49 protein-coding genes (2 of these 49 cut by a window edge) are annotated in these 57,671 nt (G+C 61.2%); 17 read left to right on the top strand and 32 right to left on the bottom strand.

Translation table 11 applies throughout. The features are described 5' to 3' along the window. On the top strand, nt 1-998 hold the 3' portion of the coding sequence (argA, locus tag AACY25_RS13445; RefSeq protein WP_339525168.1) for an amino-acid N-acetyltransferase. Its footprint begins 301 nt before the window's first position; only the last 998 of its 1,299 coding nucleotides appear in the window; its start codon lies off the left edge, out of view; it ends in the stop codon at nt 996-998. 121 nt (nt 999-1,119) lie between these two features. Here the strand turns inward: argA and AACY25_RS13440 are convergent, their stop codons facing one another. From AACY25_RS13440 to trpB, 3 genes are all read right to left on the bottom strand, one after another. After that, entirely contained in the window at nt 1,120-1,752 is a 633-nt protein-coding gene (locus AACY25_RS13440; protein ID WP_339525167.1) for a TetR/AcrR family transcriptional regulator, read from the bottom strand. Between the two features lie 257 nt (nt 1,753-2,009). After that, a complete protein-coding gene (trpA, locus tag AACY25_RS13435; protein ID WP_339525166.1) occupies nt 2,010-2,819 on the bottom strand; it encodes a tryptophan synthase subunit alpha in 810 nt (269 codons plus the stop codon). Further along, on the bottom strand, nt 2,819-4,033 hold the full coding sequence (gene trpB, locus AACY25_RS13430; RefSeq protein ID WP_339525165.1) for a tryptophan synthase subunit beta: 1,215 nt from the start codon (nt 4,031-4,033) through the stop codon (nt 2,819-2,821). The genes trpA and trpB overlap by 1 nt, the downstream gene beginning before the upstream one ends. A gap of 149 nt (nt 4,034-4,182) precedes the next feature. On the opposite strand from trpB, the gene AACY25_RS13425 reads away from it, so the two are divergent. From AACY25_RS13425 to AACY25_RS13410, 4 genes are all read left to right on the top strand, one after another. Beyond that, nucleotides 4,183-5,070, top strand: coding sequence for a LysR family transcriptional regulator (locus tag AACY25_RS13425; RefSeq protein WP_339525164.1), 888 nt, complete (start codon nt 4,183-4,185; stop codon nt 5,068-5,070). Between the two features lie 102 nt (nt 5,071-5,172). Continuing rightward, the gene (locus tag AACY25_RS13420; RefSeq protein ID WP_339409580.1) at nt 5,173-5,388 is read left to right on the top strand and encodes a dodecin; all 216 of its coding nucleotides are present in this window, start codon (nt 5,173-5,175) and stop codon (nt 5,386-5,388) included. Between the two features lie 155 nt (nt 5,389-5,543). Then, complete coding sequence (locus AACY25_RS13415) at nt 5,544-6,539, top strand: LLM class flavin-dependent oxidoreductase (RefSeq protein ID WP_339525162.1); 996 nt, start codon at nt 5,544-5,546, stop codon at nt 6,537-6,539. A gap of 67 nt (nt 6,540-6,606) precedes the next feature. Beyond that, on the top strand, nt 6,607-7,032 hold the full coding sequence (locus AACY25_RS13410) for an OsmC family protein (RefSeq protein ID WP_339525161.1): 426 nt from the start codon (nt 6,607-6,609) through the stop codon (nt 7,030-7,032). Nucleotides 7,033-7,044: 12 nt separating this feature from the next. Here AACY25_RS13410 and AACY25_RS13405 read toward each other — a convergent pair whose 3' ends face one another. After that, nucleotides 7,045-7,464 carry a PA0061/PA0062 family lipoprotein gene (locus tag AACY25_RS13405; protein ID WP_339525160.1) on the bottom strand — a complete coding sequence of 140 codons (420 nt, stop codon included), beginning with the start codon at nt 7,462-7,464 and terminating at the stop codon, nt 7,045-7,047. A gap of 108 nt (nt 7,465-7,572) precedes the next feature. On the opposite strand from AACY25_RS13405, the gene AACY25_RS13400 reads away from it, so the two are divergent. Together AACY25_RS13400 and AACY25_RS13395 are read left to right on the top strand one after the other, a co-directional pair. Beyond that, nucleotides 7,573-8,625 (top strand): aminopeptidase, encoded by a 1,053-nt coding sequence (locus AACY25_RS13400; protein WP_339525158.1) that lies wholly within the window; start codon nt 7,573-7,575, stop codon nt 8,623-8,625. 64 nt (nt 8,626-8,689) lie between these two features. Further along, on the top strand, nt 8,690-8,920 hold the full coding sequence (locus AACY25_RS13395; protein WP_339525157.1) for a DUF1161 domain-containing protein: 231 nt from the start codon (nt 8,690-8,692) through the stop codon (nt 8,918-8,920). Between the two features lie 41 nt (nt 8,921-8,961). Here AACY25_RS13395 and AACY25_RS13390 read toward each other — a convergent pair whose 3' ends face one another. After that, the gene (locus AACY25_RS13390; RefSeq protein WP_339525702.1) at nt 8,962-9,609 is read right to left on the bottom strand and encodes an HAD family hydrolase; all 648 of its coding nucleotides are present in this window, start codon (nt 9,607-9,609) and stop codon (nt 8,962-8,964) included. Nucleotides 9,610-9,623: 14 nt separating this feature from the next. Then, nucleotides 9,624-10,166 carry a gamma carbonic anhydrase family protein gene (locus AACY25_RS13385; protein WP_339525156.1) on the bottom strand — a complete coding sequence of 181 codons (543 nt, stop codon included), beginning with the start codon at nt 10,164-10,166 and terminating at the stop codon, nt 9,624-9,626. 172 nt (nt 10,167-10,338) lie between these two features. Here AACY25_RS13385 and prlC point away from each other — a divergent pair, with 172 nt between their 5' ends. Both prlC and AACY25_RS13375 read left to right on the top strand, forming a co-directional pair. Beyond that, a complete protein-coding gene (gene prlC / locus AACY25_RS13380) occupies nt 10,339-12,387 on the top strand; it encodes an oligopeptidase A (RefSeq protein ID WP_339525155.1) in 2,049 nt (682 codons plus the stop codon). Next, the gene (locus tag AACY25_RS13375) at nt 12,384-12,671 is read left to right on the top strand and encodes a YheV family putative zinc ribbon protein (protein WP_339525154.1); all 288 of its coding nucleotides are present in this window, start codon (nt 12,384-12,386) and stop codon (nt 12,669-12,671) included. The genes prlC and AACY25_RS13375 overlap by 4 nt, the downstream gene beginning before the upstream one ends. Nucleotides 12,672-12,739: 68 nt before the next feature. On the opposite strand, the gene AACY25_RS13370 is transcribed toward AACY25_RS13375, so the two are convergent. The 7 genes from AACY25_RS13370 to recC all read right to left on the bottom strand — a co-directional run bounded on the left by AACY25_RS13370 (nt 12,740) and on the right by recC (nt 25,746). Next, nucleotides 12,740-13,510, bottom strand: coding sequence for a substrate-binding periplasmic protein (locus tag AACY25_RS13370; RefSeq protein WP_339525152.1), 771 nt, complete (start codon nt 13,508-13,510; stop codon nt 12,740-12,742). Between the two features lie 210 nt (nt 13,511-13,720). Then, on the bottom strand, nt 13,721-14,335 hold the full coding sequence (gene prfH / locus AACY25_RS13365; protein WP_339525150.1) for a peptide chain release factor H: 615 nt from the start codon (nt 14,333-14,335) through the stop codon (nt 13,721-13,723). After that, the gene (locus AACY25_RS13360; RefSeq protein WP_339525148.1) at nt 14,335-15,471 is read right to left on the bottom strand and encodes an RNA ligase RtcB family protein; all 1,137 of its coding nucleotides are present in this window, start codon (nt 15,469-15,471) and stop codon (nt 14,335-14,337) included. Before AACY25_RS13360 ends, prfH begins: the two co-directional genes overlap by 1 nt. Before the next feature lie 212 nt (nt 15,472-15,683). Further along, on the bottom strand, nt 15,684-16,868 hold the full coding sequence (locus AACY25_RS13355) for a hypothetical protein (protein WP_339525146.1): 1,185 nt from the start codon (nt 16,866-16,868) through the stop codon (nt 15,684-15,686). A gap of 13 nt (nt 16,869-16,881) precedes the next feature. Beyond that, the gene (gene recD, locus AACY25_RS13350; RefSeq protein ID WP_339525144.1) at nt 16,882-18,702 is read right to left on the bottom strand and encodes an exodeoxyribonuclease V subunit alpha; all 1,821 of its coding nucleotides are present in this window, start codon (nt 18,700-18,702) and stop codon (nt 16,882-16,884) included. A 181-nt stretch (nt 18,703-18,883) separates the two neighbouring features. Continuing rightward, nucleotides 18,884-22,489, bottom strand: a complete 3,606-nt coding sequence (gene recB, locus AACY25_RS13345) for an exodeoxyribonuclease V subunit beta (protein WP_339525142.1) — start codon at nt 22,487-22,489, stop codon at nt 18,884-18,886. After that, nucleotides 22,486-25,746 (bottom strand): exodeoxyribonuclease V subunit gamma, encoded by a 3,261-nt coding sequence (gene recC, locus AACY25_RS13340; RefSeq protein ID WP_339525140.1) that lies wholly within the window; start codon nt 25,744-25,746, stop codon nt 22,486-22,488. The genes recB and recC overlap by 4 nt, the downstream gene beginning before the upstream one ends. Before the next feature lie 393 nt (nt 25,747-26,139). Between recC and AACY25_RS13335 the strand changes: the two genes are divergently transcribed. Further along, complete coding sequence (locus AACY25_RS13335; protein WP_339525138.1) at nt 26,140-27,786, top strand: Na/Pi cotransporter family protein; 1,647 nt, start codon at nt 26,140-26,142, stop codon at nt 27,784-27,786. Between the two features lie 88 nt (nt 27,787-27,874). Here the strand turns inward: AACY25_RS13335 and AACY25_RS13330 are convergent, their stop codons facing one another. Then, the gene (locus AACY25_RS13330; protein ID WP_339525137.1) at nt 27,875-28,162 is read right to left on the bottom strand and encodes a lysozyme inhibitor LprI family protein; all 288 of its coding nucleotides are present in this window, start codon (nt 28,160-28,162) and stop codon (nt 27,875-27,877) included. A 118-nt stretch (nt 28,163-28,280) separates the two neighbouring features. Further along, nucleotides 28,281-29,033 carry a M48 family metallopeptidase gene (locus AACY25_RS13325; RefSeq protein WP_339525135.1) on the bottom strand — a complete coding sequence of 251 codons (753 nt, stop codon included), beginning with the start codon at nt 29,031-29,033 and terminating at the stop codon, nt 28,281-28,283. Between the two features lie 342 nt (nt 29,034-29,375). Between AACY25_RS13325 and AACY25_RS13320 the strand changes: the two genes are divergently transcribed. The 3 genes from AACY25_RS13320 to AACY25_RS13310 are packed head-to-tail and all read left to right on the top strand — an operon-like array spanning nt 29,376 to nt 32,207. Then, nucleotides 29,376-30,365 carry a hypothetical protein gene (locus AACY25_RS13320; protein ID WP_339525133.1) on the top strand — a complete coding sequence of 330 codons (990 nt, stop codon included), beginning with the start codon at nt 29,376-29,378 and terminating at the stop codon, nt 30,363-30,365. A gap of 1 nt (nt 30,366) precedes the next feature. Then, complete coding sequence (locus tag AACY25_RS13315; RefSeq protein ID WP_339525131.1) at nt 30,367-31,617, top strand: peptidylprolyl isomerase; 1,251 nt, start codon at nt 30,367-30,369, stop codon at nt 31,615-31,617. Then, nucleotides 31,614-32,207, top strand: a complete 594-nt coding sequence (locus tag AACY25_RS13310) for a hypothetical protein (RefSeq protein ID WP_339525129.1) — start codon at nt 31,614-31,616, stop codon at nt 32,205-32,207. Before AACY25_RS13315 ends, AACY25_RS13310 begins: the two co-directional genes overlap by 4 nt. Before the next feature lie 90 nt (nt 32,208-32,297). Here the strand turns inward: AACY25_RS13310 and AACY25_RS13305 are convergent, their stop codons facing one another. The 7 genes from AACY25_RS13305 to AACY25_RS13275 all read right to left on the bottom strand — a co-directional run bounded on the left by AACY25_RS13305 (nt 32,298) and on the right by AACY25_RS13275 (nt 44,773). Then, the gene (locus AACY25_RS13305) at nt 32,298-33,344 is read right to left on the bottom strand and encodes a hypothetical protein (protein ID WP_339525127.1); all 1,047 of its coding nucleotides are present in this window, start codon (nt 33,342-33,344) and stop codon (nt 32,298-32,300) included. A gap of 14 nt (nt 33,345-33,358) precedes the next feature. Further along, nucleotides 33,359-37,210 (bottom strand): toxin VasX, encoded by a 3,852-nt coding sequence (locus AACY25_RS13300; protein WP_339525125.1) that lies wholly within the window; start codon nt 37,208-37,210, stop codon nt 33,359-33,361. Then, a complete protein-coding gene (locus AACY25_RS13295; RefSeq protein WP_339525123.1) occupies nt 37,207-38,031 on the bottom strand; it encodes a DUF4123 domain-containing protein in 825 nt (274 codons plus the stop codon). Before AACY25_RS13295 ends, AACY25_RS13300 begins: the two co-directional genes overlap by 4 nt. After that, nucleotides 38,028-40,121, bottom strand: coding sequence for a type VI secretion system Vgr family protein (gene tssI / locus AACY25_RS13290; protein WP_339525121.1), 2,094 nt, complete (start codon nt 40,119-40,121; stop codon nt 38,028-38,030). The genes AACY25_RS13295 and tssI overlap by 4 nt, the downstream gene beginning before the upstream one ends. 190 nt (nt 40,122-40,311) lie before the next feature. Beyond that, on the bottom strand, nt 40,312-40,830 hold the full coding sequence (locus AACY25_RS13285) for an Hcp family type VI secretion system effector (RefSeq protein ID WP_090443843.1): 519 nt from the start codon (nt 40,828-40,830) through the stop codon (nt 40,312-40,314). 303 nt (nt 40,831-41,133) lie between these two features. Beyond that, the gene (locus AACY25_RS13280; protein WP_339525119.1) at nt 41,134-43,692 is read right to left on the bottom strand and encodes a TRAP transporter permease; all 2,559 of its coding nucleotides are present in this window, start codon (nt 43,690-43,692) and stop codon (nt 41,134-41,136) included. 109 nt (nt 43,693-43,801) lie between these two features. Further along, nucleotides 43,802-44,773 (bottom strand): TAXI family TRAP transporter solute-binding subunit, encoded by a 972-nt coding sequence (locus tag AACY25_RS13275; RefSeq protein ID WP_339525118.1) that lies wholly within the window; start codon nt 44,771-44,773, stop codon nt 43,802-43,804. 227 nt (nt 44,774-45,000) lie between these two features. Here AACY25_RS13275 and AACY25_RS13270 point away from each other — a divergent pair, with 227 nt between their 5' ends. Next, the gene (locus AACY25_RS13270) at nt 45,001-46,026 is read left to right on the top strand and encodes an AraC family transcriptional regulator (protein WP_339525116.1); all 1,026 of its coding nucleotides are present in this window, start codon (nt 45,001-45,003) and stop codon (nt 46,024-46,026) included. Nucleotides 46,027-46,056: 30 nt separating this feature from the next. After that, nucleotides 46,057-46,539, top strand: coding sequence for a hypothetical protein (locus tag AACY25_RS13265; RefSeq protein ID WP_339525114.1), 483 nt, complete (start codon nt 46,057-46,059; stop codon nt 46,537-46,539). Between the two features lie 25 nt (nt 46,540-46,564). Here the strand turns inward: AACY25_RS13265 and AACY25_RS13260 are convergent, their stop codons facing one another. Continuing rightward, nucleotides 46,565-47,527, bottom strand: a complete 963-nt coding sequence (locus AACY25_RS13260; protein ID WP_339525112.1) for an SDR family oxidoreductase — start codon at nt 47,525-47,527, stop codon at nt 46,565-46,567. 206 nt (nt 47,528-47,733) lie between these two features. Between AACY25_RS13260 and AACY25_RS13255 the strand changes: the two genes are divergently transcribed. Together AACY25_RS13255 and AACY25_RS13250 are read left to right on the top strand one after the other, a co-directional pair. Beyond that, entirely contained in the window at nt 47,734-48,081 is a 348-nt protein-coding gene (locus AACY25_RS13255) for a VOC family protein (RefSeq protein ID WP_339525110.1), read from the top strand. 11 nt (nt 48,082-48,092) lie between these two features. After that, complete coding sequence (locus AACY25_RS13250; RefSeq protein WP_339525108.1) at nt 48,093-49,106, top strand: DUF5924 family protein; 1,014 nt, start codon at nt 48,093-48,095, stop codon at nt 49,104-49,106. Nucleotides 49,107-49,253: 147 nt separating this feature from the next. Here the strand turns inward: AACY25_RS13250 and AACY25_RS13245 are convergent, their stop codons facing one another. The 9 genes from AACY25_RS13245 to AACY25_RS13205 form a co-directional block, all read right to left on the bottom strand. Beyond that, nucleotides 49,254-50,483, bottom strand: coding sequence for a nucleoside recognition domain-containing protein (locus tag AACY25_RS13245; protein WP_339409515.1), 1,230 nt, complete (start codon nt 50,481-50,483; stop codon nt 49,254-49,256). 356 nt (nt 50,484-50,839) lie between these two features. Beyond that, complete coding sequence (gene xrtQ / locus AACY25_RS13240; RefSeq protein ID WP_339525106.1) at nt 50,840-52,210, bottom strand: exosortase Q; 1,371 nt, start codon at nt 52,208-52,210, stop codon at nt 50,840-50,842. Between the two features lie 14 nt (nt 52,211-52,224). Continuing rightward, on the bottom strand, nt 52,225-54,252 hold the full coding sequence (locus tag AACY25_RS13235) for a VIT and vWA domain-containing protein (protein WP_339525104.1): 2,028 nt from the start codon (nt 54,250-54,252) through the stop codon (nt 52,225-52,227). A gap of 395 nt (nt 54,253-54,647) precedes the next feature. Next, nucleotides 54,648-55,109, bottom strand: coding sequence for an inhibitor of vertebrate lysozyme family protein (locus AACY25_RS13230; RefSeq protein ID WP_339409511.1), 462 nt, complete (start codon nt 55,107-55,109; stop codon nt 54,648-54,650). Between the two features lie 8 nt (nt 55,110-55,117). After that, on the bottom strand, nt 55,118-55,282 hold the full coding sequence (locus AACY25_RS13225; protein WP_044499384.1) for a DUF1328 domain-containing protein: 165 nt from the start codon (nt 55,280-55,282) through the stop codon (nt 55,118-55,120). 551 nt (nt 55,283-55,833) lie between these two features. Then, entirely contained in the window at nt 55,834-56,232 is a 399-nt protein-coding gene (locus tag AACY25_RS13220; protein ID WP_339525102.1) for a hypothetical protein, read from the bottom strand. Between the two features lie 11 nt (nt 56,233-56,243). Further along, nucleotides 56,244-56,408, bottom strand: coding sequence for a DUF1328 domain-containing protein (locus AACY25_RS13215; RefSeq protein WP_090539539.1), 165 nt, complete (start codon nt 56,406-56,408; stop codon nt 56,244-56,246). A 73-nt stretch (nt 56,409-56,481) separates the two neighbouring features. After that, on the bottom strand, nt 56,482-56,916 hold the full coding sequence (locus AACY25_RS13210; RefSeq protein WP_339409503.1) for a ferritin-like domain-containing protein: 435 nt from the start codon (nt 56,914-56,916) through the stop codon (nt 56,482-56,484). An 82-nt stretch (nt 56,917-56,998) separates the two neighbouring features. Beyond that, nucleotides 56,999-57,671 carry the 3' portion of a BON domain-containing protein gene (locus AACY25_RS13205; RefSeq protein ID WP_339409502.1) on the bottom strand. Its footprint extends 176 nt past the window's final position, so the window shows 673 of its 849 coding nt (coding positions 177-849); its start codon lies beyond the right edge, outside the window; the stop codon is at nt 56,999-57,001.

The raw sequence follows: 57,671 nt of genomic DNA, 5'->3' as shown, positions 1-57,671 counted from the left end.
TCGCCATCGAAGCGCGCCTGTCGATGGACATGGCGCGCTCGCCCATGCAGGGCTCGCGCCTGCGCATTACCAGCGGCAACTTCGTCACGGCACGGCCGATTGGCGTGGTCGATGGCGTCGACTACCACCACACCGGCGAAGTGCGGCGCATCGACCGCAAGGGCATCAATCGCCAGCTGGATGAGCGCAGCATCGTGCTGCTGTCGCCACTGGGTTATTCGCCCACCGGGGAAATTTTCAACCTGGCCTGCGAAGACGTCGCCACCCGCGCCGCCATCGACCTCGACGCCGACAAGCTGCTGCTGTTCGGCGCCGAATGCGGTCTGCTCGATGAAGCCGGCAAGCTAGTGCGTGAACTGCGCCCACAGCAGGTGCCGGCGCATCTGCAGCGCCTGGGCAGCAGCTATCAGGGCGAACTGCTCGACGCCGCCGCCGAAGCCTGCAAGGCCGGGGTCCGCCGCAGCCATATCGTCAGCTATGCCGAAGACGGTGCGCTGCTCAGCGAGCTATTTACCCGCACGGGCAACGGCACGCTGGTGGCCCAGGAGCAGTTCGAATCACTACGCGAAGCAACCATCGAGGATGTCGGCGGGCTGATGGAGCTGATCACCCCGCTGGAAGACCAGGGCATTCTGGTGCGCCGCTCACGCGAAGTGCTGGAGCGCGAGATCGAGCAATTCAGCATCGTCGAGCGCGAAGGGCTGATCATCGCCTGCGCCGCGCTATACCAGATTGCCGACTCGGATTTCGGCGAGCTGGCGTGCCTCGCGGTCAATCCGTCTTACCGGCATGGCGGCCGCGGTGACGAGCTGCTCGAACGCATTGAGGAACGCGCCCGCGCCCAGGGCCTGAAAACCCTGTTCGTGCTTACCACGCGCACCGCTCACTGGTTCCGCGAACGCGGCTTCGAGCCCAGCAGCGTCGACCGCCTGCCAGCCGCGCGCGCCTCGCTGTACAACTACCAGCGCAACTCGCAGGTGTTTGAAAAGGCGCTCTAAACAGCAGCCGCGATAGCTTTGGTAGGGTGAGTTACGGCGCAGCCAAAATCGGGGCTTGGTTAGCTCCTACCAAGCGCCTAAACCACCCTACGAGTCTGCGACAGAAATTAAAAAGGGCCGCTTATAGCGCCCTTTTTGGCAGATGGGTTGGTAAGTACAAACCCAGATAGGCATCAAAAACCCGCATACCTTCCTCAGCCATGCGCGGGGTGATTTCGCCGTGCAGCTGCACCGAGCGGGCATAGACGCGGTCGCCCAGCTCCATGGCCAGGGCGAACACATCAACATCATCCGGCAATTGCGGCAACGGGAAGTGCCGGTCGAACAGCTGCTGCATCAGCTGACCCAGCTCGATGTCGTGCTGACGATCCGCCTGGGTCACTTCCGCCAGGCCGTGCTGCGCAAGAATCAACTGACGCGCGGCGGCATCGTCGGCGTAGATCGCCAGCATGCGCTGCTCGACCAGCCGTGACAGATCACGCCAGTCACGCAGTTGGTCATGCTCGATAGGTTCTTGCAGGCAGGCACGAAACGCCCCGTGAATATCTGCCGTCAGCCCTTCCAGCAAAGCCGGTACGCTGGCGAAGAAGTGATACACCGAGGACGGCGGAATTTGCGCGCGCTCAGCCACGCTGTAGATCGACAGGCTGGCCACGCCCTGTTCAGCCAGCAACTCACGGGCGGCGGCAAGAATGCCGGCAATGCGGCTCTGGCTACTGGCGCGGGGTTTACGGGCGATAGGCGGGCGGGACATGGCGAGACTCAAGAGCAAGGGGTGCGCTATTGGACGCCAGGCAGCGGCCCGCTCGCAAGTTTTCCCAGAAGCGGGCCGGATCTCGCGAGCTAGAGCGAGACAAGGCAAAAATGGCCGAGGAAGCGGAATTTACGAGTTGTAAATGAGCATTTCTCGTTTCACTCGCCCTCCGGGTCGCGCTAAAGCGCGCTATCCGCAAGCGGCTTGCCGAGGCCATTTTTAACGCAGTATCGCCGACACGCAGCAGATCCGAGGGGTCAGAACCGCGCGCCGCGCACGCCTTCAGCTAGTGCCGCACACAGGCTCAGCACGCCATCCACCGCCTGCTCGTTGCTGGTGGCGTTGGCGATCTGGTCGATCAGCGCCGAGCCTACCACCACACCGTCAGCCAGACGCGCGATAGTTGCAGCATGCTCCGGGGTACGGATGCCGAAACCGATGCACAGCGGCAGGTCGGTATGGCGGCGCAGGCGGGCCACAGCCTGCTCGACGTGGTCCAGGGTGGCCGAGCCGGCACCGGTCACACCGGCTACCGAGACGTAGTAGACGAAGCCGGAGCTTCCGTTCAGCACCTTGGGCAGGCGCTTGTCGTCGGTGGTTGGGGTGGTCAGGCGGATAAAGTCCAGACCCGCGACCTGAGCCGGATCGCAGAGGTCGACGTTATGCTCTGGCGGCAGGTCGACCACGATCAGACCATCGACGCCGGAGGCCACGGCTTCGGCAATAAAACGCTCGACGCCGTACTTGTGGATCGGATTGAAGTAACCCATCAGCACCAGCGGCGTGGCCTGCTCGCCCTCACGGAACTCGCGGACCATCTGCAGGGTTTTCGCCAGGTCCTGACCGCCTTCCAGGGCACGGATATTAGCCAGCTGAATCGCCGGGCCATCGGCCATCGGGTCGGTAAAGGGCATGCCAAGCTCGATTACATCGGCGCCAGCCGCCGGCAGGCCCTTGAGGATGGCCAGGGAGGCGTCGTAGTTCGGGTCACCGGCAGTGACGAAGGTCACCAGGGCGGCGCGGTTCTGCTCTTTCAGCTCGGCAAAGCGGGTTTGCAGGCGGCTCATCAGTGTTTCTCCTGCGAAGTGTTTTCCATGTGGTGCATAACGGTCTGCATATCCTTGTCGCCGCGGCCGGACAGGTTGATCACCATCAGGTGCTCCTTGGGAAGCTTCGGCGCGCGCTTAAAGGCTTCGGCCAGAGCGTGGGCGCTTTCCAGGGCGGGGATAATGCCCTCCTGACGGCAGCAGGTGTGGAACGCTGCCAGGGCTTCTTCGTCGGTTACCGAGGTGTATTCGACCCGGCCGACGTCATGCAACCAGGCGTGCTCAGGGCCGATACCGGGGTAATCCAGGCCGGCGGAAATCGAGTGGGCGTCGATGATCTGACCGTCGTCGTCCTGCAGCAGGAAGGTGCGGTTGCCGTGCAATACGCCGGGTACGCCGCCGTTGAGGCTGGCGGCGTGCTTGCCGGTTTCGATGCCGTAGCCGGCCGCTTCGACGCCGACGATCTGTACGTCTTTATCGTCGAGGAACGGGTGGAACAGGCCGATGGCGTTCGAGCCGCCGCCGATGCAGGCCACCAGGCTATCGGGCAAACGGCCTTCCTGGGCGAGGATCTGCTCGCGGGTTTCTTTGCCGATCACCGCCTGGAAGTCGCGGACCATCGCCGGGTAGGGGTGTGGGCCGGCCACGGTGCCGATCATGTAGAAGGTGTTGTGCACGTTGGTCACCCAGTCGCGCAGCGCTTCGTTCATCGCGTCTTTCAGGGTGCCGGTGCCGGCGACCACCGGGATCACAGTGGCACCCAGCAGCTTCATGCGGAACACGTTGGCCTGCTGGCGATCAATGTCGGTGGTGCCCATAAAGATCACGCATTCCATGCCAAAACGCGCGGCCACGGTGGCGGTGGCCACACCGTGCATGCCGGCGCCAGTCTCGGCGATGATGCGTTTTTTGCCCATGCGCCGGGCCAGCAGGGCCTGGCCGATGCAGTTGTTGATCTTGTGCGCGCCGGTGTGATTGAGCTCTTCGCGCTTGAAGTAGATCTTCGCGCCGCCGCACATCTCGGTCAGGCGCTCGGCGAAGTACAGCGGACTCGGGCGGCCGACGAAATCACGCTGGAAGTAGGCCAGCTCCTTCTGAAACTCGGGATCGAGCTTGGCCTTCTCGTATTCCTCGGCCAGGTCGTGGATCAGCGGCATCAGGGTTTCGGCAACATATTGGCCACCGAACGAGCCGAACAGGCCGTTGGCGTCAGGACCAGTGCGGAAGGAAGTCATGGCGTTCTCCTGCAGATGAATGGTGTAGGAGCGCCCCATGGGCGCAATTCGCGGGCATGGCCCGTTCCTACAGTCTGTGTTCAGGATACGGCTGTGGCTAATGACAGAAAAGCGATAAGATCGCCGCAACCCGTCAGGAAAACTCACAAATGAGTCAAGATCTTCCGCCGCTTAACGCTCTGCGCGCCTTCGAAGCGGCCGCGCGGCTGAATAGCATAAGCCAGGCCGCGAATGAACTGCATGTGACCCATGGCGCGGTCAGCCGGCAGGTTCGTGCCCTGGAGGAACACCTGGGTGTGGCGCTATTCAGCAAGGAAGGTCGCGGCCTTAAACTCACAGATGCGGGCATTCGCCTACGTGATGTCAGCGCCGAACTGTTCAGCCGCCTGCGCAGCACCTGCGCCGAGCTGCAGCAGGGCCAGGCCGATGCGCCGTTTGTCCTGGCCTGCCCGGGTAGCCTGCTGGCGCGCTGGTTTATCCCGCGCCTGGATCGCCTCAACCGCGAACTGCCGGAACTGCGCCTGCAACTGTCCGCCAGCGAAGGCGATCTGGACCCGCGTCGTACTGGCGTGGATGCCACTTTGTGGTTCGCCGAGCCACCCTGGCCGGCGGATATGCAGGTATTCGAGCTGGCCGCCGAACGCATCGGCCCAGTGCTTAGTCCGCGCTATGCGCACTTCGCCGAACTGCATCAAGCTCCGCCCGCCGCCTTGCTCAACGAGCCCTTGCTGCACACCAGCTCCCGTCCGCAGGCCTGGCCAAGCTGGGCAGCCAGCAATGCACTGGATGCCGCCGCGTTGAAACTTGGCCAGGGCTTCGAACATCTCTATTACCTGCTGGAAGCCGCTGCCGCCGGCCTGGGCGTCGCCATCGCGCCGCAACAACTGGTGGCCGACGACCTGGCCGCCGGTCGCCTGGTTGCACCCTGGGGGTTTGTCGAAACCTCGGCGCGCTTGGCGCTCTGGGTGCCCATGCGCAGCCGTGATGGTCGTGCCGAAGGCCTAGCGCAGTGGCTGCGCAAGGAGCAGCAGCGTTAGCGACCGGCCCGTGCTCGGCAAATGCGACTAATCTGAACTTTAGCGTTCGCGGGTGGGACTCAACTACAAGACCTACCTGTTCAGCCACCTGGGAGAGCCGCAATGACCGATCATCACACCTACAAGAAAATCGAAATCGTCGGTTCCTCGAAGACCAGTATCGAGGAGGCGATCAACAACGCCCTGGCCGAAGCGGCGAAATCCATACGCAACCTGGAATGGTTCGAAGTGACGGAAACCCGCGGGCATATCGTCGATGGCAAAGTCGGCCACTACCAAGTCACCCTGAAAATCGGCTTCCGCCTGAGCAATAGCTAAGCGGCGCCCGGCAATCGCGGCCGCGGCCCGATTGCCGGGCATCTGCATTGATGCGCCGCATCGTCCCCTTGGAATCCGCAGAACAAACCCCACTATCTAACTCAGGTATTGGCGCTTTGTGGCGCCCAGCAAACGGATAACCAAAGGCAGGCCCGATGAGCGCACTCGCACAGAGCAAATTTTCCACCCTCGATCTCGCCCCGGTGCGTGACGACGGCAACGCCGCCCAGGCCCTGCATAACTCCCTGGCCCTGGCGCAGCATGTCGAGCGCCTGGGCTTCGAGCGTTTCTGGGTGGCCGAACACCACAATATGGACGGCATCGCCAGCTCGGCTACGTCCGTGCTGCTTGGCTATCTGGCCGCGGGCACCTCGCGCATTCGCCTGGGTTCAGGCGGAGTGATGCTACCCAACCACGCGCCGCTGGTGATTGCCGAGCAGTTCGGCACCCTGGCCACGCTCTACCCCGGCCGCATCGAACTGGGCCTAGGCCGCGCGCCTGGGGCGGATCACTTCACCGCCCAGGCGCTGCGCCGCGACCGGATTGGCAACGCCGATGATTTCCCCGCGGATGTCGAAGAGTTACAGCGCTACCTCGGCCCGCGCACACCGGATCAACGGGTGATCGCCATGCCCGGCACTGATACCAACGTGCCGATCTGGCTGCTCGGCTCCAGCCTGTTCAGCGCTCAGCTGGCCGGCGAGAAGGGCCTGCCCTACGCCTTCGCCTCGCACTTTGCGCCGCGCTATATGCATGAGGCGATTCGCGTCTACCGCAACCACTTCAAGCCCTCGGCAGTGCTCGACAAGCCCTATGTGATGCTCGGCGTGCCACTGATTGCGGCCGACACGGACGAGCAAGCCGAATACCTGGCTACCTCAGCCTATCAGCGTATTCTCGCCCTGATTCGCGGCCAGAGCCTGGTGCAGAAACCGCCGGTGACAAGCATGCAGGGCCTGTGGCTGCCGCATGAAAAAGAGGCGGTGAGCAGCTTCCTCGGCATGGCGATGATCGGTGGCCCGGAGAAAGTCCGTGCGCGCCTGGAGGTGTTGCTGGAACAGACCGGCGCCGATGAGCTGATCTTCACCTGCGATCTGTATGACTTTGCCGACCGTCTGCATGCGTTCGAGCTGGTCGCGCAATTGCGCTAGAAGTTTTTCGAACTTGTGCCGCCCGGGCCTGCTCTCAACCCTATAACCCACGCATTGGAGTATTCGGATGAAGAAGACAGCCTCAGCTCATTGGCAAGGCGGCATCAAGGACGGCAAAGGCACGATCTCGACGCAGAGCGGTGCCCTGAAAAGTGCGCCCTATGGCTTCAATACCCGCTTCGAAGGGCAACCAGGCACCAACCCGGAAGAGCTGATCGGCGCTGCTCATGCCGGCTGTTTCTCCATGGCCCTGTCCAAGGAACTTGGCGAAGCCGGGATGACCGCCGAAAGCATCGACACGCAAGCAGAAGTGACCCTCGACAAGCAGGATGGCGGCTTTACTATCACCGCCGTGCACTTGACGCTCAAGGCACGCATTCCCGGCGCCGACCGGGCGGCCTTCGAGAAGGCCGTGGCAACCGCCAAGAGCGGCTGCCCGGTGTCCAAGGTGTTGAACGCCGAAATCACCCTGGAAGCGGTGCTCGACAGCTGATCGCGGTACGCCTTAGAACGTACCGCAGCGCGGTATCTTGCCCCGCGCCAGCACATTACGCTGTTCATCGTAGAGCCAGGCCTGGGCTTTCATCTGCATGGGTCTGGCTTCCAATCGGTAGCGCTGGCCGGCGACGAAGTTGTCATGCCGCACGCGAATTTCGCAGGTCACCTGCTGTGGCTCACTGGCACCATCCAGGCCACCACCGCTGCTCACTTCGAACTGAAAGCGCGCTTGCAACTCATGGGCGCCGGCCGCTACTTGGAAATAACGGCCATCGCTGAGGCGCTGGCCATCCAATCGATCCGCCATCAGCAGCGTGCCGGCATGGCTGTGCAGCTCAACCCAGGCCTGGCCCGGGTCAGCGGGTGGCACGGGTGAAGCGCAGGCACTGAGCACCAGCACGCCGCCAAGCAAAGCCAAATAACGCATGAACACCTCCACAAATCGCAACAACCTTCAGCTTACGCCGATGCGCTGCTGGAGGCTGCAACGCCGATGCGCTAGCGTGGCAGCCTGTTTACTCACCGGTACGGATCAATGTTCGACGCCCCGTTCTGGCGCTCGGTTCCGCTGGCTGCAACGCTGCTGCTCGGCGGCTGCAGCACCCTGGATTACTACAGCCATCTAGCCGGCGGCCATCTGCATCTGTTGCAGGCCCGCGAGCCGATTGCCGAGCTGTTGCAGAACCCGGCGACCGACCCCGAACTCAAGCAGCGCCTAGCCCTCGCGCAGCAAGCGCGGGATTTCGCCAGCGCCCAGCTGGGTCTGCCAAACAACAGCAGCTACCGCCTGTATGCCGATATTCAGAGGCCCTTCGTGGTGTGGAATGTGTTTGCCACCCCGGAGTTTTCCCTGGCGCCTGAACTGCACTGTTTCCCTATCGCCGGTTGTGTGGCCTACCGCGGCTTCTACAGCCAGGGTCGGGCGCGCGGCGCTGCTGCACTGCTCAAGCAGCAGGGCCTGGATACCTACGTGGGCGGCGTCGAGGCTTATTCAACACTGGGCTGGTTCGATGACCCAATTCTCAACACCATGCTGCGCTGGAGCGATGAACGCCTGGTGGCAGTGATCTTCCATGAGCTGGCGCATCAGCAGCTGTATGTGGCGGACGACACAGCGTTCAACGAGTCCTTCGCCAGCTTTGTCGAGCGCGAAGGCCTGCGCCAATGGCGGGCTGAACAGGGCCTGCAACCCGACGATCCGCAAGGCGAACAGCAACGCGAGCAATTTATCGGCCTGGTGCTGGCCAGCCGCGCGCGGCTGCAACAGCTGTATGACAGCGAACTGCCAGCGCCGCAGATGCGCAGCGGCAAGCAGGCCGAGTTCGAACGCCTACGCGCCGAATACGATGCGCTTAGCAAGCGCGAGTGGGGCGGTAGCGGGCGTTACGACGGTTGGATCAACGCGCCGATCAACAACGCCAAGCTGTTGCCATTTGGTCTCTATGATCAATGGGTGCCGGCCTTTGCCGCGCTGTTCGAGCAGGTTGAGCGTGACTGGCCGCGCTTCTATCAACGCGTCGCCGCACTGGGCGACCTGCCCGTGGTGGAACGGCAGCAGGCACTCACCGACTTATCTCCAGGCTCTTAGAACTTAGGTACCGAAAAAACACTCCAACCCCTGTAGTTTCTGTTCACGCAAAAGGAGCGATGCAATGAACAAATTCACCCTGGCCGTGCTGCTTGGTCTACTCAGCACCAGCGTATTGGCCGCACCCAAGCCCTGCGAAGAGCTGCGTGCGGAGATTGAAGTGAAAATCCAGGCCGCCGGCGTGGCCAGCTACACCCTGGAAATCGTGTCCAACGAAGAAGCCCAGGACCCCGGCATGGTGGTCGGCAGCTGCGACGGCGGCACCAAGAAGATCATCTATCAGAAAAATGGCTAAGCGTAGAATGGGTTAGCCGCGCAGCGACGTAACCCATCGCCTTAGCCCACAAACGCCTGGTGCAACTCCGCCAGGCTGTGGAAGTGATAGGTCGGCGCCTCGGCCTGCAGCTCGGCCAAGCTGCCAAAACCATAGCCCACCGCTGCTGCATCCAGGCCATTGCGCCTGGCGCCGATCAAATCGTGCTTTCGATCGCCGATCATCAACGTCGCCTCTGGCGCAAGCTGTTCCTTTTCCAGCAGATGGGCGATCAGCTCGACCTTGTCGGTGCGCGTGCCGTCCAGTTCGCTGCCGTAGATCACCTTGAAGTGCTGGGCAAAGCCAAAGTGCCGGGCAATCTGCTCGGCAAATACCGTCGGTTTGCTGGTCGCTATATACAGCGTGCGCTGCTGGTGCTGCAGCAGCTGCAACAGTTCGCCCACACCGTCGAACAGCTGATTCTCATACAGGCCAACCTCACGGAAACGCTCGCGGTAATGGTTCACCGCCTGCCAGGCCGTGGCCTCATCGAACTGATAGGTCTGCATAAAGCACTGCAACAGCGGCGGGCCGATAAAGTGCTCAAGCACCTGCAGATCAGGCTCATCGATGCCCAGCTTGGCCAGTGCATGCTGCACCGAGCGGGTAATCCCCTCGCGCGGGTCGGTGAGGGTGCCATCGAGGTCAAACAGGATGGTCGAGTAATGCAACGCCGGTTGAGTCATCAGCTGCCGTATCCTTCCATCAAGTGCTGATCCTTCAACCGTACGTAGTTATCGGCGCTGTAGCGGAAGTAGCTGCGCTCTTTCTCGCTCAACTCGCGAGCTTTTTTCGCCGGGCTGCCGAGGTAAAGGAAGCCGCTTTCCAGGTGGCTGCCGGGCGGCACCAGGCTGCCGGCGCCGAGCATCACCTCGTCGTCGATCACCACGCCGTCCATGACGATGCTGCCCATGCCGATCAGCACCCGGCTGCCGATACTGCAGCCATGCAGGGTGACGTTATGCGCAATGGTGACATCGTCACCGATATTCAGCGGGTAGCCGCGCGGATTGAAGGGCCCGGCATGGGTGATATGCAGCACGCTGCCGTCCTGAATGCTGCTGCGCTCGCCTATGCGGATGCTGTGCATGTCGCCACGGATCACCACCAGCGGCCAGATGGAACTGTCCGCGCCGATTTCCACATCGCCGAGCACCACGGCCGAGGCATCAACAAAGGCCCGTGAACCGAGCAAGGGGGTGAACTGTTGGTAAGTACGAATTGCCACGATAGAAACCTCTTAGGCTGCGTCTGACCTTGATTGTAATTAAGATGGCACCCATGTTCAGGACATGCGCGCGGTTTTGTAGCGCCCCGTGTCGATTCAAGCCTGCCCCTGGGAGCCTTTAGCGCCCGCCGGGGTCACAGCTGCAAACCCATTTCGTTACAGGTGACCTGTCGTGACTGCCAACAACCCACTGCTGCAAGCCTTCGATCTGCCGTCCTATGCCACCATCCGTCCGGAGCATGTCGAGCCGGCGGTGGACAGCATTCTTGCCGAAAGCCGGGCGGCCATGAGCCGCCTGCTTGAACAACAGTCTGGCACACCGAGCTGGGATGGCCTGGTGCTCGTGTTGGATGAACTGGGCGCGCGCCTGGGACAGGCCTGGAGCCCGGTCAGCCACCTGAATGCGGTGTGTAACAGCTCAGAGCTGCGCGCCGCCTACGAGGCCTGCCTGCCGAAACTATCCGAATACTGGACCGAAATCGGCCAGAACCAGCCGCTGTTTCAGGCGTATCAGGCGCTGGCCGAGAGCCCTGCAGCCGCCGGCTTCGACGTGGCGCAGAAGACCATTCTCGAGCACGCCCTGCGCGATTTCCGCCTGTCCGGTATCGACCTGCCGGCCGAGCAGCAGAAGCGCTACGGCGAAATCCAGATGAAGCTCTCCGAGCTGGCTAGCAAGTTCTCCAACCAGCTGCTGGATGCCACCCAGGCCTGGACCAAGCACGTCACCGACGAAGCCGCCCTGGATGGCCTGACCGATTCGGCCAAAGCGCAGATGCTGCAAGCCGCCGAAGCCAAGGGCCTGGACGGCTGGCTGATTAGCCTGGAATTCCCCAGCTATTTTGCGGTAATGACCTACGCCAACGACCGCGCCCTGCGCGAAGAGGTGTATGCCGCCTACTGCACCCGCGCCTCCGATCAGGGGCCGAATGCCGGCAAGAACGACAACGGCCCAGTGATGCTGGAAATCCTCGCCTTGCGTCAGGAGCTGGCCAAGCTGCTGGGTTTCGCCAATTACGCGGAGCTGAGCCTGGCCAGCAAAATGGCTGAAACCACCGAGCAGGTACTGCACTTCCTGCGCGACCTCGGTACACGCGGCAAACCGTTTGCCGAGCAGGACCTGCGTGAGCTGCAAGCCTTTGCTGCCGAACAGGGCTGCAACGACCTGCAAAGCTGGGACATCGGTTACTACAGCGAGAAACTGCGCGAGCAGCGCTACAGCATTTCCCAGGAAATCCTGCGCGCCTACTTCCCCATCGACAAAGTGCTCAGCGGCCTGTTCGCCATCGTCGAAAAGCTTTACGGCATCCAGATCGAGGAATTGAGCGGCTTCGACACCTGGCACCCGGATGTACGTCTGTTTGAAATCAAGGAGAACGGCGCCCATGTCGGCCGCTTCTTCTTCGACCTCTACGCCCGCGCCAACAAGCGCGGCGGCGCCTGGATGGACGGCGCGCGTGACAAGCGCCGCACGTCCGATGGCACGCTAATCAGCCCGGTGGCCAACCTGGTGTGCAACTTCACCCCGGCAGTCGGCGGCAAGCCCGCGCTGCTGACCCACGATGAAGTCACCACCCTGTTCCACGAATTCGGCCACGGCCTGCATCACCTGCTGACCCGCGTCGAACATGCCGGTGCGTCCGGTATCAACGGCGTGGCCTGGGATGCCGTGGAGCTGCCGAGCCAGTTTATGGAGAACTGGTGCTGGGAGCCCGAGGGCCTGGCGCTGATCTCCGGCCACTACGAGACTGGCGAGGCGCTGCCGCAGGACCTGCTGGACAAGATGCTGGCGGCAAAGAATTTCCAGTCCGGCTTGATGATGGTGCGACAGATCGAGTTCAGCCTGTTCGACTTCGAACTGCACGCCACCCACGGCGATGGCCGCAGCGTGCTGGAGGTACTCGAAGGCATCCGCGAGGAAGTCTCGGTGCTGCGTCCGCCGGCCTACAACCGCTTCCCCAACAGCTTCGCGCATATCTTCTCCGGCGGTTACGCGGCCGGTTATTACAGCTACAAGTGGGCCGAAGTGCTGAGCGCCGATGCCTTCTCCAAGTTCGAAGAAGAAGGGGTATTCAACAGCGCCACCGGCCAAGCCTTCCGTGAGGCGATTCTGGCCCGTGGCGGCTCGCAGGAACCGATGGTGCTGTTTGTCGACTTCCGCGGCCGTCCGCCATCCATCGACGCCCTGCTGCGTCACCTCGGCTTGAGCCAGGAGGCCGCATGACTGACGCACCTGTAAATGTAAGCGCGAAACGCTTTATCGCCGGGGCGGTCTGCCCGGCGTGCAGCGAAATAGACAAGATCCAGATGTGGAATGTCGATGGTGTACCCCACCGCGAATGCGTGGCCTGCGGCTACGCCGACACCCTGGATGAGCGCGGCAACTCGGTACCGCGCGAGCTACCCACGCGGGTCAATATCAGCGCGCTAAAGCCCAAGGCTGCGAATCCCAAGGTTCAGGCGGTGCAGTTTTTTCCTAATCCAAAACTGAAGAAACCAACTGAGTGACGGCATCGCCAGGGACGGCGAGCCAACCAACTGCCCGTCAGAGGGCAGCGACAAGACGCCTCACCGAGCTACTGGCTACTCTGCAGCAGCGCCCGAGACTCTATATACCCCTCTATAACTTGCTGATAAGCACCGCTGACCTTGAGGCGATCTAGGCCGGCATCGAACTGCGCGATGATCAGCGAGCCGCGAGGGTGATTGTGCGGCACGATCAGGTGCAGAGAGCTGGTACTGATCATTTCAGCCGAACGCTGTAACTGGCCATTGCTAGCACCAATCAACTGCAATGCCGTATCGCCAAGGCGTCGATCGGCGACAAAGAAATCGTCACGGCCAATCAATATCAACCTCGCACATTCCTTGATACCTATCGGTGAGTGGCGTCGCACAACCCCTTGATCCAGAAATCCTTGGAGCAGAGCAGAGGGTTGCCAACCTAGCGGTATGCACACGCTTCGCCCCCGAATCTGCTCAGAATCTAGGGCCTCGATGGGATCATTACTACGGCTGAAAATATGATGCTCAACCACCAGCAAGGGTGCCGAGTAGATGTATTCCTGCTCTCGCTCAGGCGTGGGCACATAGGGAAAGGTGGCGTCGTACTCGCCTCGTAAAGTTTTCAGATAGCCGCGATTCCAGGGCTGCCAGTCCAGTGTGCTGTCGATATCGCTCAGCGCCAGCACTGCTTGAACAACCTGTGTGAGCATGCCCCCAGCGGGTAGCGCTTTTCCGGTAAACGGTGCGTAGTCGTCACCCGTAACCAGCCGCAGTTCCTCGCTTATGGCGCTATGACAACACATCAGGCCCAGCAGCAGGCTGGCAAATAGTCGTGCAAACATCAGCTCTTGACCTTAGCTTTAAATACGACGGCGCAGGTGATAACTCCAGAGAGTTAGCACTTGAGTGTAGGCGACACACTTATCCTGGCTAGCCCAGTTAGGCCGGAGCAGTGCCTGGCCCCCAAGGACTGATCTTGCACAGGTAGTGTGCTGTGCTGCCCAAACGAGCAGCACAGCAAATGCCTGGCCTTTGAGTTAGTACCGCTCACATCACTCGGATGTGAAACTCAAACTGCGGAAAATCCGTGTCGGGTTGCCCCTATCCACCTGATGATGAAACAGACGCCGTTCGGCCCTTAAGTCGCCATGTGCCTGCTCCTCACGTTGGCTTAGCTTTTGAGCGATCAACAGCAACGCCAGACGCTTGTTGGCGTGCTGGCTGCGCTCGCTCTGTACCTTGACGCTAATGCCACTGGCCAAGTGAGTGGCGCGTACTGCCGAGTCCGTGGTGTTGACGTGCTGGCCGCCGGGGCCGGAAGAACGCAGGGTTTCGAAACGGATTTGGCTTTCCAGGTTGGCCGGCGGCGCAGCAAAACGCGCGCCCCCGAAGAACCAGTTCTTACGCCGATGCGCCGGCCGATAAGGACTGACGCAGATCCATTGCAGCGAGCCGCTCCAGACATCCGCCAACTGTTCGGCGCCTTCACCGCTCAACGCCAGCAAGACCGAAAGCAAAGTTGCCGGGCGCTCGCCGGCCTCCTGCTCCAGCACCTGCACCTCAACACCCAATTCCGTGGCTTCCGCCAGTAGACGCTTGAGCGCCTTGGCCACCGCCAAGGCGCATTCTTCTGGCCCTTGGGCCGCCGACAATTGCAGAAGGATCATCAGCAGCAACCTCCGCGCGTCTTGTAGGTCAGCACCGGCTTCAGGCGTGCCAATACCCGCAACAGACCTGCCTCGCGCAGCGCACCGACCACCGAATCTATGGCCTTGTAGGCTTCTGGTGCTTCCTCGTAGATCAGCGCCCGGTCGGCACAGATCACTCGGCTGCCCAGTGCCGTACGCTCCAGCTGCTTGACGCTGTAACGCGCGGCCAGGCGATCCTTGCAGTCACTGCGCATCCATTTACGCCCCGCGCCATGGGCCAGAGACAACAGGCTGCGTTCGTCGGCCAGCGGCTGCACCAGGTAGCTGTAGTCGCCCCGCGAGCCAGGAATCACCAACACACCCTGATCGGACGGGGTGGCGCCCTTGCGGTGCAGCCAGCCGTCCTGACCCGCAATATGTGCTGGCGATACCAGGTTGTGGTTGATATCCAGTAACTGTCCGCCATCGGCGCGCAGCCGTTCGAGCATGCGCCGAGCGATCAGCTGCCGATTGGCCTCGGCGAAGCGCAAGGCGCCATCGTGACGTGCCAGGTAATGGGCGCAAGCCGCAGAGCCGGCCTCCAACCCTTGATGACCAAACAAGTCGACCTGCTCGCGCAGAATCGCCTCGCCCAGCCCACGCGAACCGCTGTGCACCAGTAACAACAGCTGCTTGCGGTCGATACCGAGGTTCGCCAGCGCTTCATCGTCGAAGCTCTGATCGAGTTGCTGCAGTTCGGCGAAGTGATTGCCGCCGCCAATGGTGCCGAGGGCACGCTCATGACCGCTCGGCGGCAGACCGAAAGCCGCGATGGCCTCCTGCCAATCATCGTCAAGGGAACCTTCGAGACTACCGAGGCGCTTTTCCAGCTTGTCCAGATTCAGCTTGGCCACGCCGATATCGGTGCGCCATAGCGCCATGCCGCAGCCGATATCGTTGCCGACCAACGCAGGATACAGCCGACCAGTGGAGAAGAACGCCGCCCCCACCGGATAACCGCGCCCCGGGTGCAGATCCGGCATCCCGGCGACCCGGTGCATGCCCGGCAGGCGTGCGGTGGTTTCAAGTTGTTGGATCGCTTTTCCTTCGATCCAAGTGTCGTCCGCGGCGATCAAAACGATGCCGTCGGACAAATTGCTAATGCAAGTGCCCATAGTCCAATCCAAATTGGTTGAAACGAAAAAATCTTGGAGTTGGCAGGCCGAAGCCGGGCAATGCGAACCGCTGCGAAGAGCTGCGGAAGAGGCGATTAAACCAGGCGCGATCTGCAAAGGTTGATCAGCTGTTGCATGATGTGGCTCCTTTGCTGTCGGTTGAGAGAGGCGCGCATCCTAGGCCGATGATGCGCGCAGTGCAATACCCCACCTTAGTCCGGCAATGCCAAGCGCAACCGACCGGGATGATTCTTGACTACCGCATAGGGCAGCACCGACCACTCGGTACCTTCGCAGGCACGCGCGACGCGCGGGAAGATCGGATCGAACACGATACCCTTCTCGTTGAGATACCAACTGGGGTAATCCCAGAGGTCCGGGTCGCTGTAATTGCACTCGAGATCATCCCCAGGCTCTGGCAACTCGTCTGGAGCAATCTGTTGCCACTGCTCGACCAACCAAGGCGCAAAGTACCGATTACGGTATTGGGAAAACACGTCGAAGCTCACCGAGTCCTCATCCGGTTTGTGCTCTCGCGTTTCGAGGTAGTGAAAAGCGGGGCCGTCACCGACCCAGAGCAGATCCTCCAGGCCCAGCGGTTTTCCGCTACGTACATCCAGCGTAAGCGGCGCATCACCGAAATCCGGATGGGCTCCACCGCAGTCGTAGCTGGTAAAAATGCTTAGGCTTACAACATCCGCCAACAGCAGTCGCGGCCGCACGGTTTGTAGAAACTCCCCCCATCTACCACCCGCCCCCAGCTTGCAAGCGTGATAGTCGATCACTTCCTCACGCAAGCGTGCGCGCAACTGCTGGTTGATCGAATCCAGCTGTGCCTGGGGGTAACCGCTCAGCACTTCGAACATCGCCAGCCCCGAAACGGGCTCCGTCCACCATTGCAACTCATGGCCCATAAACTCCTGCTGTTTGCCAGACGTTAGCGGCAACTCCTTGAGACGCAGGAACTCGTAGGGTGATGTGTCGTATAGGCGATACCAGAAGGGTTCGGCTCCCGCTGGCGGCTCCTCGATAGTCGGCTGGGTAAGCGTAACGGCCAGCCGTTTGCCCTGGGGCCCGACCCATTCGCCCTGCCACCCCTGCGGGCTGCGCTGCAAGCGCAGTTCGGGACGCGGAACGTCGTCGTACTGGTCTCGGCCTTCGACCAGACTGAGCTGCTGGCCTTGCAGTCGGCCCTCCAAGGCCAAGTCATGGTGATGCTTGCGGTAAAAATAGCGGCCAATGACCTGCTCAGGGTCGCGTAGATCGAGTTCCACTACTATCGCCATCTTGCCCAGCATCCCGCTGTAGACCTGCGGCCCTTCAGCAGCAAATAGCGCAGGTGGAACCACGCCCAGAAAGATTGCCACTAGTCGACACCAGAACATTCCGTTGCTCACCTAAAACTCCTAGTTAGAAAAGATCGAGCTGTTCCTGCGTTATCACAGGTGCAGCATTTTCAGACATTGGTATCTCCAAACGCTCAGCCAACCCCGCCGCACGCTCGGCACGGGTGGCCACGGCTTCACCCAGGCGGGCGGGCAGGGCCCAGATTTCTACCTTGTGCTTGGCCCGGGTGATGCCGGTGTAGAACAGGCTGCGGCTCAGCAGCGGGCTGGGTTGTTCGGGCAGCACCAGCAGCACTTCTCTGAACTCCGAGCCCTGGCTCTTGTGCACGGTCATGGCGAAGGCACTGTCGTGGCTGGGCAGGCGCGCCGGAGCGAAGGGGCGATAGCCGTCCTCACCTTCAAAAAACACCCGCAGGCCGTATTCGCTGTGCAGGCAGATGCCGATATCGCCGTTAAACAGACCCAAGGCGTAGTCGTTCTGCCGCACCATCACCGGCCGGCCGACATACCAGCGCTCCCGGCTTGGCACCTGGCTGCGGCGTTTGATTCGCGCCTCCAGCGCCTCGTTGATACCGGCCACGCTCCAAGCGCCTTCACGCTGGGCGCAGAGTGCGCGGAAGGCATTGAACGTGGCGAAAGCTGCTGCCGGGTCGGCGCTTTTTGCGGCAGCGATAAAGGGCGCGTAGCCCTGATCCAGACGCTCCAGCAGATCGTTGGGCGTTGGCTGGGCATTCCAGGCCAGGTCGCTGCGATTTTCCTTGAGCAGGTTAAGCGTGCCGCTGACATCGCCACTGTTGATCCGCCGCGCCAGCTCACCGATGCCGCTGTCGCCAGCGAATCTATGACTGTGTGTCAGCAGCACCACCGCATCGCCCAGCTGCGAGCTGGGCTGGCTGACCGGCACCTGCTGGCCGGTAACACGCTGCAGCTCACTTGCCGCCTGAGCATCGAAACCACGACCCTCGCAGAGTTCAGCAAACACCGCGCCGGCTTCCACGGCGCACAGCTGGTCCTTGTCACCGAGCAGAATCAGCCGGGCACTCGGAGGCAGAGCGTCAAGCAGCTTGGCCATCAGCGCCAGATCGACCATCGAGGCTTCGTCCACCACCAGCACATCCAGCGCCAGCGGGTTGGCCGCATGATGGCGTACCTGCGGGCTGTCGCCGCGGCTGCCGAGCAGGCGGTGCAGGGTGCGCGCCTCATCCGGCAGCGCTGCCTTGATCGCCTCGCTGACCGGCAGTGCGGCCTTGGCATTGCGGATCGCCTCGGCCATTCGCGCCGCGGCTTTGCCCGTAGGCGCAGCCAGGCCGATGGCCAAGTTTGCCGCCCCGGGCTGTTCAAGCAATGCAGCCAGCAGGCGTACCACGGTCGTGGTTTTGCCGGTGCCGGGGCCGCCGGAGATCACCGCCAGCTTGCGCCGCACCGCTTGCGCGGCGGCCAGGCGCTGCCAGTCCGGTTGTTGCTGGTTAAATGCAAACAGTCGACCGAGGCTTTCGCTCAATTGCGCCTCATCCACCACAGGCAGATCGGCGGAGCGCAGCAACAACTGCTCAGACAATTGACGTTCGTAGGCCTGATAGCGCGCCAGATAGAGACGGCCATGCTCAAGAATCAGCGGGGTGAAATAACCGTCACCGCCAACCAGACTTGAGGCCTCAAGTTGCGCCTGCCATTCATCCAACGCCGGCATGTTAAATGCGTGCTCCGGCCAAGGTCGCTGCCCGACCAATCGCGCCAGTGGCAGACACACATCGCCTTTGTCCAACGCCATACAAAGCAGCGCCGCCGAAACCAAGACCACCGGTGAAGCCGCAGGGTCGAGACGCAGCAGGCTAGCAACCAGGGCGCGCTCCAGCGGACCGAGGGGCAAGTCGGCGAGCGTCATAGAGTCCTCCCGTAGGGTGGATGACGCTTCACCCATCCACCAATAGCCATGGTGGATGAAAAAAGCATCATCCACCCTACCCAACCAATCCCTGTCGATCTCGTAGCCCGGATGAAATCCGGGGAAGGGATTGGGCGGCGCGAGGTCCGCTCCCGGATGGCATCCGGGCTACGAAGCAGCCTCATCTGCCCTCCTCAAATAAGGTATCCAGCGCATCCAGCAGCCCGTCACTGGGCCGCGAGAAATAAACCCCAGCCGTCGGCATGCCGCGTAGAAACAGGTAGTAGGCACCGCCCAGTTGCTCGTTCTGGAAATCGTCCAGACGCTGACGCAGGAAGCGCCGCAGCGCCACCAGATAGATCAGGTATTGCAGGTAGTAATGTTCGGCAGCCAGAGCCTGCAGCAGACGATCGCCGCCGTAGTAATTGGCGTCCGGGCCGAGCCAGTTGGACTTGTAGTCGGCGATATACCAGCGCCCGTCGTGCTCGAAGGTCAGGTCGATAAAGCCTTTGAGAAAGCCCTTGAGGCTGTCGAATTCCAAACGCGCCGCCGCCTCGCGCATCGGTGCAGCCAGGCCATGGGCCGGGTCGCAGAGAATCGCGCGCAGGCGCTGCACATCCAGCCCGGCCAGCGGAAAGGTAAAACCCAGCTCGGGCAAGCGTCGCGCAGGATTCAGGCCGGCCAGCGTCAGGCCCTGGCCATCCAGATCGGCGTCGATCACCTGTTGCAAATGAATAAGCGCCACGGCCTGCCAGTCGCTGCTAATGCCGTGTCCGCTCAGCCCCGGCTCGATCAGCTCATTCAGCGCGCCTTTACCGCGCGCCCAGTCTTCCAGAATCGCGTGCAGGCAGGTACCGGCCCGCGCACCACGGGGGAAAGCGAAAAAGCCGGTGCCCGGCTCGCTGGCATCCGGCAGCACCAGACCGTCGCGATCCGGCGCTTCCATATGCATACCTGCGGCCAGCCCGGAGAAGCTGCCGATACGCCAGGCGCTGTGCAGGCTGCGCTGTAGCGTGGCGAGTTGCTGCGGGGCCGGCGCGCGTTGCTCACCGGCGGCACTGGCCTCGCTTTCACGCAATGGCTGGATGGCCATCCGACCCTGGCTGCTGGCGATCAGCTGCTCGATTTCTGCACGCAAACCTTGCGGGCTCAGACTTTGCAGATGGCCAGCAAGCTCGGCCAAGGCATCCTCACCCGGCAGCGCGCGGCCGTGCAGCAGCCAGGCCAGGGCGCTGCTGTGCAGGCCGCTGTCGCCGAGGGTGCCGTCTTTTCTTGGTTTGCAATCCACCGGGCCCCAGTGCAGCCACAGGCGGTCACGGGCGCGGGTTAGGGCGACGTAGGTGAGGCGCAGCTTTTCGGCGAAGCGTTCGTGACGGGCGCGCTCGCGGTGCGTGTCGATCTGCTCGCTGCCCAAGTCCAGCAGCTGTGTGCCGTCGTCGGCGTGGCAGCTGATGTCTTCGCTCTGGCGCAGCAGCGCGCCGTCCCACAGGTAGGGGCAGAACACCAGCGGGTATTCCAGGCCTTTGGAGGTGTGGATGGTGACGATTTGCACCCGTTCTGCATCGCTTTCCAGGCGCAGCAGGGCGTCTTCGCCATGAGCCTCGGCGCTGCGCTGGGCGTTAAACCAAGCGAGCAATTGCTCCAGGCCGGGGCGTTGCAGGCTTTCGGTTTGCAGCAGTTCGGCCAGGTGCAGCAGGTTGGTCAGGCGGCGCTCGCCATCCACCAGGGCCAGCAGGCGCTGGGCCACCTGCTGCTCGTCCAGCCAGGCGCGGAAGGCACGCATAAAGCCCTGTTGCTGCCACAGCTGGTGATAACGCTCGGCGGCTTCGCGCTCGCGGTCCCAGGCTTGAGCGTCCTCACTGCAGGCGGCGAGATCGGCAGCGCTGCGGCCCAGCAGACGACTGGCCAGGGCATAACGCAATGCGCCCTCGCGGCCCGGTTCGGCGTAGGCGGCCAGCACGGCAGACAGTTCATCCGCCTCTTCGCTGTGCCAGACATTTTCCTTGCCGCGGCGCACGCTGGGCACCCCGCGGGCGGCCAGTTCGGCGGCCACTTCGCCGGCTTGACGGTGGCTGGCCACCAGCACGGCGATATCGCCGCCCTTGAGTGGGGTGCGCGTGCCGTCCTGTTCGCTCTCTTTATTTTCAAAGAAGGCCTGGCCCTGACTGCTCGCACTCAGCACCGCCGCGATGCGCCGTGCTGTATCCCGCGCCACCAACGCTCCGGCTTCGCCCTTGCCCAGGTAGTCGTTATCCAGCCAGACCAGCGCCAGCGGCGCGTCGGTTTCATTGTCAGCGGGCGGCAGCACCAACTGCGCCCGCACCTTGCTGCTGGCCCCGACCTGTTGGTAATCCAAGCCCTTCTCGGCGAAGGGCATGGGCCGGTCGAACAGCTGATTAAGCGCGGCGATCAGCTCGGGGGTCGAGCGGTGGTTGGTGGCCAGGCTGTATTGCCGCGCGGCTTCGCTGCGGGCCTTGAGGTAGGTCGCCAGATCTGCACCACGAAACGCATAGATGGCCTGCTTGGGATCGCCGACAAAACACAGGTCACCAGCCTGGCTACTGCGCGCCTCGCTGACTGCGTCAATTCCTCGCTCAGGGTTTGAATAGATGCGGTGAAACACCCGGTACTGCACTGGATCGGTGTCCTGAAACTCATCGATCAGCGCCACCGGATATTGCGTGCGCAGGGTACTGGCCAGATGCTCACCGCCCTCACCCTGCAAGGCCTGCTGCAGCTTGTTGAGCAGGTCATCGAAAGCCAGCAGGCGTTGCGCCGCCTTGCGTGCCGGCAGCTGCTCGTTAAGCTGATGGATCAGCCGTACCTGCAGGTCGATCAGGCGTTGTTCGGCCTCAGGTTGTGCGGCATCCAGGGCATCGCAGAGCGCCTGCAGCGCGGCGGCCAGGGGATTGGCCGGCGCTTCGCAGCCCTTTTTGCTGGCCTTGTTCAGCCCTTCGCGAGCCAGCCGGCGGTGCGCCTCGGTCTTGCTGAACAGCGCCGCTGCATCGCTGAAATAACCGTCCAGTTCGGCCTGCCAGACGCTCAGCTTGGCCGCGTTACACATGTTGCTTTTGAAGCCCTCGAAGGCTTTGAGCTGCGCCAGCCAGCCGGCGCTTTCACTTAGCCAGAGGCGCTGCGCCTGCTGCCAGGCGGCGCGCAGGGCGCTCATCTCACTGCGTGTACCCGGTTGCGGCTCGATGCGCAGATAGGGTTTGCCCAGGTGATTGCGCAAGCGCTGACGCAAAACCTGCGGGGTGATCTTCTGCTGCACCAGAAACGCCGCCCATTCCGGCTCGGCGCTGGCCAGCTCATGCCGCCAGAGGTCGGCGAGTAAGGCGTCGATAATCTCGCGGTCGTCATGGGTCAGCTCATTGTCGAAATCACCACCCGCTTCGAACGCCGCATCCTGCAAGGCGCGCTGGCAGAAACCGTGAATGGTGAAGATCGCCGCCTCATCGAAACCATGCACCGCCAGTAGCAGACGCCGATGGCTGGCAGCATCCGGGTACTGGGCATGCAGATCGTTAAGCAGCGCATCGTCGCCCGGCCCCTGTTCGTAAACCGCCAGCAACTCGGCCAGACGTTTGCGAATGCGCTCGCGCAGTTCGGCGGTGGCGGCGGTGGTAAAGGTCACCACCAGAATCTGGCTGACGCTGAGCTGCTTCTCCAGCAACAGACGGGCGTACAGCGCGGTCAGGGTCCAGGTCTTGCCGGTGCCGGCACTGGCCTCGATCAGCGAGCGCCCGGTGAAACTGTCCTGCAGCAGGTTAAGGCTGGCGCTGCTCATGCTTCGTCCTCTTCACTGCCTTGCAGGGCATCCAGCGCCGGGCCGTAGAGCTGCTCGGCGAGGACTTCGAAGCGCTCGTCCAGCGGCTCACGGTCGCGGAAAGCCAGAGCATTCCAGGGGTCCTGGCCTTCGCCGATCATAAAATCATTGCCTTGCCACATCACCCGTGCTTCGCTGCGCGCGGCGTCAATCGGCTCCTTGCGCCCTGGGTTGCGCCATTTGCGGGCAAAACCATGGCTGCATTTGGCGAACAGCGGCAGTGGTTCACACAGCGCGCTTTTGTAGGCCTCCAGCCAAGGCTGCAGCAGCTCACGGGCATTCGCCAGCGGGCCCAGGCGCCATTCGCTTTTCGGCGAAAGCAGGCGGCTGTCACGATTGATTCCGGGCGTGGCGGCGCAGTTAAGCAGCAGATGGCGCAGCCAGAACGGTGCCAGTTCCCAGGCACCGAGATCACGCAGGCGGTAGTCGAACAGCCCCGCGCTGGTTACGCCATCGAGCCAGCCGTGGATACGCACGCCGGCCAATTCCAGATCCACCAGCAGCGGTTGCGCGGCATCCTCCGGGCGTTCTTCGAACAGGGTGGGGGCGAAGGCGCGGATCGGCCCGCGAATCTGTCCCCAATGTGCCTGGCCCAACTCGCCCACGGGCAACCAGCCGGAAGCCGCTGCCACGGCGCGCTCCTGGCGCTCGCTCCAACCGTTCTCGATGGCTTGCAAGGCCAACTGGCGCAGGCCGTGCTGGCTGGTCCACTCGACGCTGAACGGCTCGTCGCCGGCCAGGGTTTCTTCTGTCTGCGCCAGGCGCAGGCCGAGGCGCTGTTCCAGCAGGTAGCGCGCCGGGTGTTTAAAGCAATGGATCAGCTGGCTAGGCTCGATAGATAACCAATCTTGGTCCAGCTCATCCAGCGGGCTGGCAAAAGCTTGTGGTGCTTCAACGGCCTGGCTTAGGCGCTGCGCAGCCCGGAACCAAGGCGCGGCAAAGCCGGCATGGCGGTTGCCGGCGAAGTTGCCGGGGGCAAAGGGTTGCAATGGATGATGGTGAGTAATCCGCACGCTGGCGTTTTGCCCATCGACACCACAAACGGCAGTGAGATCGACCACATCCAGCAGTTCGCTGACTAGCACCGAGGGCGGCAACTCGGCGTTGCTGCGCGGGTCGCGGCCGACGTAGCTGAGGTACAGGCCGCCGCGCGCCGAGAGCAGGATTTCCAGCAGCAGGTAGCGGTCGTCCAAGCGGCGGGCGCGGTCGCCACGACGAGGCTTCTGGCTGATCAGGTCAAAGCCGGCAGCCGGGGTGCGGCGTGGCAGTGCGCCGTCATCCAGGCCGAGCAGACAGACCTGGCGAAACGGCAGGCTGCGCATCGGCACCATGGTGCAGAAGGTCACCGCGCCGGTAAGAAAACCCGAGGCGGCGCTGCCCTGCTCCAAAGCGGCGGTGAGTTGCTGACGAATCAGCGCCAGCTCGATTGGCCGCTCAACACCCGAGGCGTCGCCCTGCTCCTTGAGCGCCGCGCAGGCTTTGGACAGCAGCAATAGGGTGTCGCCGGCCTCGCGCTCATCAAACAGCTGGTCGATCAGCACTTGCAGGCCCTCGGCCCATTCGCGCAAAGGCCGTGGCCGTTGCAGGCTCTGCGCCAGGGCGGCCAGGCGCTCGACAAAGCCGGCCAGGCGCCCGAGCAGTTGCGCCCGGCCGCCTTCCAGCGCATCCAGTGGCCAGCTGTCACCCAGCAGCGGCGCGGCCAGGCCGGCAAGCTGCGGCGGTGCGGCAAAGCCCAACAGCAGGCGATCCAGGCCCTGCCGCCAGGTAAAGGCAGCATCGGCGGGCAGGCCAAGCAGCTCGCGGTGCGCGCCATCACGGCCCCAGCGCACCCCGGCTTCGCGCAGCCAGTCGCGCAGCAGCGGCAGATCTTCCGCTTCTATGCCAACACGGCGAGCAATAGCCGGCTGTTCCAGCCAGGCGAGGATTTCCTCGGCGGCGAAGCGGCTGTCCGGCAGCGCCAGCAGGTTGAGAAAGGCTTCGATCAGCGGTATTTCCGCGCGCAGGCTGCGGTCGGCCAGGCTGAAGGGAATCCGCGGTACGCCTTCGCGGGGGGCAAATACCGCTTCGATATAAGGCGCGTAGCGCTCGATATCCGGGGTCAGCACCACCACCTGATCCGGGGTCAGACCGGGGTCGGCGGCAAAGCGTGCGAGTAGTTGGTCATGCAGGATTTCCACCTCGCGCAGCGGCGAGTGGGCGACGTGCAGCTCCAGCGAGCGGTCGTCTTCGCGCAGCATCAGGCGCTCATCGGCGGTGCGGGTGCGCAGGCGCAGAATGTCATTCTGCAGTGCCTGCAGCAGGTTGGCATCCTGCAGGTCGGCGTCCTCGGAATACAGGCCGATTTCCTGGCTGCCCTCACTGGACGCCAGGCTGAACAGGCTGTCGAAAAAGTCACGGCCCTGCTTGCCCAGACTCGCCAGCAGTGGGTGGCCAACATCCAGGTACCAGTCTTCTGGACTGGCTTCGGGTTGCCGCGCCAGCTCGCGGATATCACGAATCTCACCCCAGGCTTCACGGCACGGATTGAGGGCGAAGAGAACCACCTGAGTATGCCGCGCCAGGCCTTCGAGTACGCGCATATGGTGCGGCGGCAGCGAGCTGATGCCGAACACCAGAATCCGTTCAGGCAAACCAGCAATGGACTCGGGGTCGTAGAGGCGGGCGAGCAGCTCTTCCAGCAGCCGCGCGCGGTGCGGGTGACCGTCGCGGGTCAGCTCACGCCAGAGCAGCGCTTGCCAGGCTTCGTCCGGGCCGAGGTCGAGCTGCTCGTTACGTTCCCAGGCGGCCAGCCAGTCGTCGCGATAGAGCAGATATTGGTCGAATACGTCGGCGATCTTTACGGCAAGTGACAACCTTCTGCGTTCGTCACCGCCTTCTAGGTAATGCGCCAGGCGCGGCGCTTCGGCCAAATTGGCCGGCTCGCACAACCAGTCATACAACCGCCAGCTCAGGCTGCTTGGGCTAAACGCCGATTGCTCGGGCAGTTGCCCCAAACACAGACGCGACAGATCCCAGACGAACTTCGCCGGCAGCTGCACCTCCAATTGCATAGCGATGCCCTGCTTGCGCGCCAGCTCCAGGGTCAGCCAACGCCCCATGCCCTGACTCGGCACCACCACCAGCGCCGGCGCAAAAGGCTCACGCATGGGCGTGGCAAGCAGCGTGGTGGCCAGCTCGCCAAGGGTTTCCAGGTCAGGGGCGTGATAAAGCGTAAGCATCGGCGGGGGTCGCTTCCGTTCAGTAGCGGGCAGGAACCTGCTTACGATCTGCTGCGCGTCGGCCTGGCGGCGTTAAAAACAGCCTCGGAAAGCCGCTTGCGGTTAACGCGCGTTAGCGCGACCCGAAGGGCGAGTGCAACGAGTCATGCTCATTTACAGCTCGTAAACTCCGCTTCCTCGGCCGTTTTTGCCTTGCCCGGCTCTAGCTCGCTAGACCGTAAACAGGTTCTAAGGTTATCAGCTCGCGCAGCTCGGTGGGATTGCGCGACTGCCTGTGTCGCGCTGGCGCGCAGCGCCAACCCAAGCTAAAGCTAAAGGCAGGGCATTCGCCTTTATAACAAGTAAAACCACGCGCCACGCTGTAACTGGGCGGGCGCGCCAGGGAGCAGCAACATGCTCACCCTGCTTAATCTACTCTCCGCCGTTGCCTTGCTGATCTGGGGCACCCATATCGTCCGTACCGGCATTCTGCGGGTGTACGGCTCACACCTGCGCAAGGCCCTTAGCCAAAATGTCAGCAAGCGGCCGCTGGCGTTTGCCGCCGGCATCGGCGTGACCGCGTTGGTACAGAGCAGTAACGCCACTGCGTTGCTGGTCACCTCATTTGTCGCCCAGGGTCTGATGGCGCTGACTCCGGCACTGGCGATCATGCTGGGGGCGGATGTTGGTACGGCGCTGATGGCCCGCGTACTGACTCTCGACCTGAGCTGGCTGAGCCCTCTGCTGATCTTTCTCGGGGTGGTGTTCTTTCTCTCACGCAAACAGACCCGCGCCGGCCAGCTCGGCCGCGTGGCCATCGGCCTGGGCCTGATGCTGCTGGCCCTGGAGCTGATCGTTGCCGCTGCCACGCCGATCACCCAGGAGCAGGGCATCCGCGTGCTGTTCGCCTCGCTGACCGGCGACTTGCTGCTGGACGCGCTGGTCGGCGCGCTGTTTGCGCTGATTTCCTATTCCAGCCTGGCCGCTGTGCTGCTTACCGCCACCCTGACCGGTGCCGGCCTGATCAGCCTGCCGGTGGCCATCGGCCTAGTCATTGGTGCGAATATTGGCAGCGGCGTGCTGGCTTTTCTCACCAGCAGCCTGCAAACCCCAGCGGGGCGGCGCGTGGCGCTGGGTAGCCTGCTGTACAAATTGATCGGCCTGCTGCTGGTGATGCCGCTACTCGATCCGTTGGCCAACTGGCTGGACAGCCTGAACTGGCGACCCGAGGAACTGGTGATCGCCTTCCACCTGCTCTACAACAGCTTGCGCTGCTTGTTAATGCTGCCCACAGTCGGGCTGATGGCGCGCTTCTGCAACTGGCTGCTTCCGGATCGCCCGGAAGAAAACGGCGTCGCCCGCCCGCGCCATCTCGACCCCACCGCACTGGCCACACCGAGCCTGGCACTGGCCAATGCGGTGCGCGAAACCCTGCGCATCGGCGACCTGATCGAGACCATGCTCAACCGCCTGCTGGAAGTTCTGAGTGGTGGGCAAACCGCCCTTGGCAAGGAGCTGCGCCGCCTGGATGACGATGTCGATGCGCTCTACAGCGCGGTCAAACTCTACCTGGCGCAAGTCCCGCGCGAGGTGTTGAGCGAGCATGACAGCCGTCGCTGGGCGGAGATCATCGAACTAGCAGTGAATCTGGAGCAGGCCGGCGACCTTACCGAACGCATGCTCGGCAAAGTGCAGGATCAGAAGACCGCGCAACGCCATTCCTTCTCCGACAGCGGCCTGGAAGAACTCACCGCCTTGCACGCTCAGCTGTTGGCCAACTTGCGCCTGGGCCTCTCGGTATTCCTCTCTGGTGACAAAGAGAGCGCGCGCCAGCTGCTGCGCGAGAAACGCCGCTTCCGCGCCCAGGAGCGCCGCCTGGCCCACGCCCATGTCAGCCGCCTGCACCATCAAGTGGTGCAGAGCATCGAAACCAGCGCCCTGCACATGGAACTGATTGCCGATATGAAGCGCCTCAACTCGCTGTTCTGCGCCAGCGCCTATGTGGTGCTGGAAAGCAGCGAGACCGGCGCCTTGCACAGTCAGGACATAGCGGGGGAGTAATCTGCCGCGGGTGTTAGCCTCAGGCGAAAGATGGAATTCTAGCCGCCGTTATCGAGCAAAAATTGCAGTTCGACGAGCCTGTCGATGTTCAGCTCCATCGGCAGGTGTAGTACATCGGCGAGCCAATGTGCTTGCCCTGCATATCGCAATGCGCGTTGCGATAGATAAGCCAGGCCTTCTGCGCCCCCTCGAGCTGCTGAGCAGCTTCCGCCGAGGTTTGCTGCAGTTTGAGGTAGAGGCGCTGGTAAGTGAGGTTCATCTGTTTCTTCGCGACATCCGAAACGCTCTCGGCGCAGGCCGCCACCAGGCTGTTATTGAGCGGCTGGCTAGCCCGGATGCAGTCGTCGTAGTGCGTATGCAATTCATCACTGCTCACTGCTCACTGCATGCACTGGTGCAGCCAGTAGCCAAAAAGAACAGACCAACAGAACGCGTAAGCTACCCATGGCTGACTCCTGAAACAGATGGGGCCGCTATTGCGGCCCCATCATCGATCACTTCTCGGCGGCGATGCGCTGGCGGATATGCTCGGCACGGTCGGCCGAACCGGGATGGGAGTCGAACATGCTGCTTTCGCCGCCGCCCTGCTGGGCCAGCTTGTCGAAGGCGCTGGCCAGACCTTGCAGCGGAATGTTGCGCTGCTTGAGCAGATCAAAGGAGAAGTCATCGGCGGCGCTTTCCTGAGACTGGGAGAACTGCGCGTTGATCAGCGCCTCACCCAAATCGCCCAATTGCGAGCTGGACAGCGCCATGGCGGCACTGTTGCCGGAAGAGGCAATGGCACCACGAGCCACCGAAGTAGCGTAGGCCGCTTGCATCGCCTTCTTGGTGTGGCCGAGAGCAACGTGGCCCATCTCGTGGCCCAACACGCCCTCCACCTCGTTGTCGTTCATCAGGTCCATCAGACCGCTGTACACACGCACGCAACCGTTGGCCATGGCCCAGGCGTTGACTTCGTCAGTCAGGTAAACCTTGTAGGTAACCGGCGTCCCGTTGACCTGGCTGCCGAGGTTGCGGGCAATCGTTTCCAGGCGCTTGCTGTACTTGCTATCGGCTGGCGCGATTGGCGCCTGGGCGTCCATCTGTACGCAGGCGTCGTCGGCCATGCTCTTCACTTCAGCATCGCTGAGAGTGGCAGCCTGCATGGTTTGCAGCCCGGTGCTAAGCATGGCGTCGGGGCTCATGTTCTGACAGCCGGACAGCAGAGTGGCGAGCGCGAGCGCGGAAAGGGAGAACTGCAGTTTCATGGTCATCGTCCTTGAGGATTGAGGCAATGGAGTAGCCGAGAGGCAGCGGCGTCCCGGCCGGCGCGGCATTGTCGGTGATATGCGCAGCCCCAAAGCGAGACACAGCTCACGTTCTGCAGCTTGGCTCAGGTCGCCACTGCCCCAGTATCCAGACGGCTTTGCACCATAAAAACAGTGGCGCGGCCTAAGGCCCGCAAGAAAATTGGTCTATACCACCAAACCTTAGTTGGGTTGAGGCAGCCCGGCACATAGGCTTTAAGTTTGGAGTGCGGCATTGCAACAGTTCTGCCATCAATGTCCGCTAATACTGCTCAACTCCAACAACAAAAGAGCGCCTTCCCTATGAAAACCCTCACCTCCCTGGTCGTTGGTCTAGGCCTGGCTTTTAGTGCCAGCCACGCCAGCGCCTGGTCGCAACCTACACACAAGAATATCGTCAAGGACGCCCTGGCCTTCCTCAACTCGGCGCACGCCACGCCCGAGATGAAACGCGCCTACCAGTTCTACGTCGGCGCAGCCGGCAGTGAAGCCCGCGCGGGGGAAATCCTCGGCCAGGCGGCCTACGACGTCGATGACTTTCAGGACACCCGCCTGGGCGGCTGGTGGGTCGGCTACGAGCATGCGCCGGTGTATGGCGCAGCGGCCTCCATCGTCAATTACACGTCCTATTGGCACTTTATCAACATGGCCCGCCAGGGCGACGCCCACGGCAACGACCACGGTGGTTACGACTACCGCTACCGCAAGGTGGATGGCAGCTGGAGCGGCGACGTTGACTGGTACGCCATGGTTTACCTGTACAACCGCGAGCTGAAGAAGAGCGACTTCGACACCACCGAAGCGCATTACCGCCAGGGCACTTCCTCCAACTGGCAGACGCACTACGGCGACTTCCAGACGGCGGCCTTCCAGCCCATCGATAACCTGGCCAAGTACTGGTTCGATCAGTTCAAGAACGCGCCGTCCCTGCAGACCATCGGCTACTCGCTGCACACCACCGGTGATGTCGCACAGCCGCACCATGCCTGGGTTACGTCGGGCAATGGCCACTCCGGCTGGGAAGGCTGGGTGGACGATCATTATTTCAGCGAAGGCCTGAATAATATGGCGGCAGTGGCCAACCGGGTTGGCAGCTATGACGCGCAGAAGCCGATCCGCGATCTGTTGACCCAGACCGCCCAGGTCGCCTACCAGCGCCCAGAACCGCTGTATGACACCAGCTACGCCACCCGCCTGCGGGTAGCCAAGGAGCTGATTCCGGAGTCCATCGCCCTCACCGTCAGCGTGCTGACCAAGGGTGCCAACACCTTCTACGGCCAGGGTGGCCTGTAAGGTGCGCGCGATCATCCAGCGCAGTTTGCTGGTACTGGGGCTGACCGGCATCTGCCTGTCAGCCCTGGGCAGCCAGGACATGCGCATCAACGGTGAACGCCTGCCCGGCAAAAGCATCGGCCTGCTGGAGCAGGCCATGACCCGGGTCAAATTCAATACCGACCTGCGCATGCTGCGCACAGGCCTGGCGGAAAACCACCTGCTGGCCCGCGAGGTGGAAGCCGAGCTGAGCAGCAAATACCGCAGCGATCTGGATGCGCTGGTCGAGCGCGAAGCCGCCAACCTGATCGAGCAGGTCTACGGCCGCCAGTTCGATCACGATGTGCGGCCCTTCCTGCGCCAACCACAAGCGCTGAGCAGTGCGCGCCTGCGCCAGGTACTGACCGCGCAGGCACAGGGCGTAGTGCTCGATAGCCTGCAATTAAGCCCCCAACAGCAAGCCGACGCCGCGCAGGTACAGCTAATCAGCTGGCAGTTCCCCGGTATGGCCGAACAACGCCTGAACCTGCTGGAGCTGTATCAGGGCGACAACGTACAAGGTCGAGTGGAGCTGCAACAGGGCAACCTGGTGTACCTGGCCGAACAGGTGCGCCAACAGGCGCTGCGTGACTACCTCTGGTATCAACTCGGAGAGAAAGGCTTTGGCGCCGACGAACAGGCCGGCATCCGCCAGCTGGTGCGCGACAAACTCGTCCGCCACAAATACCTGCATCAGCTTGGTCTGCACAACGACTTCCACCATGAAACCGCCAGCCTGCGCGAGCGGGCCAGCCAGGTCAGTGATACGGATGCCGAGGCCTACTACCAGCGCAACCTGCAGCTCTACCTGAACGTTGCCCAAGTGCAGGCCAGCCATATCCGTTTGGCTGATCAAACCAGTGCTGACCGGGTGTATGCCGAACTGCAAAAGGGCCTTAGCTTCGATGAAGCCGTGCGCCGCTACTCACTGGCCGATACCAAGAGCCACACGCCACCCGGCGACCTCGGCCTGATTCGTCCGCAGGATGCGCAACTGGATTTTCTACGCAAGACCGCCCTGCTGCAAAAGGCGAACAGCATTTCCCAGCCGATGCTGATCGACGGCGCCTTCGAGATCGTGCAGGTACGCAGCCGTGAGGATAAGCAATTGCCGCTTAGCGATCCGAGCGTGCGTTATGAGGTCAACCAGGCCGTGGCCAAGGAGCAACTGGCCTGCGAATTCCAGGCCCGCCTGCAAACCTTGCTGAGCAATGCCGAGGTACAAGGATTATGAAAGGCTGGCTCGGAATTGGCCTGCTCGGCGTGATCACCGCGCTGACCATCGTAGTTGTGCGTACGCCCCAAGCCGACACCGCGCCAGCCGTCGCGCCACAGGCTACAACACCAATCAGCCCGCCCATCCACTTGCCCGAAATGCCCGCAGCCCCGCCAACACAGCAGCCAGCAGCAATCCCAACGCCTACAGGAAAACCTGTGGAAGCACCGCCCAGCGAACCGCAACTGAATGCCCAGGAAGCGCAAATGCTGATCCAGCTAATGGCCGACCAAGGCGACCCACGCAGCCCGGCCCTCGGCCAGCTCAAACCACGCCAACCCGCATCCGCCGCCCAGCTGGCCGACCCGGCGCAGTACAACGCCTTCGAAGAACAACAAACCCGCGACCAGATCATGGCCTACGCCAGCGGCGTCCAGCAGATCCCCGCCATCCGCGACCGCATCGAACAAGCCGCCCAATCCGGCGAACGCAGCCAAATCGAACTAGACGAAGCCCGCGCCGCGCTGGAGCAACTGGAAATGCTGCAGAGCAAACTGCAGAGGGAAAGGCCGGAGTTGTTGCAGAATTCGCCCCTACAAAAACCTTAATTAGCAAAAAAGCGGCGACTACAACGACTCAAGGAACCACATCGTTAGGACAGCTGTACATCAACTCATGAGCCTTAGATAAATAACTGATCACAGATTCCGCACATGCTGGCTCATCAGATTAGGGCGAGAGAATGCGTCGAGTTTTTGGATGCGGATTAGCAACTCATCGATGACGTTCTTATAAGTTTCCTTATCCATATCGCGCCAATATCTGGGATTGCGACCCGTCAAACGGTCATGTTCGGAGGTTGTTGGATCAAGCGGGCGGAATTCCTCCCAGGTGGGTATTTCCGGCAACGGATGACTGATATCCATATAGTTTTGCCACATATCCCAAAGCGCGAAACAAGCCTGCTCCGAACTCTGCAAACCCGTTACGGGCTTAAAGTCGATTGCTACGGACTGGTAACGGTGCACGAGATGTAGGGAGTACTGTGGCAGTCCTTGGCGGCTTGGCAGGATATGTACGCAAGCATCGAACTCATAAAACGGCCGAACGAAATCGCCCTCAATACCCAGATGTGCAAACTGTCCGGGCTTACGCGCAAAAACAGTGACCTGGCCGGTTTGCCGATTAAGCTCCCAGAGCGGGCCTTCTGAGGGTTTTAAGATCCAATGACTGGGAAGCCGATATACAGCTATGTGACCTATTAGCCAACAAGAGAGTGTGGGAATAAAAACCCAGCAAGCTGAAATTATTAGAGAATCTACAACCCCACTAATTCCTCCTACTGTATTACTCCCCATGTATATCATTATTGGCATAAACATAAATAAATAGAGAACAACACCAATTAAAAAAAGAGCCCGCCCCACCCCCCACATGTAGAGCCATGTTTGCGTCCAAATCGACGCATGCGCCCGCCGGTAACAAAGATGGTTGCAGGCATTATGAAAAATCGCTTCATTGCGCTGACGAGTACCGGGTTTTTTCCGTTCATCTTCCTCCAACTCCCGCAGCTGTTCCGGCGAGTCGTCATCGATAAAACTGAACGGCGCTATATCTTCCGTACTCCCCCAGGGCAGGGTTCTTGTCAGTAACCCAGCTTGCTCGTGAAGCTGTGGCGGCTGCTTGGGGATATTGCGGGAGTCGTAGGCCCCTTCGGCATAGTGGGTAGTAACAGCCGTATTCATGGCGGTGCAGCCTCTTAATCTTGATGGCTTTGTTCATCGGCCCAGAAAGCCTGTTGAGTTGCCGTGTAATTAGGTTTGCCATGCTCACTGGCATTGAAACGCAGGGGGTCTACCGGTGGCGGGGCAGGGAAATGCCACTGCTGCTTGCCATCATCTGCAATCACCTGTGCCCGTACGGCCCAGCTGTAGCGGTGCATGGTAATGCTAATGCCGCTGCGCTGGGCGGGTGGGGTTGGCGGTTGCCGTAGATACAGATCGAGCCCCACCGGAGTCTGCTCTTGATAGAACAGATAAGCGGGTTTGGGCTTCACCTTATCCGCAGGCAGGCTGGTATCCAGATAGAAGTTCTGCCCTGGCAGCAACTCTACAGTTTCCACCATGCGATCCCCCCTCGGGCTGGGAGAGCTGCGGTGTAAGCGCTGCCAAATGCCAACACGCATCTGACTGGCCCCCAGGGAGCTGATTAGTCCCGGTAAGTTGCTGGCAATCTGGATACGTATATTGGCTTCGCGCATGGCTTGGTGCCTGGCCTCCTGGCCGGGTATGGGGTAGCTGCTACGGGCTTTGGCTTGCTCGGGGTTGGCTTCAACCTGTATATGCATGCCAGCAAACAAACCGACCAGGCGATAGAAGGCCTCTTTCTCATCCAGCAGATGGGCTGGGCGCACCGTGTCTATAAAAATGCCGGGCTGGTCTTTACCGAACGGCCCCAGCTTAAGCCACTCCTCGACCGGCGTATCGTCCAGCCACCAGACCAGCGCCGCGCCGGCCAGGGTCAGGGCCAGGCCAATGGCGATCATCCAGCCTGCAGGCCCCAGCGCCAGCAAAGGTGCGCCGGCGGCAGGGCCAACCATAAAGGCGCTGGCGAAAGTGGCGACGCCGCCGGCGGCCATCAGGGCATAGCCCCAGCCAGCATCGTCACCCAAGGTGAACTCATGGATTGCGTCCGAGATATTCAATCCGGTGAACAGAACCGCGCCCACGGCCCCCAAGCTCATTCGCGTGGTGACCCTGATGGCGAAGAGCTTGCCCCCCGCAAGTCGGTTGCGAAACAGGGTGCGGTCCCAACTCGCGCTTACTGTTCGCATAACTCTCGTATCGTGAGCCACACGCTCGGCAAGAAGTTCAAGGGCTAGACCTGCATCATAAAAGGCACTGAACACACCAATACCAGCGCGAAGGTCACCCCGATTACGAAAAGTCATCTCCCAAGAGGCCCATTCGGCCCGGACATTAAACAACTCAAACATCATCATCAGCGGCGGCATGATCGGCGAGTTAAGCGTGCGATATACCCCGCTGCGTAGTCGCGCCTGGTAAGCGCGGTCTGCCTCGCCAAGGCTCGTTCGCTGCCGGTTAAGGTTCTCTTGCGCTTGGAAGAGTTCGCGCAACTGCTGGTAGAGCCGCTCCAAGCGCTGGGTGGTTTCATGACGAACCGGTAATACCACCAGTAAATGTTCCTGTTTACCGGAGGGAAGGCCCGCGGCTCTGGCCTCGCTGGCATTGCTGGTAGCGGTTACACCGCCCTGCCCATCGCGTACGGTGCCGTTCATGCGTGTTCCTGGACCGGTTGTTGCCATGCCCAGCAGGTCGGGGCGCACTATGTAGTGGTCACGGGTATTGACTCGGCCACTGCGTTCGAAGCGCATTGCGCCCAGGGTTTCGGGAAGCATGGTGCGAGCCAGTTGAAAGCTTCTGGCTTCATATATGTTCAATCGGGCCAAGCGGGCGTCATTGCGCAGCACCTCCTGGCTCTGGCCTACACTACGGCCGGAGGTATCCACTTCTGCCGCCGCCTGATTGACTCGGCCTTGGGCAGTTGTGACGGCGTTTTCCGCTGCCTGCAAGGTACCCTGCAATACACCCAGTACGCTCATAAGTGCGTTAATCGAGCTCTTGAAGCCGAGCAAGCTCTTGAAGTCGCCCCGCTGGGCAGCAGCGATCAGAACAGCGGCTTCCAGTAGTTGCACCTTGTCCGGCTTGGGCAGTGCGGCGTTTTCCAGTGCAGCAAGTGCCTTTGGACGCAAACGACCATCGCCCAGGTTCTCTTCCTTGCCCGCTGGGCTTTGGTAGGGCGCCATGCAGATCTGTTGGTCAGCTGTTGGCCAGAGCATCGCATTTAAGGGATGACGATTGTTGTCGGCGATATCGAGAATGAGCTTTTCCTGGTCGGTGGCCTTGCGTCGAAAGCTGAGATTCAGTGGGTCATTCAGTCGCTTGGCCATACCGGCCATGCATTGCCCGGTCAGGGCGAAGGCGCCCAGGTAATCGAAACCGTCCAGGCAAAAAAGATCGCCCAGGGCCTGTTGGTTGGAAGGCTCTTTGAGGCAACTCGCCATACACCTACGCGCCTGACCATGAGCGATTTGAGCATGGTGGCCAAGCGGCTCGGCAAGAATATGCCTGATGCGTTCATGGCCCTCCGCATCCAGCGCCTTGGCGCAGCGGCTTAGCGGGTTGGTTTTGCCATCAATCCGCAACGGCAGCACGAAATTGCTCACGAGCAGTGCACTGGCATAGTGGGACTGAAGGCTGGCGCGTTCGGCGGCCAGGCTCACCGCTGCTTGGGCGGCTTCAATGCGGTCGCGCAATTGACGCATGCGGTATACCGCGTCATCCACCAACAAACCGGCGATTTGCCGGGTGCGAGCATCTACTAGCGCATCGGTAACGGCAGGTTGTGCCTGCCAGTTCTTGACGCCTTCTTCGATCTTTTCTTTCTGTTTTTCTTGCTGGGTTTTATCTTGTGGTGGACGCATCGTCAGCAGTTTGCGCTCCAGGCAGAGCGCCAACGGGTCGAGTTCCGGCGCCTTGCGCATATGGGGAGCTTGCCCAGCTTCGTAGCCGTCGACAAGCTTCTGCGCTGCCTGGTAGCACTTCGCTGGATAGCCGCCGGCAAGATCATGAAGATAGTGCGTGGGATGATCGAATTGCGGTTCGTACAGCGGTTCACGCAGGCGCTGCGGTTCTGTCAGATTCAAGGGAAAGATTCGATTGTTCAAGCTACGGCGGCGAGCTTCGGCTTCTGCGGCAGGCTGCATGGCAGATGCATTCTGACTGAGAATGGCCAACAGCAACCCCTGAGCCAAGGCACGCCCGTCAGGGCCAGCACCGAGCTTTTTAAACTGCTGAGCGGATGCCTGCATATTGAAACGCTGGCAACGCTGGGCGCGCAGCTTGGTGTCCTGTTCCAGACGGCGCAGGCGAGCGGCAGGCAGTTGCACCTCGGAAAAGGCAAGTTCGACGTCGCTCACTTGATCGCGATTCCAGCGGGCCGGCAGCCAGATTTCCTGCAGACCTTTACCGCAAGCATCACGTGGGCCGATACAGAATCCGTCTTGTTGGCGAAAGGCTTTTACGTCTATGTCGTGATAGGTGTTTTTACCTTCGCTCTGACGGATTTCGAGTTCGCGCCAGAGCTTGCCGCGGTAAAAGACATAGAGGTAGCCGGGTCTGGCGAGGACAGGGATGCCTTGATCCTTTTCGTTTGTGCTACTACGCATGGGCGTTAGAGGCACAATCGGTACAATCTGGTTCCATTGCTGATCGACTTGCCTTGGCGTGGCCTTGGCATCGTTCATTAGTGGCAGGAGTAGGGGGCCACCTTTTTCCGTTTCAATTTCCAGCCAAAGGTGACGGGTTGGTTCGTTGTCCCAAGGCCAGATATGCAGGGTGCTGCTAAAGGCTGAGTCGACCAGCGGCTCCAGTTTGCGGCGTTTGGTCAGCGCTTCCTGCTGCTGATTGTCGGTTGCATCGTAGATGACGATTCGTTGTCCTGGCGGGTGATCCTTGCCAATGACTTCGACGATCAGCTTGCCGGCCTCGCAGGCCGGACCGCCGCTCAGACTTCCAACTTTTGCAGTCATGCGTGGGGCTCCTTGAGTGTCGGCGATACTTCCAGGTAGGCACGCAACTGCTGCAGTCGCTGCTGCGTGTCGCCGGCAGGGGGGACGGGGTTGGTGGCATGGTCAGGATATTGGATGCGCAAATCGAGATAAGCCTGCAGGGCGTCAGCTTCATCGAAGCTGGCGGCCAGCCCCTGCTGCAGGTAATCCCAGGCCAAGCTGAAGGGCACTCCGGGTTGGCCTTGTAGCCACTCGTAGGTGAAGTGTTCCAGTTGCTGGCGTTCTAACGCGTTGCTCTGCTGCTGGTTGAGCGGCATCGGTAGCGGTTGTTCGGTCACGGCGGTGCCATTGAGATTGCTCAGGCTGTGCCAGTGGCTCAGGCCTTGGGCGCTATCGGCCCAGGTGCCGCCATGCCAAATCAGTTGCTGGATAGGCCCTAGCCAGGGCGTAACGCTGTCCGCATCACAAGCGGGAAAAAAGTAACTGGCGACGCGTGGGTCGTAGTAGCGCAGCAGGGCTTTACGACCGTCGTCGAAGCTGACGATCAGCATGCGCCTCAAATGCGCCAATAACTCTTCGAGGGGTTGCGGGCTGCTCAGGAGCAGGCCGCGCCATTCGTTGGGTGCATTACGGTATTCATCAAGCAGAGCACTTCCGGACAAGCATAGGACCAGCGGGCCTTGCTCCTGATGAGCCGCCAGCTCTGTATCGGCGAACAGATAAATGGGCTCTGGAGCTTGCTCCAGGGCATAGACGCGTTCTAGCTTTTCATCGCCGTTTTCCAGTAGCAAATAGGTTTTCCCGGTCACGCCTGGGAAGCCCTGCTGAATACGCATTGTCATCTTAATGACTCCGCCTGAAGTGCGGCGCGACACGGACAGTTGGCTAGGGGGCATTGCAGCGGTGTACCGCCTTTAGGCTTCTGGCAAAGTTCGACAAGCGGGCTGTTGGCCAAGCGCGCCTGCTTGAGCCTGTGTTCAAGCACCGCGCCCGGCATATCTGCATCCGCCGGTAGTGCCTGCCCCGGCAGAATCGGCGCTGCCCCCGACCCACTCCCCGGCGCGCCGCCGGAGTTGATCTTGATAATCGGACCAACCATCGTGATGCCACTGGCGTCGAGTTTGATAAAGCTGCCGGCGGCTTTGAAGGTGAGTTCGCTGCCGGCTTCGAGTACGACTTTCTGGCCGCTGGACAGGTGGATCTCTTGGCCGGCGTTGATAAATTGGCCGGTGCCGATTTTGATGTGCTGGTTGTTGCCAACAGTGAGGTGGTCGTTGGCTTTGACTTCGCTCTTGCGGTCTAGATGCGTGGTGCGGTGTTCTTCGGCCTTGAATTCGCTGTAGCTGTTGGCTTCGACAGTATCGTGGCGTTCGTTGCCGATGCGGATTTTCTGGTCGTGCTCGATGTTCTCGTCCCAGTCGCGCTCGGCGTGGATGTAGATCTGTTCGGCGCCCTTTTTGTCTTCGATACGCAGCTCGTTATAGCCGCCACCGCCGGGGCTGCTGAGGGTTTTGAACAGGCTGCGGGTTTTGTTCGCCGGCAGGTCGTAAGGCACGACGTGTTCGGCGTGGTACAGACAGCCGGTGACCAGCGGTTGATCGGGGTCGCCTTCGAGGAAGGTGATCAGCACTTCCATGCCAACCCGTGGAATGGCGATGCCGCCGTAGCGGTCGCCGGCCCAACTTGAGCTCACGCGCAGCCAGCAGCTGGTTTTGTCGTCGGCTTGGCCTTCACGGTCCCAGAAGAATTGCACCTTGATCCGGCCGTATTCATCGCAGTGGATTTCTTCGCCCGGCGGGCCGGTGACCACGGCGCTTTGGCTGCCGAGGATGCGTGGTTTCGGGTGGTTGAGCGGTGGCCGATATAGCACTGTCCAGGGCGTGGCGGTAAAGCGGTTGCGGTAGCCCTGCTGGAAGCCATCGCTGGCCTCGGTGTGGCTGGTCACCGACTCTTCCAGCACCTGCGGCTGTTTGCCCTCGTGGTGGATTTCGGTGAGCAGCCAAAGGTCGTTCCAGCTGGCGCGCGGGTGCTCGGTCAGCGCCAGGAAGTGGCCGCTGACCAGCAGCGGCTGATCGCCGTCGCCTTGCGCCAGTTCGAAGTCATGGCGATGGCGTTCTAGGATGCGCTGGCTAAGGTGTTTGCCGCGCTCGCGGTCGACAAAACGGCCGGGGTAGTCGTAATCCTCGAGGTCGGGTTTGAACGCACTCTTGGCGTCCGCCTCCATCAGCAGCTTGGGTTTTTCAAAGTCGTAATCACGGCGGGTCACCCGGCTCGAACGGGTTTCCACGCGCACGCCGAAGCGCTTGATTACCGGTTTGTCAGCGACCAGGCCGCTGTCCTGCTGATAAGCGGTTGGCGCCAGTTTGGGAAACGGCGTCTGGTCGTCGCCAAAGGTCAGTACATGGCCTTGTTCGCTGTGTTGGAAGTGGTAGTGGATACCTTCTTCCTCACACAGGCGCTGGACGAAGTGCAGATCGGATTCGTCGTACTGCACGCAGTACTCACGCTCGGGGTAGATCGAGCCGAGTTGGAATTGGTAGGCGTTGGCCTGAATGCCGTGCTCTTGCAGCACTTGGCTGATGATTTCCTCCACCGTCAGGTGCTGAAAGATACGTTGGTTGGTGCGATGCGCCAGGTACGCCAGCTGTGGGCGCAAGGTGACGTGGTAGCGGGTCAGGCGTTTACCGGACTCGCCCTGGGCGACGCGGTAGATCTGCCCGTGAATGCCGTGGCCGGCCTGATCGAAGGCGAGAAAGGCGGCCTGATGCAGCAGGCTTTCCAAATCAAGGTCAGGACGTTCGCTAACCAGTTCCAGTTCGAACTCGAAGGGCTGACTGATCGCCTCGCGACCGTTGAATTCGAGCACCTGCAGATCGTGGCTGACACCTTCGATCATCAGGCTGAAGTGAGTCTGGTTGGCGGCGGCGAACATTCGTTGTTCCTCTTGTTTCGTCCATGAATCGAACCACTGCGCAGTTCTAACCCAGACCAGGCCTGGGTAGCCGTGCGCACTCGCGGTTTTTCGCGATGCCTATCAATGTTTGGCGAAGCAGGTCTCACTGGAAACGCAGCGGCCAGGACGATGCCTGGCCGCTACGGTGTCGTACGAGCTCAGCCAGTTTTTAGGCGGAGATCGGGGTACGCCAGTCGTCAGAGCCGGAAGTACCGGAGACTTCGTGGGTCCAGACGATTTTGCGGTAGGTGAAGTACACGTCTTCGAGGTGGGTGAAGTGGGCCATGCCTGGATCCTGGCAGTTCGGCATACGCGACTGCACGTCAACGATCACGGCATCTTCCAGCTCGATGGTGAAGTAGTGCTCCTGAGTACCGGTGGAGGAAGTGCGGTACCACTCCAGACGGCACTTGGACAGACGCTCACCGGAGGTCAGGGAGTTGAAGATCAGCGGCGAGGATTTGTCGAAGACTTTGGTGATCATCAGCGGCTTGTGGACGCGCTGACCAGTCGGCTGACCGGACTGCGGATCACGCGGGATGATGACCTGGTGGTTGAAGGCTTGAACCAGGATCTGGTCTTCATGACCTTCCTGGAAGATGTTACCGACGGAATCTTCGGTGAAGGTGCCGGCAGTGATCAGGCCTTGTTTGGTGCCTTCGAGGGACAGATACGCGGGTGTTGGCATGAGTGCTTTCCTTGCCTTGGGTCATGGATCTGCAGTGATCCGGGAGCTTCCCCTATAGCGACAAGCATGCCAATTAAATAAAATCGTTATAAATCATCGGCTTAATAGAAAGCCAAATGCACGCCCCAACCAGCTGTGAGCCAGTTCACTAAAAGCTGAGCAAGTTATTGCGCAAGACTGCGCAGGTTTCTGCGCAGCTCGCTCAAGGCCAATGGATACAGGCGCTTCAGCCTAATCCCCATAGACTTATCAACAGAACGCTGCGCAATAAACTGCGCAGCGAATGGGTGCGTCAGGCTCGACTCAAGATACGCCGCTCGCCCGGCGGCGACGCTGCAACCAGAACACCAGAGCGAACAGCAGGAAGCCAGGAATCCACATCAGCTCCTTGATCCAACGATCCGTTGGCGCGCGAACCTTGAGGATTTCCTGATCGAACGCCAGACCGGCTTCAGCCGCCGGGCTGCCGAAGGTGACGCTGTCGACCAGCACCTTGCCGCCCTCTTCATAGGTCAGCAGGCCGAGCTTCTCCAAACGCTCTTCGCCGCTGGCGCCTTCCGGTACGGGCAGCAGCAGGCTGAACTCGCGGGCATCGCCCACCGCATCTTCACCCTTGATGCGCAGACGCAGCTGGCTGCCATCGGCCACATCACCGAGAGCCTGGGCCAATTGTGCCGGCGGAATGTCACGGTAAGGGTCGTGCACGATGTCCATCCAGAAGCCCGGACGGAACAGGGTGAAGGCCACCAACAACAGCAACACGTTCTCGTACCAACGGCTGCGCACCAGGAAATATCCCTGGCTGCCGGCGGCGAAGATCAGCATGGCGACGGTGGCGATGATAAAGATCAGCACGCCGTGCCAGAAATCCACGTCGATCAGCAGCAGGTCGGTGTTGAAGATAAACAGGAACGGCAAGATCGCCGTACGCAGGCTGTAGTAGAAGGCCTGAATCCCGGTCTTGATCGGATCGCCCTTTGACACTGCCGCAGCCGCAAATGAGGCCAGGCCCACCGGCGGCGTAACGTCGGCCATGATGCCGAAGTAGAAGACGAACAAGTGCACGGCTATCAGCGGCACGATCAGGCCGTTCTGCTGACCGAGGGTGACGATCACCGGCACCAGCAGGCTGGACACCACGATGTAGTTGGCAGTGGTCGGCAGGCCCATGCCCAGGACCAGGCTAAAAATCGCCGTGAGCACCAGCATCAGCAACAGGTTACCCATCGACAGCAGCTCGACCAGATCGGCCAGCACCAGCCCAACCCCGGTTTGCGATACCGCGCCGACAATGATCCCCGCCGCCGCCGTGGCAATGCCGATGCCGATCATATTGCGCGCACCGGCAATCAGGCCCTCGCGCAGGTCGATCACGCCGTCCATAAACGAGCCATGGGCATGCGTGCCATCGGTGCGCAGCCAGGTCAGCAAAGGACGCTGGGTGAGCAGGATGATCACCAGCATCACGCTACCCCAGAAGGCCGACAGGCCGGGGGATAGACGCTCAATCATCAGGCACCAGACCAGCACCACCACCGGCAACAGAAAGTGCAGTCCAGAAAGCAGCACGGCACGGGTTTGCGGCAGTTTGTCGAGCGGCGCGTCAGGGTCTTCGGCAGGCAGCACCGGCACGCTGGCGGCGATTTTCAACAGACCCAGATAAACCAGCGCCAGCAACGCGCCGATACCCGGCAGGGCATATTCGCCCAGCGCCGGTTTAAGCCAGCCAAGGCCGTAATACACCGCCAGCGACAGACCGCTGATCAGCGCCGCACCGAAGGCGAAGCCGGTCAGGCGGCGCAGCCAGGGCTTGGGTTGATGCCCAGGCACCGGCTGCAGGCCGAGCTTCAGCGATTCCAGATGGACGATATACAGCAGCGCGATATAGGAAATCGCCGCCGGCAGGAAGGCGTGTTTAATGATCTCGACATACGGCATACCGATGTACTCGACCATCAGAAAGGCCGCGGCGCCCATCACCGGCGGCATGATCTGACCATTCACCGACGAGGCTACTTCCACCGCGCCGGCCTTTTCCGCCGAGAAACCGGTGCGCTTCATCATCGGAATGGTGAAGGTGCCGGTGGTCACCACATTGGCAATCGACGAGCCGGAAATCAGCCCGGTCAAACCCGACGCCACCACCGCCGCCTTGGCCGGGCCACCGCGGAAGTGACCGAGCATGCTGAATGCCAGCTGAATAAAGTAATGCCCAGCGCCAGCGCGTTCGAGCAAGGCACCGAACAGCACGAAGAGAAACACGAAGCTGGTGGATACGCCGAGGGCGATGCCGAACACCCCTTCGGTAGTAATCCATTGGTGGTTGGCCATGGCATTGAAGCTGACCCCACGGTGCGCCAGCATCCCCGGCATATACGGCCCAGCCAGGCTGTAGACGAGGAACAGCAGGGCGATGATCGCCAGTGGCGGCCCAAGCACTCGGCGAGTGGCTTCCAGCAGCAACGGGATGCCGATGCACGCGGTTAGCATGTCCGCGGTGGTCAGGCTGCCGGGGCGCAAGGCCAGCTGCTGGTAGAAAATAAACAGGTAGGCGGCGCTGGAAGCAGCGACCAAGCCTAGAGCGATATCCACCAGCGGCACACGGTCGCGCGGCGACTTCTTAAACGCCGGGTAGGCGAGGAAGGCCAGCAACAAGGCAAATGCCAGGTGGATAGAGCGGGTTTCGGTGTCATTGAACACACCAATGCCGAACACGAACGGCAGCGGCGAGGCGATCCACAGTTGAAACAGCGACCAAAGCAGGGCCAGGCCGGTGATCACCTGCGCCATGGCCCCCAGCGGGGTGCGCGCACCGACATCCTGGGCAATCAGTTCTTCGGTGGACAGTTGCTTGTCATGCATGGGTTGAACCTGCATTCGAGAGTACGGAAACGGCAAAACCCGCAGCCTTACAGCTGCGGGTTTGCTTATCTAGAGACACTAGCCCGTTTGGGCGGGCAGCGTGGGCCGCTTACAACCAGCCGCGCTCTTTGTAATAACGCACTGCGCCTTCGTGCAGCTCTGCGCTGAGGCCGACTTTGATCATGTCTTCTTCTTTCAGGTCGGCAAATGCAGGGTGCAGACGCTTGAAGCGATCAATGTTGTCGAATACCGACTTAACCAGCTGGTAGACCACTTCCGGGCTGGCCTTGGCCGAGGTCGAAAGTACGGCTTTACCGCCGATGGACGGCGTTGGCTTGTCGTTGCCCTTGTACACGCCGCCAGGGATATCAGCCTTGGTGTAGTAGCTCTTCTCAGCCAGCAGCTTGTCGATTTCTGCACCGGTCACCGGCACCAGTACCGCGTCGGTAGTGGTGGTGGCTTCCTGGATCGCGCCATTTGGATGGCCGACAAAGTAGGTCATAGCGTCGATATTGTTATCGCCCAGGGCAGAAGCCTGCTCAGCGGGCTTCAGCTCGGCAGCCAGGGAGAACGCAGAGCGGTCCCAGCCTTTGACCTGCATGATCTCTTCCAGGGTGTCGCGCTGACCGGAACCTGGGTTGCCGATGTTGACGCGCTTGCCTTTGAGGTCATCGAAGCTGGCGATGTTGGCGTCACGGCGGGCGAGGATGGTGAACACCTCACTCTGCAGCGAGAACACCGCGCGGATGTCCTCCATCGCGCCTTCTTTCTCGAACGGCGCAACGCCCTTCATGGCTTTGAACTGATGGTCCGACTGCATGATGCCGAAATTGAACTCGCCACTGCGGATGCCGTTGACGTTGGCCACGCCGCCACCGCTGGCTGGGGCGTTGCACTTGATGCCGTGTTCAGTGGCACCGCGATTGAGGAAGCGGCAGATTGATTGACCGGCAACGTAATAAACGCCGGTTTGACCACCGGTGCCGATGGTGACGAATTTCTCTTCGGCCTGTACGGCGCTGCTCAGGGTAATACCTGCGAGTGCAGCCGACAGGGCCCATGCCAGGGATTTACCTTTCATGGGAGTTCTCCTTTTCTGTTTATTTTTGAACCGGTCGCACCTTATGGGTGCGTCCGGAGGACAAGAGTCTAACCGCTCAGCCACAGGTTGCACGGAGTAATACCGGCAGCCCTGGTAACCAAGTGTTAGAAGGGGCTGTCGCCGTTTCGTTCGCGGCGGTGCGAATGGAACAGAGTCTAGACGTCTTAACGCTACCTTCAGGCCACAGCTTTGGGCAGAATCGGGCCATGTCAAAGCACACCCACGACTCACTACACACCTCGGTCAGCGCCAGCATCACCCTCGCGGTGTTGCATGCCGCCAGCCGCCTGGGCGTTGATCGCACGCAACTGATGAGCGCCTGCGACCTCAGCGACAGCCAGCTCAGCGACCCCGATGCCCGCGTGCCATTCGCCACTCAGGAACAACTCTGGCAACAGCTTGGCCGTATCGAACATACCGAACCCGGTCTGGCCCTGGGCTGCAACCTCGCCCCTGGGCCGTTCAGCGTGCTCGGCTACCTGTTGCAGAGTAGCCCGACCCTGGGCGACGCGCTGGCCGCCGGGCTGCGCTATCAGCGTCTGGTCGGTGAGGGCGGCGAGCTGCAATTACGCGAGCAGGGCAATGAGCTGCAGCTACTCTATCGCCCCCTGCATCCCGAGCTGCCGGTAACCCGCACCCGCGTGCTGGCGCTGATGGCCTGTTGGGTGCAGATGCTGCATCCACTGCTGGATAACTGGCAGTTGCTGCGCGCGCAGTTCGTCCACCCAGAACCGCCGACGCTCGACAGCTACCGCGAGATCTTCGCCTGCCCGCTGCAGTTTGCCGCCAGTGATTACGGCATCGTCCTGCCGCGCAGCCTGGCCAGCGCGCCGCTGATACAAGCCAACCCACCGCTGCAGAACCTGCTGCGCCAACATGCCGAAGCCCTGCTCGCACGCTTGCCCAGCGAAGGGCTAAGTGCACGGGTAGTGGCCTTACTGGGCGAGCAACTGGCGCGCGGCGAGCCGGACCGCAGTGAGCTGGCGCGCCATCTACACCTCAGCGAACGCACCCTGCAGCGCCGCCTCGCCGATGAAGGCTGCAACTACCAGCAACTGCTTAACGACACCCGCCAGCAACTGGCCGAACAACACCTAAGCACCGGCGACTTACCCGCCGCAGAAATCGCCCTGCTGCTGGGCTACTCGGAACCTAGCGTGTTCTTTCGCGCGTTTCGCCAATGGACCGGGTTAACCCCAGGTGAATATCGGGCGCGGCAGAAAGCCCAATAACTATCGATTAAGTATCTTCAAGGGAGCAACATGGAGCTTAAAGTAGGAAACTTCACCTTCGGAAGGTGCGACAAAATTGCTGCAGAATGGATGCATCAACACGGGGAAGTTTTACTGAAGTATTCTCTATCGATCATATTTATTTGGCTTGGAGCGCTGAAGCCGCTTGGCTTAAGCCCAGTAAATGATCTGGTAACCAACACAATAACCTGGCTTCCTCCCGACATCTTTATCCCCATCCTGGGGTATTGGGAGATTGCCATCGGTATATGCCTGCTTTTTAGACCACTCCTGAGAATTGCCCTAACCCTACTGTTCTTACAGTTGTTCGGGACTATCCTGCCGTTATTTGTATTGCCTGAAGTCTGCTTTATAAAATTCCCTTACGCCTTAACTCTTGAAGGGCAATACATAATTAAAAATTGCGTGATCTTGAGCGCGGCCCTTGTGGTTGGCGGCGGCTTAAGCAAGGACAGCTCGCTGCATACCAACCAATGTGTTCAAGAAACCTAACGTGTGTTCAAGTCGCTTGCGAGAGTCAAGCCTGCCCTTCAATCCCCTGCGCCCGTAAGAACGCCACAAACGCCTCACGCGAGCTATAGCGTGGGCTAAAGCCGAAGTCCTGTTTCAGCCTGCGGTTGCTCAACACCGGGCGATAGCGCAGAAAATCCACCTGCTCCGGGCCGTAGGGGCTGAGGCCCAGGGGTTTGAGTACGCGCAACGCGGTGCGGATCAGCCAGGCCGGCAGGGCGCGGTAGGGTTTGCCGAGCAGTTCGGCGATTTCCTTGAGTGACAGCGCGCCATCGCCGGCCAGATTGAAGATGCCGGCGCTCTGCTGGCGTAGGCCGCGGCAGATGATGTCCACCACATCCTGATCCCAGATAAACACGAAGCGGCTGTCGCTGCCGCGGATGCCTAACACCGCCGGTTTCTTGAACAGCTCGGTGATCTGGTTGTTTACCTGTTTGCCGAGAATGGTGCCGGGACGCAGCACCAGCTGCTTGAGTTGTGGATGCTGCGCGCGCGCCTCTGCCAGCAGCAGTTCCACTTCAAGTTTGTGCTTGGCGTAGGCGAAGTGGGGATGGCCGCGCAGCGGCTGGTCCTCATCCAGCCATTCGGCATTTTGCGGGTCGTAGCCATAGGCGGCGCCGGAGCTGGTGACGATCAACTGCTCGACGCCATGGGCCGTAGCCGCCTGGATCAGCGACTGGGTGCCGCCGACATCGATGGCATGCAGCTGTGCTTCGCTCATGCCTGGCGGCGGGGTGACCACCGAAGCCAGGTGAACAATCGCCTGTGGCTGCCAGGCCGCTACGCAACCCTCCACGGCGGCGGGCTGGCTGATATCGAGCAGTACCGGTTCGATATTCAGCTTCATCCCCGCGCGGTTCTGAGGGCGGATATCGGCGGCAATAAGCAGCCACTGCGGGTGCTGAACGGCCAGTTGATTAAGCAACTGTTGACCGATGTAGCCGGCTGTACCGGTGATCAAGACGCGCATTTAACTCTCCATAACGCAGCGCGGCACCGTGGTGCGGGCGCTGCGTTTTCGCCGGCGATGTTTACCCATTGCAGGCTATCCAGCGCGTTGCTGGGAGACAGTGGCGAGGCTGGCCAAACAGCGTGGCGAAAGGCGACAGATGCCTGTGCCCTGGCCGGCTGGGCGCGCTATGCTCTGCGCCTCGCCATTTGCCCAGGTATGCCGCCATGAGCCAAGCCGAACAGAATCTGCGTATCGACTACATCGAGTTCGCCGCCGTCGACCTGCCAGCGCTCAAGCAGTTCTATGAACAGGTCTTCGCCTGGCGCTTTACCGACTATGGCCCGCACTACAGCAGCTTTACCGACGGGCGCATGACAGGCGGCTTTACCACCGACAGCGCAGCGGGTAGCGGACCGCTGGTAGTGATTTACGCCACTGATCTGGAGGACGTTTGCGCCCAGGTGGCGGCGGCAGGCGGGCAGATCACTCAGGAAATTTTCAGCTTCCCCGGTGGGCGACGCTTCGAGTTCAGCGATCCCAGTGGTAATCGTCTGGCCGTGTGGTCGGAGTAATCGGACTTCCCATGCAAGCAGTGAAACAGCAGGTGCTCAAACTGGTCGCCCTGATTCAGCGCAATCCGGGGATGGTGGCGATCTTTGGCTTTGCCTCGGGTTTGGCGAGTTTTCTGCTGGTCGAGCGCCAGGCTGAACTGGCGCGGGTGTTGGCGCTGATGATGCTGGTCAGCTGGCTATGGCTGATTCTGGAAAACATCCTGCGCGCGCGCATCGCCCAGTGGTTCGGCTTTGAGTTACCGCCGCCACTGCTGCGCTATGCCACGCAGATGATCCATCAGGAGAGCCTGTTCTTCGTTCTGCCGTTCTTCTTTATCACCACCACCTGGAACAGCAGCCAGCTGGTGTTCAGCAGCCTGCTGGCCAGCGCCGCGCTGATCTCGATCATCGACCCGTTGTACTACCGCTGGCTGGCGCCCAGGCGCTGGCTGTTTCTCGCCTATCACACCCTGACGCTATTTGCGGTGCTGCTGACGGCGCTGCCGATCATCTTCAAACTGACGACCCCGCAGAGCTACCAGTTGGCACTGGCGGCGGCAGTGCTGCTGTCGTTCCCTTCATTGTTCACGATCATCACCGTGCAACGCTGGTGGCGGGGCCTTTTGCTGATTGGCCTGACCCTGGCCATTGGCGCAGGCGGCTGGCTAGCACGTATCTGGGTACCGCCGGCGACGCTGTGGCTGACTGAGGTGGCGGTGACCAGCGAATTCGATAACCACAACCGCGCACCGGGCGAGAGCATCAAGGAACTGAGCGTGGCGCAACTGCGTAGCCAGGGCCTGTTCGCCTACACCGCAATCAGTGCGCCGCGCGGGCTGAACGAGCGGATTTATCACGTCTGGCGCCGCGATGGCGGCGAAGTCGAACGCATCGCCCTGGATATCCACGGCGGGCGCAAGGAAGGCTATCGCGCCTGGACCCACAAACAGAACTTCCCCGCCGACGCCGTAGGCCGCTGGCAGGTGCAAGTGCTGACCGAAGCCGGGCAGATGATCGGGGTGCTGCGTTTTAAGGTGGTGGAGTAACCACCGACAACCCTATTTGAGATCTCGCGAGCTAGAGTCCTGCAAGGCAAAAACTGGCGAGGAAGCGGAGTGTACTTTTGTACATGAGCATTCCGAGCCTGTTTTTAACGCAGCAGGGCCGACGCGCAGCAGATCGTTGCCGAACACCTACCCGAAGAACCAGTAGCAGACGAAGATAGCCGCCACCACCCCGGCAAACTCGGCCAGCAGTGCGCAGCCCACGGCATGGCGCACGCGCTGGATGCCGACCGCGCCGAAGTACACCGCCAGCACATAGAAGGTGGTTTCCGTGCTGCCTTGGATGGTCGCAGCCACCAATGCGGCAAAGCTGTCGACGCCCTGGGTTTGCATGGTTTCGATCAGCATGGCACGCGCCGCGCTGCCGGAGAACGGCTTGACCAGTGCGGTAGGCAGCGCCTCGACAAAGCGCGTATCCCAACCCACTGCTTCGACCAGCCAGCGAATGCCGTCGAGGCCGAACTCCAGCGCACCGGATGCGCGAAGCACGCCAATCGCACAAAGCATCGCTACCAGGTAAGGCAACAGGCTCTTGGCCACATCGAAGCCTTCCTTCGCGCCTTCGACAAACTCCTCGTACACCGCGACCTTCTTCAGCGCGCCGAGCAGCAGAAACAGCATGATGATGCCGAACAGCGTGAGGTTGCCGGCCAGCGACGACAGGGCCGCCAGCGCCGTGGCCGACATAGTCGCCAGCACGGCCATAAAGCTGCCGAGTAGCAGCGCACCGGGAATCAGATACGCCAGCACCACCGGGTCCCACAGACGCAGGCGCTGCATCAGCGCCACCGACAACAAGCCGACCAGGGTCGAGGCGCTGGTGGCCAGCAGGATCGGCAGAAACACCAGGGTCGGATCAGGCGCCCCCTGCTGCGCGCGGTACATAAAGATGGTCACCGGCAACAGGGTCAGCGACGAGGCGTTAAGCACTAGAAAGAGGATCTGCGCATTAGTCGCGGTGGTGCTGCTGGGATTGAGGGTCTGCAGGGCGCGCATGGCCTTAAGGCCAATCGGGGTGGCGGCGTTGTCCAGGCCCAGGCCATTGGCGGCGAAGTTCATGGTGATCAGACCGAGGGCCGGATGGCCGCGAGGGACCTCCGGCATCAGCCGCGCAAACAGCGGACCGAGCATACGCGCGAGGGCATCGACCAGGCCGGCTTTCTCGGCGATACGCAGCAGGCCGAGCCAGAGGGTCAGGGTGCCGAACAGCAGCACCATGACCTCGACCGACAGCTTGGCCATGGCAAACAGGCTTTCGACCATGGCGGCGAATACCGCCGGATCGTCACCGAGCAACCAGCGCGACAGGCCGGCAATGGCCGCCACCACGAAAAACCCCAGCCACAGCCAATTGAGCATGCCGTTTCTCCCCCCGATCAGTGGGCGCGATGATAGCGCGGCTTAGCAGGCTGTTGAAAAACTACCTGCGTTGCCATCGCGACGTTAAAAACAGGCTCGGCAAGCCGCTTGCGGCTAACGCGCTTTAGCGCGACCCGAAGGGCGAGTGGAACGAGTAATGCTCATTTACAACTCGTAAACACCGCTTTTTCGCCTGTTTTTGCCTTGCGCTGGCTGCCTCGCCAACGTTTTCAACGGCCTGTTAAGAGAGGCTGGGGTGGGGTTAACCGCTATGGCGCGCTTGAGCCGCGAGCCATACAACCACTAGCAATCGCCGGGCGGAGAGGGCGAAACCTTGTCCGCCGCAGCGGGCGCTTTCACAACTGCTCAGCCGTACTCACGGCGCGCCATGGCCCCACCGAATCCCCACTGAGCGCCGACCAGTACCAAGCCGAGTTATCGCTAAAAATCTGCCCAGCGGCGTCCTCGATGTACTCGCATACACGCAGATCGACGCCATGACCACTGGCGACAAAACAGCGCTGCAAGCCGGCGCCATCACTGCGCTGCTCCAGATGGATGGCCTGAATTCGATAACCCAGACCGCGGTAGCAATCCGCGGCCGGATGCAACTTACGCGTGGGACGAGTCACATGGCGCAGCGTGACCGCCCGCGCACCCGCACTAAAACGGGCGATAGCGCCGGGAAACTGCGCGGCGAAACGCTGCTCCACCGCCGACAAGGCCAACGGTTGCAATGGCTCGCCAGCGTATTGCGCTGGCCACTCGACAAAGCTGCCGTACCTTGGCTCAACAGCCGCAGGCGCTGCCAACAGCGGCCACAGCGCCACAGCCACGAACGCCGTGAGCAACATCACTTGCAACGCCGGCTGCAGCGACGGCCGCTGGCCCGGCAGCTCAGTCGCCAGTGGCGCAAGCGTGACTTCGTGGGCCATGCCATTCGCCATCATATAGCGCAGCACCAGCGCACAAACGCCGACGAACACCAGCAAGCCGGTGCCCTCGTGCATCCAGCCGGGCCAATCCAGGCGCCCGGTTTCCTGCAGGATCAGCAGGCTATTGCGCAGAATATTGCCGGCCAGTATCAGCACCCCGAGCAGCGGCAAACGGCGCAGTAACTGGCGATCGCCCATGCGTAGCCAGGCGGCGGTGGCGAACGCAGTGAAGTAGGCGACCCAGGCCATCTGAATGCCCGAACAGGGTGCATCGACCATGATGAGTTGCCCGGACACTTCCAGCGTGCTGCCTTGGCGTAGCACCTCCAGCCCGCCGGCGCGCAGCAACCAGGCGCTGACCTCAGCGGTCAGCACCCGCAGCGGATAGCCGATGAAGAACTGCAGGGACGACATGATCGGCAGCGCCAACAAGCCCAACCCCAGCCAGGCCAGCAGCGCCTGGCCCGGCGCGCGCAGCGCCAGCACCCCGGCGAACAGCGTCAGCACCGCCACTACCGCGCGGAATAACGGCGGCAAGCCTGGCACCAACCCGGCCGCCGCGCAGAGCAGCACTGTCAGCAGTAACCAGGGCAGCCGCGGCGCGGCCGATAACTGGCGGCGCTCACGCCAGAGCATCAGCACCAACGCAAGCAGTGCGACTATGCCGAACGGGTCGTCGGAGCCATCGCTCATGCGCCGCGCGCTCCACTGCCACACCGGCCACAGCGCCAATGCCGGCAGCAGCAACCACAGCCATGCCGGCGGGTTGACCCCAGCGCGCGGCCAAGCCATTGGGAGCGCCGGCATCACTTAAGTTGCTCCTGACGAGTATGCTGGCGCGCCAGCCAACCCATACCCAGAGCCGCGACCAGCAACATCAGCCAGGTACTCGGCTCCGGGGTGCTCGACACCAGCGCACCGATCGCCTGATTGCTCACGCCCTGGGGCAACGGCAACGCTTGCTTGACGCTGACGGCAGCGGCCGGGGCGGGGTTGCGTACCTGTTCGTCCACGGCGATAAACGAGGTGTAAGGCGTCAGCAGGCTATATTTCAGGCCCAAGTCGAGAATCGCCTGGCTATGGGCGTAGTCACCCTCGAGGGTTTCCTGATCGGTAAGGCTGGCGACCTTATGCCGCGCCCATAAATAGCCCAGCGCCCGATTGTTCTCGCTGGCCATCTCGGGCTTGATCGGCACCTCGACTCGGTACGGCCCGGCCGCGCCGCGCCCCTCCACTTGCAGGCTGCCGCGCGCCTCGCCGCGCCATTTGCCGAACACCACCAGCGGCCGCTGAGCGAACAGATCCGGCAAGGCCACGGGCTCGACATCGTAGACCTCCAGCCCATCGAAACGCACCTGCGGGTCGGCCAGCACCGGCGCATCGATCATCTGCCGAAAACGCTCGGCCTGCTCGTCCGCCGCCGCCTCGTTGAGGACTACGAAGGGCTCGCCTTGCCCGGCCCGCGCCAGACCCTCGATCAGCTGACGATTGACCGAGCTGCCAATACCGAAGGCAAACATATTGGCCTTGTCCAGATTGTTGCGCACCAGCTCGAAGGCCTCGCGTTCAACCGACACGAAGCCATCGGTGACCACTACAAAGCTACGCGCCCGCTCGGGATCGCTCGGCACAGCCAGAGCCTTACGCAACGCCGGCAGCAGCTCGGTGCCGCCCGAACCCATCGTGGTGTCGAGCATATCCAGCGCAGTCTCGATATTTGCTGGGGTAGCCGCCTGCGACTCATCGGCGAGCATGCTGCTACTGCCAGAGAACAACAGCACATTGAAGCTGTCGACCGGGCGCAAGCTGCCGATCAAATCGCTCAGCAGGCGCTTGGCGGTATCCAGCGGGAAGCCATGCATGGAACCGGAGATATCCACCACGAAGATATATTCGCGCGGCACCAGCATCTGGCTTTTCACCTTCGCCGGCGGCGCGACCAAGGCCAGGAAGAAGTTTTCCTCGGCGCCTTTGGACAGCAGCACGCCGCTCTCGAAAGTGGCGCCACTCAAACGATAGTCGAGGATGAAATCGCGGTTATTGCTCTGCACCGTATCGCTGCCCAGGCTGACCCGCGCCTGACTCGGCGTGCCCTGTTGCAGTTCGATCTTGTGGCTTGGCGAGCGGATATCGGCCAACGGCACCGGCGACTGCAACTCCACCGCGAGCGAGAAAGCATCGCGCGTCGCTTCGCCCTCGGGCAAATATGGCGTGCTGACCCAAGGGCCAGCCTTGTGGCTCTCACTGCCGGCACTGCCGTTGTAGCGCGGCCCGACCACGGTAGGGAAGACGAAGCTGTAGACGCCATCGGTAGGCAGCAGCAACTCGGTATAGCGCAGCTCCACGTCAACCACATCGCCGGGCAGGATATTGGCGACATTCATCTGGAATACATTTTCGCGCTGTTGTTCGAGCAGGGCCGCGGTCTTGCCAGCGCTCTTGGCCTCTTGGTACTCCTTCTGCGCCTTCTGCTTCTCGCGGATCTGCGCGCGTAGTTCACGCTCGCCCAAGCGTACGGTCATGCCGTACACCGCCGCGCGGGTCGAGCCGGGAAACACATAACGCGCCTCCAGCACCCGCGTGCCCTCGTTGCGGTATTGCTGAACGACCCGCACATCGGCGATCACCCCCAATACCCGCACCTCGACTTTGGTGGCCTTGAGCGGTAAGCGATCCACTGCGGGATCGTCGCTCTGTACCGCGAAATAAGGACTTTCGCTGTGCTCGGCGGCGGATTGCTCGCTGGCCAGAGCGGGCTGCGCCAGAACCAAGGCGATCAGCAGCACAAGCCGGCGACCGACGCTGATCTTAGAAATGGATAAACAATCAAACATGGCGAAGCTCCCCGTAAGTTATGCAAACACGGGAGCCATGCTGAGGTCGCTTTGTGGTGGGAGTTTGCAGCCACTATGGTGATTGTGTGGATTCTTGCACCCACAAATCGCCATAGCGGAGCTGCGCCGCTTGGCAGGCCGTTGAGAAACGTAGACGAGACAGCCGAAGCCGAGATAAGGCAAAAACAGGCGAGAAACGCAGCGCAGCGAAGTAACAGCCGAAAGCTGACCCGAAGGGTGAGCGCAGCGAATCAAGCGCAGTTCACGTGTTGTAAATGAGCATTACTCGCTCCACTCGCCCTTCGGGCCGCGCCAACACGCGTTAGCCGCAAGCGGCTTGCCGAGCCTGTTTTTAACGCAGCAGAGCCGACGTGCAGCAGATCGGAAAGAGACTCTTAGTACCAGTTCGGATCGCTTTTCAGCTGCTCTTGCAGCAACTGTTGAGTGGCTTCGTCCGGGTCACCAAGCCAGCGTAGGGTGGCGTGCTGACTGGGTGCCTTGTCCGTCGGCAGACCGTCGGGCAGTTGTACATAGAGCGCGTAGGCGTCGTCCTTGTCCCAACTGAAGGCCACATACAGGCGCTGATTGAAGCAGTTGGTTTCCTCACACAGCTGGCCTACCAAGTACTTGTCGCCGTCATCTTCCAGGCCCTGCATGGGGCTGGCGATACCGCTTAGGTTCATCACCCAGTCCGGCAGACGGCTCTCATCTTCCACCAGCTCTTGCCAACTTTCTTGATAAGCCGGGTCACTGGCGAGCAATTCATTGAGGCGGAATTGGCCATCGGTATCGGCGGCCAAAGCCGCCGCACTGCCGCCTAGCAAAAGGGCGGCAAGCAGCGTCTTAAGGGGATGCATGGCGACTCCTATAGTTTCGGGCGGCGACCCATGATGAACGACACAATGAACAGCACCAGAAAGACCACGAACAGAATCTTCGCGATCCCGGTTGCGGTGCCAGCGATACCACCGAAGCCCAGCACTGCAGCGATGATGGCGATGATCAGAAAGGTAATGGCCCAACTCAACATGGTGATTCTCCTTATGTAGAACAAACCCCAGCAGATGCGCTGCGGCAGATCGAAGGGGTCACAGACGCCCTTACGCTTTTTTGCCTGGCTGCCGGAGCAACCGTACTAGAGCTGTTGCAGGGCTCATGCCAGCCTTTTGAAAAAATAATCTCTTGTATTTCAACAGCTTACATACACAGCCTAATAACTCGACTTGCAAGCTGCATGATTGCCACATTTCCATCATGCAACTTGCATGAGTCCTAACCGAATCTTGAGCGCACGAATACAGGCATCGCGTAGATCTCAGCGGCTCAATAACCGCAGACCCACGCAGTTGCCGCGGGTGCTTATCACTAATAAAGAAGCTCAGACAGAACCGTTGCTGATACAGCCCAGCAACCGGAGAGAGGAGGAAGTGAGATAAGCGCGGCTAGCGTGGGCAGCTGCACAGCGTCAGCACTTAGCCGGTGAACGCTTCCCGCAGATACGCTGGATACACCTCAGGCCGGCGCAAAACGCTCCCACTACTGGTTGGCGGTAAAGGCATGGAGAATCGGGGCCGCTAAAACTTAGAAACTCAACCGTTGCGGCATAGGTACATCAGGCGATGCTTGCCATTGCACACTGGCAGGTCGAAGTTGCGGCGAAGCGTAAGACTGCTGCGTAGTTTGTTGATAGGTCCCGGACGCGGTAAGTCGCGCCAGTCCAGCCGACTGAACACAACGCTGCTCAGAACAAATACCTACCTGCGAGTGCCCTTCATTTAGCGCCAGCACAGTGCCGGTAAGGTTACGCATCCACTGCGGCCAAGCACCATCAACTTCACGAATAGCGGGCCAGCTTTGCGCATAAAGCGGTGCATGCACACTCAGTGATTCAACGGTTACAGACTGTGAGTTGTCGGCGGCCAAAGCCACCGCACTGCCGCCCAGCATCAGGGCGACAAGCAGCGTCTTGAAGGGTTGCATGCTCTGCACTCCTACAAACGTGGGCGGCGGCCCATGATGAACGAGACAATGAACAGCACCAGAAAGACCACGAAGAGAATTTTCGCGATACCCGTGGCGGTGCCTGCGATACCACCGAAGCCCAGTACGGCAGCGATGATGGCAATGATCAGAAAGGTAATGGCCCAACTCAGCATGGTAATTCTCCTTGTCAGATGCGCGCCGCAGCGCGATAGGTCCCGGTGTGGCGTACACCACACCGGTCCGGACTTACTGCATGGACTGTTTCAACGTGCGCATGCGGTTATGGTTGGCGCGCACTTTAGGCATTTCAGCGGTCAGCAGCGCCTGCACATCCGGCTCAGCGCTTTCTAGGGCATCCTCAAAGGCATGCAGAATGCGGTCTTCGGCCTCTTCCAGCTGCGCCACATAGGTGGCTTCGGTGTCGCTGACCAAACTGGCTTTGGTGTCCGCATAGACCTGACGCAGCTTGCCGACAAAGGTGCCACCGCTGGCTGGCGTTTCTTGGTTGGCGGCCACTTTTACCGATAGCGCGCGGATCAGCTCGCTTTTGCTCTGCGACATATCACGGAACAGCACTTGTAGGCGCACGTCCTTCACTTCGTCGTGGGCATGCTGGTAGAAGCGCTGGCCGTCACGGGTGATTTCGATCAGTTCGTTGAGTTGCTCGATGGTGTTAGTCATGGTGATTCTCCGGTGAGTTGCGGAGGCTGCCGCAGCAGCCACCAACAACAGGCCGCGACCTCAAGGACGCAGCCCAGATTAATTAGCTGGCGTCTTTCAGGGCATCAGCGTTCACGCCGCGCACACCACGAATGTTGCTCGCAGTTTCGATGGCCAATTCCTTCTCAGCCTTGGTCATCACGGTGCCGCTGAGGTTGACCATGCCATCCTTGGTGTCGACTGAAATATCCAGGCCATCAATGTTGCGGCTGTAGAGGAAGCTGGTTTTCACCTTACTGGTGATCCAGGCATCGCTGATCGCAGCGCCAGTATCGTCGGCCGCATTTTGCGCCTTGGCTGCCGCGCTGCCGTCGCCATTGACGGTCAGTTTGTTGCTCACCTTACGTACGCCATCGGTATTGGCAGCAAGGCGTTCGGCCAACTCCTTGGCCTCGTTACTCTGGGCGTTACCGGTGAGGGTCACCATGCCATTGGCCGAGTCGACGTTAATGTCCAGGCCTTCGGTGTGGCGGTTCCACAGCAGCTTGGATTTCACGGTCGCAGTCAACGTGGCATCGTCAAAGCGTTGCGACAGGGTGGGTTCGGTACGCCCTGCTTCTTTATTCTTCCCGTCATAGTCGGGGTCAATGGTGAGCTGGTTATCGACCTTGCTAACCCCTTCGATGCCCATCGCAATCTGCTCGGCTAGATCGCGGTCAACATCAGATTCCACCTTACCGGTCAGCTTGGCACTGCCGTTCTCTACATCGACGTCA

Source organism: Pseudomonas sp. EA_35y_Pfl2_R111, from assembly GCF_963970955.1.
GTDB lineage: Bacteria > Pseudomonadota > Gammaproteobacteria > Pseudomonadales > Pseudomonadaceae > Aquipseudomonas.
The sequence above is the reverse complement of the archived record's forward strand: the minus strand, read 5'-3'. Positions and strand labels throughout refer to the sequence as shown.

Bases quoted from the DNA above. Each gene is read 5' to 3' on its own strand.
- AACY25_RS13255 (WP_339525110.1), top strand. From the start codon at position 47,734: ATGAGCCAAGCCGAACAGAATCTGCGTATCGACTACATCGAGTTCGCC.
- recB (WP_339525142.1), bottom strand. From the start codon at position 22,489: ATGAGCAGCGCCAGCCTTAACCTGCTGCAGGACAGTTTCACCGGGCGC.
- AACY25_RS13375 (WP_339525154.1), top strand. From the start codon at position 12,384: ATGACTGACGCACCTGTAAATGTAAGCGCGAAACGCTTTATCGCCGGG.
- trpB (WP_339525165.1), bottom strand. From the start codon at position 4,033: ATGACTTCCTTCCGCACTGGTCCTGACGCCAACGGCCTGTTCGGCTCG.
- AACY25_RS13425 (WP_339525164.1), top strand. From the start codon at position 4,183: ATGAGTCAAGATCTTCCGCCGCTTAACGCTCTGCGCGCCTTCGAAGCG.
- AACY25_RS13335 (WP_339525138.1), top strand. From the start codon at position 26,140: ATGCTCACCCTGCTTAATCTACTCTCCGCCGTTGCCTTGCTGATCTGG.
- recD (WP_339525144.1), bottom strand. From the start codon at position 18,702: ATGACGCTCGCCGACTTGCCCCTCGGTCCGCTGGAGCGCGCCCTGGTT.
- AACY25_RS13360 (WP_339525148.1), bottom strand. From the start codon at position 15,471: ATGGGCACTTGCATTAGCAATTTGTCCGACGGCATCGTTTTGATCGCC.
- AACY25_RS13280 (WP_339525119.1), bottom strand. From the start codon at position 43,692: ATGCATGACAAGCAACTGTCCACCGAAGAACTGATTGCCCAGGATGTC.
- AACY25_RS13210 (WP_339409503.1), bottom strand. From the start codon at position 56,916: ATGACTAACACCATCGAGCAACTCAACGAACTGATCGAAATCACCCGT.
- AACY25_RS13395 (WP_339525157.1), top strand. From the start codon at position 8,690: ATGAACAAATTCACCCTGGCCGTGCTGCTTGGTCTACTCAGCACCAGC.
- xrtQ (WP_339525106.1), bottom strand. From the start codon at position 52,210: ATGGCTTGGCCGCGCGCTGGGGTCAACCCGCCGGCATGGCTGTGGTTG.
- AACY25_RS13220 (WP_339525102.1), bottom strand. From the start codon at position 56,232: ATGCAACCCTTCAAGACGCTGCTTGTCGCCCTGATGCTGGGCGGCAGT.
- AACY25_RS13300 (WP_339525125.1), bottom strand. From the start codon at position 37,210: ATGACTGCAAAAGTTGGAAGTCTGAGCGGCGGTCCGGCCTGCGAGGCC.
- prfH (WP_339525150.1), bottom strand. From the start codon at position 14,335: ATGATCCTTCTGCAATTGTCGGCGGCCCAAGGGCCAGAAGAATGCGCC.
- AACY25_RS13215 (WP_090539539.1), bottom strand. From the start codon at position 56,408: ATGCTGAGTTGGGCCATTACCTTTCTGATCATTGCCATCATCGCTGCC.
- AACY25_RS13235 (WP_339525104.1), bottom strand. From the start codon at position 54,252: ATGTTTGATTGTTTATCCATTTCTAAGATCAGCGTCGGTCGCCGGCTT.
- AACY25_RS13310 (WP_339525129.1), top strand. From the start codon at position 31,614: ATGAAAGGCTGGCTCGGAATTGGCCTGCTCGGCGTGATCACCGCGCTG.
- AACY25_RS13265 (WP_339525114.1), top strand. From the start codon at position 46,057: ATGGAGCTTAAAGTAGGAAACTTCACCTTCGGAAGGTGCGACAAAATT.
- AACY25_RS13440 (WP_339525167.1), bottom strand. From the start codon at position 1,752: ATGTCCCGCCCGCCTATCGCCCGTAAACCCCGCGCCAGTAGCCAGAGC.
- AACY25_RS13230 (WP_339409511.1), bottom strand. From the start codon at position 55,109: ATGCATCCCCTTAAGACGCTGCTTGCCGCCCTTTTGCTAGGCGGCAGT.
- AACY25_RS13325 (WP_339525135.1), bottom strand. From the start codon at position 29,033: ATGAAACTGCAGTTCTCCCTTTCCGCGCTCGCGCTCGCCACTCTGCTG.
- AACY25_RS13270 (WP_339525116.1), top strand. From the start codon at position 45,001: ATGTCAAAGCACACCCACGACTCACTACACACCTCGGTCAGCGCCAGC.
- trpA (WP_339525166.1), bottom strand. From the start codon at position 2,819: ATGAGCCGCCTGCAAACCCGCTTTGCCGAGCTGAAAGAGCAGAACCGC.
- AACY25_RS13250 (WP_339525108.1), top strand. From the start codon at position 48,093: ATGCAAGCAGTGAAACAGCAGGTGCTCAAACTGGTCGCCCTGATTCAG.
- AACY25_RS13285 (WP_090443843.1), bottom strand. From the start codon at position 40,830: ATGCCAACACCCGCGTATCTGTCCCTCGAAGGCACCAAACAAGGCCTG.
- AACY25_RS13420 (WP_339409580.1), top strand. From the start codon at position 5,173: ATGACCGATCATCACACCTACAAGAAAATCGAAATCGTCGGTTCCTCG.
- AACY25_RS13245 (WP_339409515.1), bottom strand. From the start codon at position 50,483: ATGCTCAATTGGCTGTGGCTGGGGTTTTTCGTGGTGGCGGCCATTGCC.
- AACY25_RS13415 (WP_339525162.1), top strand. From the start codon at position 5,544: ATGAGCGCACTCGCACAGAGCAAATTTTCCACCCTCGATCTCGCCCCG.
- AACY25_RS13295 (WP_339525123.1), bottom strand. From the start codon at position 38,031: ATGACAATGCGTATTCAGCAGGGCTTCCCAGGCGTGACCGGGAAAACC.
- AACY25_RS13405 (WP_339525160.1), bottom strand. From the start codon at position 7,464: ATGCGTTATTTGGCTTTGCTTGGCGGCGTGCTGGTGCTCAGTGCCTGC.
- AACY25_RS13225 (WP_044499384.1), bottom strand. From the start codon at position 55,282: ATGTTGAGTTGGGCCATTACCTTTCTGATCATCGCCATCATCGCTGCA.
- tssI (WP_339525121.1), bottom strand. From the start codon at position 40,121: ATGTTCGCCGCCGCCAACCAGACTCACTTCAGCCTGATGATCGAAGGT.
- AACY25_RS13410 (WP_339525161.1), top strand. From the start codon at position 6,607: ATGAAGAAGACAGCCTCAGCTCATTGGCAAGGCGGCATCAAGGACGGC.
- AACY25_RS13320 (WP_339525133.1), top strand. From the start codon at position 29,376: ATGAAAACCCTCACCTCCCTGGTCGTTGGTCTAGGCCTGGCTTTTAGT.
- AACY25_RS13400 (WP_339525158.1), top strand. From the start codon at position 7,573: ATGTTCGACGCCCCGTTCTGGCGCTCGGTTCCGCTGGCTGCAACGCTG.
- AACY25_RS13260 (WP_339525112.1), bottom strand. From the start codon at position 47,527: ATGCGCGTCTTGATCACCGGTACAGCCGGCTACATCGGTCAACAGTTG.
- AACY25_RS13275 (WP_339525118.1), bottom strand. From the start codon at position 44,773: ATGAAAGGTAAATCCCTGGCATGGGCCCTGTCGGCTGCACTCGCAGGT.
- AACY25_RS13370 (WP_339525152.1), bottom strand. From the start codon at position 13,510: ATGTTTGCACGACTATTTGCCAGCCTGCTGCTGGGCCTGATGTGTTGT.
- AACY25_RS13305 (WP_339525127.1), bottom strand. From the start codon at position 33,344: ATGAATACGGCTGTTACTACCCACTATGCCGAAGGGGCCTACGACTCC.
- recC (WP_339525140.1), bottom strand. From the start codon at position 25,746: ATGCTTACGCTTTATCACGCCCCTGACCTGGAAACCCTTGGCGAGCTG.